Origin of the sequence: Methylomonas stagni, assembly GCF_050154735.1 — a bacterium.
Lineage (GTDB): Bacteria > Pseudomonadota > Gammaproteobacteria > Methylococcales > Methylomonadaceae > Methylomonas > Methylomonas koyamae_A.
The window spans coordinates 1,604,136-1,661,806 of record NZ_CP189557.1 but is presented as its reverse complement, the minus strand read 5'-3'; the positions used below and the strand labels follow the sequence as shown (position 1 = coordinate 1,661,806).

Annotated in this window: 52 protein-coding genes and 1 pseudogene (2 of these 53 cut by a window edge); 34 read left to right on the top strand and 19 right to left on the bottom strand. The window is 54.9% G+C overall.

Annotated features, from left to right (window positions below; genetic code table 11):
- From cysM to ACP4CD_RS07725, 14 genes are all read left to right on the top strand, one after another.
- A protein-coding gene (cysM, locus tag ACP4CD_RS07790) for a cysteine synthase CysM (protein ID WP_426994148.1) crosses the window boundary here: on the top strand, nt 1-160 show its 3' end. It extends 731 nt beyond the left edge of the window; only the last 160 of its 891 coding nucleotides appear in the window; its start codon lies beyond the left edge, outside the window; it ends in the stop codon at nt 158-160.
- A 94-nt stretch (nt 161-254) separates the two neighbouring features.
- Nucleotides 255-1,580: a 23S rRNA (uracil(1939)-C(5))-methyltransferase RlmD gene (gene rlmD / locus ACP4CD_RS07785; RefSeq protein WP_426994147.1), complete on the top strand. Its 1,326-nt coding sequence runs from the start codon at nt 255-257 to the stop codon at nt 1,578-1,580.
- On the top strand, nt 1,577-2,065 hold the full coding sequence (locus ACP4CD_RS07780) for a L,D-transpeptidase (RefSeq protein WP_071159701.1): 489 nt from the start codon (nt 1,577-1,579) through the stop codon (nt 2,063-2,065). The genes rlmD and ACP4CD_RS07780 overlap by 4 nt, the downstream gene beginning before the upstream one ends.
- Nucleotides 2,066-2,075: 10 nt before the next feature.
- Entirely contained in the window at nt 2,076-2,879 is an 804-nt protein-coding gene (truA, locus tag ACP4CD_RS07775) for a tRNA pseudouridine(38-40) synthase TruA (protein ID WP_426994146.1), read from the top strand.
- Nucleotides 2,880-3,469: 590 nt separating this feature from the next.
- Complete coding sequence (locus ACP4CD_RS07770) at nt 3,470-4,138, top strand: hypothetical protein (RefSeq protein WP_064027111.1); 669 nt, start codon at nt 3,470-3,472, stop codon at nt 4,136-4,138.
- A gap of 40 nt (nt 4,139-4,178) precedes the next feature.
- Complete coding sequence (locus ACP4CD_RS07765; RefSeq protein WP_426994145.1) at nt 4,179-4,910, top strand: hypothetical protein; 732 nt, start codon at nt 4,179-4,181, stop codon at nt 4,908-4,910.
- Between the two features lie 833 nt (nt 4,911-5,743).
- A complete protein-coding gene (locus tag ACP4CD_RS07760) occupies nt 5,744-7,090 on the top strand; it encodes an amino acid permease (RefSeq protein ID WP_426994144.1) in 1,347 nt (448 codons plus the stop codon).
- 103 nt (nt 7,091-7,193) lie between these two features.
- Nucleotides 7,194-8,858: an energy-dependent translational throttle protein EttA gene (gene ettA, locus ACP4CD_RS07755; RefSeq protein ID WP_064027107.1), complete on the top strand. Its 1,665-nt coding sequence runs from the start codon at nt 7,194-7,196 to the stop codon at nt 8,856-8,858.
- Between the two features lie 193 nt (nt 8,859-9,051).
- Nucleotides 9,052-9,294 (top strand): RNA chaperone Hfq, encoded by a 243-nt coding sequence (gene hfq / locus ACP4CD_RS07750; RefSeq protein WP_064027105.1) that lies wholly within the window; start codon nt 9,052-9,054, stop codon nt 9,292-9,294.
- Nucleotides 9,295-9,305: 11 nt separating this feature from the next.
- Nucleotides 9,306-10,580, top strand: a complete 1,275-nt coding sequence (gene hflX, locus ACP4CD_RS07745) for a ribosome rescue GTPase HflX (RefSeq protein ID WP_426994143.1) — start codon at nt 9,306-9,308, stop codon at nt 10,578-10,580.
- Nucleotides 10,581-10,772: 192 nt separating this feature from the next.
- Complete coding sequence (hflK, locus tag ACP4CD_RS07740) at nt 10,773-11,987, top strand: FtsH protease activity modulator HflK (RefSeq protein ID WP_064027102.1); 1,215 nt, start codon at nt 10,773-10,775, stop codon at nt 11,985-11,987.
- Nucleotides 11,977-12,831 (top strand): protease modulator HflC, encoded by an 855-nt coding sequence (gene hflC, locus ACP4CD_RS07735; RefSeq protein ID WP_071159690.1) that lies wholly within the window; start codon nt 11,977-11,979, stop codon nt 12,829-12,831. Before hflK ends, hflC begins: the two co-directional genes overlap by 11 nt.
- Nucleotides 12,832-12,901: 70 nt before the next feature.
- Complete coding sequence (locus ACP4CD_RS07730; protein ID WP_426994142.1) at nt 12,902-14,095, top strand: ATP phosphoribosyltransferase regulatory subunit; 1,194 nt, start codon at nt 12,902-12,904, stop codon at nt 14,093-14,095.
- A 14-nt stretch (nt 14,096-14,109) separates the two neighbouring features.
- Complete coding sequence (locus ACP4CD_RS07725) at nt 14,110-15,405, top strand: adenylosuccinate synthase (protein ID WP_064031336.1); 1,296 nt, start codon at nt 14,110-14,112, stop codon at nt 15,403-15,405.
- 444 nt (nt 15,406-15,849) lie between these two features.
- Here the strand turns inward: ACP4CD_RS07725 and ACP4CD_RS07720 are convergent, their stop codons facing one another.
- The 3 genes from ACP4CD_RS07720 to ACP4CD_RS07710 are packed head-to-tail and all read right to left on the bottom strand — an operon-like array spanning nt 15,850 to nt 21,559.
- Nucleotides 15,850-17,289, bottom strand: a complete 1,440-nt coding sequence (locus tag ACP4CD_RS07720) for a TolC family protein (RefSeq protein ID WP_426994141.1) — start codon at nt 17,287-17,289, stop codon at nt 15,850-15,852.
- Nucleotides 17,276-20,452: an efflux RND transporter permease subunit gene (locus tag ACP4CD_RS07715; protein WP_426994140.1), complete on the bottom strand. Its 3,177-nt coding sequence runs from the start codon at nt 20,450-20,452 to the stop codon at nt 17,276-17,278. Before ACP4CD_RS07715 ends, ACP4CD_RS07720 begins: the two co-directional genes overlap by 14 nt.
- A 21-nt stretch (nt 20,453-20,473) precedes the next feature.
- Nucleotides 20,474-21,559: an efflux RND transporter periplasmic adaptor subunit gene (locus tag ACP4CD_RS07710; protein WP_426994139.1), complete on the bottom strand. Its 1,086-nt coding sequence runs from the start codon at nt 21,557-21,559 to the stop codon at nt 20,474-20,476.
- Between the two features lie 561 nt (nt 21,560-22,120).
- Here ACP4CD_RS07710 and ACP4CD_RS07705 point away from each other — a divergent pair.
- The gene (locus ACP4CD_RS07705) at nt 22,121-22,297 is read left to right on the top strand and encodes a hypothetical protein (RefSeq protein ID WP_426994138.1); all 177 of its coding nucleotides are present in this window, start codon (nt 22,121-22,123) and stop codon (nt 22,295-22,297) included.
- Between the two features lie 280 nt (nt 22,298-22,577).
- Here ACP4CD_RS07705 and ACP4CD_RS07700 read toward each other — a convergent pair whose 3' ends face one another.
- Nucleotides 22,578-22,943 (bottom strand): hypothetical protein, encoded by a 366-nt coding sequence (locus ACP4CD_RS07700; protein ID WP_426994137.1) that lies wholly within the window; start codon nt 22,941-22,943, stop codon nt 22,578-22,580.
- Nucleotides 22,944-23,450: 507 nt separating this feature from the next.
- Here ACP4CD_RS07700 and ACP4CD_RS07695 point away from each other — a divergent pair.
- A complete protein-coding gene (locus tag ACP4CD_RS07695) occupies nt 23,451-24,878 on the top strand; it encodes a sigma-54-dependent transcriptional regulator (RefSeq protein ID WP_064031342.1) in 1,428 nt (475 codons plus the stop codon).
- A gap of 16 nt (nt 24,879-24,894) precedes the next feature.
- Here the strand turns inward: ACP4CD_RS07695 and ACP4CD_RS07690 are convergent, their stop codons facing one another.
- The 7 genes from ACP4CD_RS07690 to ACP4CD_RS07660 form a co-directional block, all read right to left on the bottom strand.
- Nucleotides 24,895-25,374 (bottom strand): cupin domain-containing protein, encoded by a 480-nt coding sequence (locus ACP4CD_RS07690; RefSeq protein WP_426994136.1) that lies wholly within the window; start codon nt 25,372-25,374, stop codon nt 24,895-24,897.
- Between the two features lie 179 nt (nt 25,375-25,553).
- Entirely contained in the window at nt 25,554-27,431 is a 1,878-nt protein-coding gene (locus ACP4CD_RS07685) for a potassium transporter Kup (protein ID WP_071159649.1), read from the bottom strand.
- A 193-nt stretch (nt 27,432-27,624) separates the two neighbouring features.
- Nucleotides 27,625-28,332 carry a response regulator gene (locus ACP4CD_RS07680; RefSeq protein WP_071159647.1) on the bottom strand — a complete coding sequence of 236 codons (708 nt, stop codon included), beginning with the start codon at nt 28,330-28,332 and terminating at the stop codon, nt 27,625-27,627.
- Nucleotides 28,329-29,828, bottom strand: coding sequence for a DUF4118 domain-containing protein (locus ACP4CD_RS07675; RefSeq protein ID WP_064031346.1), 1,500 nt, complete (start codon nt 29,826-29,828; stop codon nt 28,329-28,331). Before ACP4CD_RS07675 ends, ACP4CD_RS07680 begins: the two co-directional genes overlap by 4 nt.
- A gap of 51 nt (nt 29,829-29,879) precedes the next feature.
- Nucleotides 29,880-31,358: a sodium:proton antiporter NhaD gene (gene nhaD / locus ACP4CD_RS07670; protein WP_426994135.1), complete on the bottom strand. Its 1,479-nt coding sequence runs from the start codon at nt 31,356-31,358 to the stop codon at nt 29,880-29,882.
- 231 nt (nt 31,359-31,589) lie between these two features.
- On the bottom strand, nt 31,590-32,270 hold the full coding sequence (locus ACP4CD_RS07665) for a laminin B domain-containing protein (RefSeq protein WP_083386123.1): 681 nt from the start codon (nt 32,268-32,270) through the stop codon (nt 31,590-31,592).
- Nucleotides 32,271-32,323: 53 nt separating this feature from the next.
- Complete coding sequence (locus ACP4CD_RS07660; RefSeq protein WP_071159639.1) at nt 32,324-32,854, bottom strand: hypothetical protein; 531 nt, start codon at nt 32,852-32,854, stop codon at nt 32,324-32,326.
- 401 nt (nt 32,855-33,255) lie between these two features.
- On the opposite strand from ACP4CD_RS07660, the gene cysT reads away from it, so the two are divergent.
- From cysT to ACP4CD_RS07620, 8 genes are all read left to right on the top strand, one after another.
- Nucleotides 33,256-34,083, top strand: coding sequence for a sulfate ABC transporter permease subunit CysT (gene cysT / locus ACP4CD_RS07655; protein ID WP_071159638.1), 828 nt, complete (start codon nt 33,256-33,258; stop codon nt 34,081-34,083).
- Between the two features lie 9 nt (nt 34,084-34,092).
- Nucleotides 34,093-34,956 (top strand): sulfate ABC transporter permease subunit CysW, encoded by an 864-nt coding sequence (gene cysW / locus ACP4CD_RS07650; protein WP_071159637.1) that lies wholly within the window; start codon nt 34,093-34,095, stop codon nt 34,954-34,956.
- A gap of 58 nt (nt 34,957-35,014) precedes the next feature.
- Nucleotides 35,015-36,058: a sulfate/molybdate ABC transporter ATP-binding protein gene (locus ACP4CD_RS07645; RefSeq protein WP_426994134.1), complete on the top strand. Its 1,044-nt coding sequence runs from the start codon at nt 35,015-35,017 to the stop codon at nt 36,056-36,058.
- A 53-nt stretch (nt 36,059-36,111) separates the two neighbouring features.
- Nucleotides 36,112-37,017 carry a LysR substrate-binding domain-containing protein gene (locus ACP4CD_RS07640; protein WP_071159635.1) on the top strand — a complete coding sequence of 302 codons (906 nt, stop codon included), beginning with the start codon at nt 36,112-36,114 and terminating at the stop codon, nt 37,015-37,017.
- Nucleotides 37,018-37,183: 166 nt separating this feature from the next.
- Complete coding sequence (locus tag ACP4CD_RS07635; RefSeq protein WP_064031354.1) at nt 37,184-37,609, top strand: YeeE/YedE family protein; 426 nt, start codon at nt 37,184-37,186, stop codon at nt 37,607-37,609.
- A complete protein-coding gene (locus tag ACP4CD_RS07630; protein ID WP_071159632.1) occupies nt 37,606-38,028 on the top strand; it encodes a DUF6691 family protein in 423 nt (140 codons plus the stop codon). Before ACP4CD_RS07635 ends, ACP4CD_RS07630 begins: the two co-directional genes overlap by 4 nt.
- 37 nt (nt 38,029-38,065) lie before the next feature.
- Nucleotides 38,066-38,722 (top strand): thiopurine S-methyltransferase, encoded by a 657-nt coding sequence (locus ACP4CD_RS07625; protein ID WP_426994133.1) that lies wholly within the window; start codon nt 38,066-38,068, stop codon nt 38,720-38,722.
- Nucleotides 38,723-38,919: 197 nt separating this feature from the next.
- Nucleotides 38,920-39,315, top strand: coding sequence for a CBS domain-containing protein (locus ACP4CD_RS07620; protein WP_426994132.1), 396 nt, complete (start codon nt 38,920-38,922; stop codon nt 39,313-39,315).
- A 44-nt stretch (nt 39,316-39,359) separates the two neighbouring features.
- Here ACP4CD_RS07620 and ACP4CD_RS07615 read toward each other — a convergent pair whose 3' ends face one another.
- Nucleotides 39,360-39,932, bottom strand: coding sequence for a hypothetical protein (locus tag ACP4CD_RS07615; RefSeq protein WP_426994131.1), 573 nt, complete (start codon nt 39,930-39,932; stop codon nt 39,360-39,362).
- Nucleotides 39,933-40,187: 255 nt separating this feature from the next.
- On the opposite strand from ACP4CD_RS07615, the gene ACP4CD_RS07610 reads away from it, so the two are divergent.
- Nucleotides 40,188-41,573, top strand: coding sequence for an L-lactate MFS transporter (locus ACP4CD_RS07610; RefSeq protein WP_426994130.1), 1,386 nt, complete (start codon nt 40,188-40,190; stop codon nt 41,571-41,573).
- A 20-nt stretch (nt 41,574-41,593) separates the two neighbouring features.
- Nucleotides 41,594-41,722 (top strand): MFS transporter small subunit, encoded by a 129-nt coding sequence (locus ACP4CD_RS07605; RefSeq protein ID WP_281022972.1) that lies wholly within the window; start codon nt 41,594-41,596, stop codon nt 41,720-41,722.
- A gap of 112 nt (nt 41,723-41,834) precedes the next feature.
- On the opposite strand, the gene ACP4CD_RS07600 is transcribed toward ACP4CD_RS07605, so the two are convergent.
- Entirely contained in the window at nt 41,835-43,160 is a 1,326-nt protein-coding gene (locus ACP4CD_RS07600) for a TolC family outer membrane protein (protein WP_426994129.1), read from the bottom strand.
- Between the two features lie 135 nt (nt 43,161-43,295).
- Between ACP4CD_RS07600 and galU the strand changes: the two genes are divergently transcribed.
- Nucleotides 43,296-44,177, top strand: coding sequence for a UTP--glucose-1-phosphate uridylyltransferase GalU (galU, locus tag ACP4CD_RS07595; protein ID WP_426994128.1), 882 nt, complete (start codon nt 43,296-43,298; stop codon nt 44,175-44,177).
- Here the strand turns inward: galU and ACP4CD_RS07590 are convergent.
- The 4 genes from ACP4CD_RS07590 to ACP4CD_RS07575 all read right to left on the bottom strand — a co-directional run bounded on the left by ACP4CD_RS07590 (nt 44,174) and on the right by ACP4CD_RS07575 (nt 48,361).
- Nucleotides 44,174-44,653, bottom strand: a complete 480-nt coding sequence (locus tag ACP4CD_RS07590) for a tetratricopeptide repeat protein (RefSeq protein WP_426994127.1) — start codon at nt 44,651-44,653, stop codon at nt 44,174-44,176. The genes galU and ACP4CD_RS07590 overlap by 4 nt on opposite strands.
- A 289-nt stretch (nt 44,654-44,942) precedes the next feature.
- Nucleotides 44,943-46,181: a glycosyltransferase family 4 protein gene (locus ACP4CD_RS07585; RefSeq protein WP_426994126.1), complete on the bottom strand. Its 1,239-nt coding sequence runs from the start codon at nt 46,179-46,181 to the stop codon at nt 44,943-44,945.
- Nucleotides 46,182-46,208: 27 nt separating this feature from the next.
- Nucleotides 46,209-47,162, bottom strand: coding sequence for a glycosyltransferase family 2 protein (locus tag ACP4CD_RS07580; protein WP_426994125.1), 954 nt, complete (start codon nt 47,160-47,162; stop codon nt 46,209-46,211).
- Between the two features lie 14 nt (nt 47,163-47,176).
- The gene (locus ACP4CD_RS07575; RefSeq protein ID WP_426994124.1) at nt 47,177-48,361 is read right to left on the bottom strand and encodes a hypothetical protein; all 1,185 of its coding nucleotides are present in this window, start codon (nt 48,359-48,361) and stop codon (nt 47,177-47,179) included.
- Here ACP4CD_RS07575 and xrtA point away from each other — a divergent pair.
- The 4 genes from xrtA to corA all read left to right on the top strand — a co-directional run bounded on the left by xrtA (nt 48,354) and on the right by corA (nt 53,128).
- Nucleotides 48,354-49,748: an exosortase A gene (xrtA, locus tag ACP4CD_RS07570; RefSeq protein ID WP_426994123.1), complete on the top strand. Its 1,395-nt coding sequence runs from the start codon at nt 48,354-48,356 to the stop codon at nt 49,746-49,748. The two genes, ACP4CD_RS07575 and xrtA, sit on opposite strands and share 8 nt — an antisense overlap.
- A complete protein-coding gene (locus tag ACP4CD_RS07565; RefSeq protein ID WP_426994122.1) occupies nt 49,723-50,154 on the top strand; it encodes an exosortase C-terminal domain/associated protein EpsI in 432 nt (143 codons plus the stop codon). Before xrtA ends, ACP4CD_RS07565 begins: the two co-directional genes overlap by 26 nt.
- Before the next feature lie 145 nt (nt 50,155-50,299).
- Nucleotides 50,300-51,697 carry a mannose-1-phosphate guanylyltransferase/mannose-6-phosphate isomerase gene (locus ACP4CD_RS07560; protein WP_313728251.1) on the top strand — a complete coding sequence of 466 codons (1,398 nt, stop codon included), beginning with the start codon at nt 50,300-50,302 and terminating at the stop codon, nt 51,695-51,697.
- Between the two features lie 153 nt (nt 51,698-51,850).
- On the top strand, nt 51,851-53,128 hold the full coding sequence (gene corA / locus ACP4CD_RS07555; RefSeq protein WP_064028556.1) for a magnesium/cobalt transporter CorA: 1,278 nt from the start codon (nt 51,851-51,853) through the stop codon (nt 53,126-53,128).
- 183 nt (nt 53,129-53,311) lie between these two features.
- Here the strand turns inward: corA and ACP4CD_RS07550 are convergent, their stop codons facing one another.
- Both ACP4CD_RS07550 and ACP4CD_RS07545 read right to left on the bottom strand, forming a co-directional pair.
- On the bottom strand, nt 53,312-53,935 hold the full coding sequence (locus ACP4CD_RS07550; protein WP_426994663.1) for a transporter associated domain-containing protein: 624 nt from the start codon (nt 53,933-53,935) through the stop codon (nt 53,312-53,314).
- Nucleotides 53,936-54,067: 132 nt separating this feature from the next.
- A pseudogene (locus ACP4CD_RS07545) lies at nt 54,068-54,463 on the bottom strand (CNNM domain-containing protein); the annotation flags it as partial.
- A 326-nt stretch (nt 54,464-54,789) separates the two neighbouring features.
- On the opposite strand from ACP4CD_RS07545, the gene ACP4CD_RS07540 reads away from it, so the two are divergent.
- The 3 genes from ACP4CD_RS07540 to ACP4CD_RS07530 all read left to right on the top strand — a co-directional run.
- Nucleotides 54,790-56,208: a sigma-54 dependent transcriptional regulator gene (locus ACP4CD_RS07540; RefSeq protein WP_426994121.1), complete on the top strand. Its 1,419-nt coding sequence runs from the start codon at nt 54,790-54,792 to the stop codon at nt 56,206-56,208.
- Nucleotides 56,209-56,324: 116 nt separating this feature from the next.
- Nucleotides 56,325-57,560 carry a dicarboxylate/amino acid:cation symporter gene (locus tag ACP4CD_RS07535; protein WP_426994120.1) on the top strand — a complete coding sequence of 412 codons (1,236 nt, stop codon included), beginning with the start codon at nt 56,325-56,327 and terminating at the stop codon, nt 57,558-57,560.
- A gap of 108 nt (nt 57,561-57,668) precedes the next feature.
- A protein-coding gene (locus ACP4CD_RS07530; RefSeq protein WP_426994119.1) for a sensor histidine kinase crosses the window boundary here: on the top strand, nt 57,669-57,671 show its 5' portion. It continues 1,293 nt past the right edge of the window; 3 of the gene's 1,296 nt are visible here — the first part of the coding sequence; the start codon lies at nt 57,669-57,671; its stop codon lies beyond the right edge, outside the window.

Sequence of the window (57,671 nt, the reverse complement as noted above, 5' to 3'; positions counted from 1 at the left end):
GGCGTTGGCCGCCGAGGAAGGCATTTTCGCCGGCGTGTCGTCCGGCGGCGCGGTTTACGCGGCGCTGCAATTGTCCCAGCAAGTAGAAAACGCGCTGATCGTGGCGATAGTCTGCGATCGAGGCGATCGTTATTTGTCCACAGGGATCTTCCCGACCTGAAATTCGCAAGGCGTCGGTTAAACCGCCCGACCTCAAAGTTCCCCGCCGTCCCGTCGGATCGCGATGCGCCGATCCGACCCAGGTTAATTGAATAATGGCTTACAAGAAAAAACTTCCGTTAGACCCGGTTACCGTTACCATCGAATCCTTGTCCCACGACGGCCGCGGCATCAGCCATGTCAACGGCAAGGTGGTGTTCATCGACGAAGCCTTGCCCGGCGAGAGCGTGGACTTCGTCTATACCGACAGCCGCCGCGATTACGCCGAAGGCAAGGTCGTGAAACTGCACGACCGCAATCCGCACCGTGTCGATCCGGCCTGTCCGCACTTCGGCAGTTGCGGCGGCTGCAGCTTCCAGCATGTCGACGACGCCGAGCAGATTCATTTCAAGGAAGATTTGCTGCGCGAGCAGTTTCGCCGCATCGGTAAGGTCGAGATTCCGCAAATATGGGAAGCGCTGACCGGGCCGCATTGGGGCTACCGCACCAAGGCGCGTATGGGGGTGAAATGGGTGGCCAAAAAGGGCAGGGTGCTGGTCGGTTTTCGCGAGCGCCGCAATCCCTATCTGGCTGAAATCGATGCCTGCAAGGTGATGTACCCTATCGTCGGCGAAAAGCTGACCCTGCTCGGCGACATGATCGCCGGCCTGACCATCAAGGACAAGATTCCGCAAATCGAGGTCGCGATCGGCGACCACGAATGCGTGCTGGCGTTTCGGGTGTTGGAAGCGCCGACCGCCGAGGACAAGCAGCGGATGCGCGAATTTGCTCATCGTCACCAGATCAGCATTTGCCTGCAACCCAAGGGACCGGACAGCATCGTACCGCTGGATGGCGAGCCGGAGGTGATTCCAAGCTATGCCTTGCCGGAATACGGCGTCAAATTCAACTTTCGGCCGGCGATGTTCACCCAGGTCAATTACGACATCAATCGGCAAATGATCGCCCGCGCGTTGGCCGCGCTGGAATTGACCAAGGCCGACCGGGTATTGGATTTGTTTTGCGGGCTGGGCAATTTCACGCTACCGTTGGCGACCCGCGCCGGTTACGTGGTCGGCATCGAAGGCGACACGCCGCTGGTCAATCATGCCCGCGAAAATGCCCGCTTGAACCGGCTGGACAATGTCGAATTTCACGTCGCCGATTTGACCAAGGACGTTCGGGATCAGCCCTGGAGCCAGCAAAAATTCACCAAGGTGTTGCTCGATCCGTCGCGGGCCGGCGCATCCGAGGTGTTGCACAACTTCAAGCATTGGCGGCCGGAGCGCATCGTCTACGTGTCCTGCAATCCATCGACATTGGCGCGCGATGCCGGTATTCTGGTCAACGAATTGGGTTACCAACTGGTCAAGGCGGGCGTGATGGATATGTTCCCGCAGACCGCCCACGTCGAGTCCATCGCATTATTCGTCAAACCATGAGTCCACATTGTTACATCGACGTATCGCTTGCCGACCAGCGTTTGCTGTTGATCGAAGACGACAGCGTGATGCGGGTGTTTGCGGTCTCCACCGCCAAGAATGGGCCCGGCGAGCTGAAAGGCAGCGAATGCACGCCGACCGGCTGGCACCGGATTCGCGCCAAAATCGGCGCCGAGGCCCCGGTCAACACCGTGTTCGTCGGCCGGCGACCGACCGGCGAAATCTATACGCCGGAACTGGCACTGACCCAACCCGAGCGCGACTGGATACTCAGCCGGATATTGTGGCTGGGCGGTCTGGAGCCGGGCAAGAACCGCTACGGCGAGGTCGATACCGCCTGGCGGTACATTTACATCCACGGCTGTCCGGACGAAGCGATGCAGGCGGTGCCGGCTTCGCACGGCTGCATCCGGATGCGCAATGCCGATATGATCGAATTGTTCGACATGGTGTCGCCCGGCTGCCGGGTGTTTATTCACGCCTGAGCGGCCGCGCGTGAGCCGCATCGTTCTCGGTGTCGAATACGACGGTAGCCGCTACGCCGGTTGGCAGATTCAGGCTGGTAAAGCCACCGTGCAAGGCGAGTTGGAACGGGCGCTGACCAACATCGCTGCCCAACCGGTGACGGTGTTGTGCGCCGGCCGCACCGACGCCGGCGTGCACGCCCTGGAGCAAGTCGTGCATTTCGATTGCCCGGTCGAGCGGGATTTGCGCGGCTGGGTCATGGGTGGCAACAGTCATCTGCCGGACGATATCCGCATTACCTGGGCCAAGCCGGCCGTCGATGATTTTCATGCCCGCTACAGCGCCATCGCCCGATTTTACCGCTACGTGATTCTGAACCGGGCGATGAAGTCGGCGTTGCTGCGCGACCAGGCGACCTGGTGCTACAACGCGCTTGATGCCGAGCGTATGCACCGCGCCGCTCAGCATCTGCTCGGCGAGCACGATTTTTCGTCGTTCCGTGCCCAAAGCTGCCAGTCGGTCAGTCCCAATCGACTGATGTATTTCATCGATGTCCACCGCGACGGCGATAAGGTGATTATCGACCTATGCGCCAACGCGTTTTTGCACCATATGGTCCGCAACATCGCGGGTGTGCTGATCGACATCGGCAGTGGTAAACAGCCCGAGGACTGGGTTTTGCATCTGTTGGAAATCAAGGACCGCGCCCAAGCCGCCAGCACCGCGCCGCCGCACGGTCTGCACCTGGCTGGCGTGTTTTATCCAGAGCGCTACGGCGTTCCCACTCATCCTGTCTTCTTGAAGTTGCCTAAAGACGCCAAACGTTTTGATTGACGGCGCCAGTTGTTACTCAGCTTTACTTAATGCTTCTGTAGATTAGGTTTTTTTGACGTTTTGAGTTTGCTTCGGCTTGGTCCGAACGGATTAGATTCTCTCTCGGAAGGTCGTCGTAAAACCCTATTTTTTCGACTGTCCTTCATAAACCGGCCGTATTTTTCGTGACCAACCGAAATCCGTGGCAGTTGGCGGGCAAATGCCAACTGTCGAATATTCGCACGTGTGTGTCGGCAATCCAGTAAAACCTGATCAAGAGGCAGCGGCATCTCGGTGCCTGGATAAGCGTATTGCCCTAATTCTGCCTACGTTAGCCAGAGCCGTACCGCCGTCTTATCCCGTTTGAGTTCCTCGCTAACCCGACCCATAGCTGACGATGGCCTACATGACGCGTTTGGCAGTACTTGTCATGCCATCGCTGGCTGATACCTCGTGCCGCAAATCTGTGATAGACCTCAATAAAATCCTCATTTATTTGATTTCCATCAAAAAAACGGAATTGGCACGGAAAGCGCTTTATTCCCGAAAAGACAGATGGTTTGGCTTCAATCTGCTTTGTCAGTCAACTCAATCAACTTAGGGGAATTACATTGAACACGTCAAAATCCAAATTCGGCTATTTCACCGCCATTTTGTTGTTGTCCGCAGCTATGCACAATGCATCGGCGGCAACGCTAATCGATAACTTTACCGACTTTCAAGTTGCCGAAAACGGTACCGACGGGCCGCTGCCGATATTTGGTACCGATTTGGTTAACGCTTACAGAACCTTGACTGCGGAAGCAAACCCCACCGACGCCGATACCGAAGTTGCGGTGGAAAGCGGGATGCTGACGATCAGCAACAGCACCGATTCCAACGGTACCGCAAGCATTTTATATAGCTTCGATCCGATTAACTTGATGTCGGTCGCCGACGCGCTGCTATTGAATATCGGCTTTATCGATTTGAGCTTTGAAATTCAAGTGATCGCAAACGGTTTGTCTGTGTTCGATTTTCACAATTTTGGCGGTACCGGTCAGCACGCCATTGCTTTTTCAGACTTCACCAACCCTTCCAGTTTCGGCAACCTGAGCAGCTTGCAGTTGAATTTTCGCGGCGTTGAAGCTTGGGACGCACAGATCGATTTGATGGCGGCCAATCGCACCGGCACGCAAACCAACACGGTTCCCGAGCCGACCACATGGGCGCTGTTGATTATCGGCATGTTTTATTTGCGTCAAATGTCGGTAAAACCTGCGCTGTCCAAATTGTCTTGAAGCTTTATCAACGAATTCGAACCTATCAGAGGAATCCAACATGCGTAACCATTTTCCATTGAAACTACTGAGCTCGCTGCTGTTTTCAGGCTTGCTCTCGATTGCGGGTCATGCTGACGCCAGTAACCTGACTATCGATAATTTCAACCAACTACAAAATGTGACGGACCGCGGCAATGGAAGGCCGGGAGAAGTCTATGTGCCGGGTGCCACGAGCAACAGCGTCGCTGAAATTTCCGGCAGCGATTTGGCGCACGTATCCAGGACCTTTTCCGCGACGGCTACCGAAGGACGTTATGCGAATAAGGAAGAGATTCAATCCGGCGCCGGCGCTTTGAAAATCTCCAATTCCGCTGGTTCCGCCGGTGCCGCGTCGATTTTATGGACGTTTGATCCTACGAACTTCACGTTATACGGCAGTGCGATATTGTTGGAAGTTCTGACCATCGATCTGGATGTGAATATTGAAATGGTCGTTAACGATATCGCCGTGGCGGGCAGCAAGACGGTTAGTCAAACCGAAGATTTCTGGTTCGATTTCAATCAGTTTTCCAATCCCAGCGTGTTTTCCAACGTCTCCAGTTTACGTTTGAATTTTACCGGCCCGCAGGCTTGGGATGGTCAATTTCGCTTGTTGACCGCTGGTACTCCGACTCAACCTGACATTATCGGTTCGGTACCGTTGCCACCCAGCTTTGTAATGATGGGAACGGTATTGTTCGGCTTCCTTGGGGCCAGCAGACTGCGTAAGGCAACGGCTTCGTCGATCTAGCGAGGCCACGTAATTGCAAACGCCCCTCCTTGCTGAAGTCCGCTGGCGAGGAGAGGCGATAGCGAAGATGGACCAAGTAGGGGCGGGCAGGTTTTTGACGGAAGCGCCGCATTAGGGATCGAGTTTCCCAGCCACGCTCGGATCGTCGGACTTATCCTCAGCCTGACCAGTGACTAGCAACCGGGATATGCGACTACCGAACTCTATTTACCTCTTCCGAACCCGGCTCAATTTTTCAATCGATTCTCCCTGCAAACCAAGGCAAAACCCGTTGCCGATTGAAGGTCCCCGCCGGTCAGCCCGTTTCGAAACCGCGATTCGCCGGAACTCTAATATTAACTCGCCGCTTCTTCGATAAAATCGCTGGCTTCGATCCCGGGTCAAGGGTTTTCTATCTCGGAACTAACCCAAGCGGATACCGGAGCCGAATCGACAAATTCGGTTTTTAGCAATCCGTATTAATCCTTCGTGGCTCTTCGCGCCGGAAGGGGCGCCCCGCTCAGCATGGCTGCTTCCGGCAAGCTCTTGTGGCAAACTTCCTGTTGTGCACATCGTTAGTCTGAGTAATTGCTAACGATTGAGGCTGAAGAGGGCTCCTTACGTTATCTCTTTTTCTCCGAAGCAAAAGCCCTGTAATGAACATGATTGGATTGATCGTCATCGTTTGCTGGTGCGGGACCTAGGCTTTTCCGGTAACGTAAAGGCCTATGTCAAAGAGTTTGCATGGGAGAGTTTTGTTGACCGGTCGCTTCAATTCCAAAAATACAGCTCTCGATTCGGCTATCGCGCAAAATTGGGCGAGTGGCAGACGATATCGTGGGCAGGCCGAACTATTGCAACCCGGTCTGGGTGTGTTGCATTTGTTGGCTCTGGGTGTCGGTGCCATTGTCGGTACAGGCATTTTGACGTTAATCGGTGTCGGCGTCGCCAAGGCTGGGCCGGCTGTTATTGTCGCCTTCGGATTCGCAGGTCTGGTTTGCGCTTGCGCGGCGCTGGCTTACGCGGAAATGGCGACCGCAATTCCCAAGGCTGGTGGCGCTTACACTTACGCGCGGGTTGTCATTGGTGAGGCAGCCGGTTGGATAGTGGGTTGGTGTTTGATTCTGGAATATTCGTTGGTGGTTAGCGCGGTTGCTGTGGGCTGGTCGGGTTACGCCGCGCCGATTTTACAGGACTGGCTGGGTATTTCGACGACTTGGTTGGTCGCTCCGGCGCGGGGCGGAATCGTCAACTTGCCTGCCGTCGCAATCATTGGGGCGGTTGCGGGCTTGTTGACGCTGGGCACCAAGGAAAGCGCGACCTGCAACGCGTGGTTGGTAGTGTTAAAAATCGGCGCCTTGCTGATGTTTGTAGCGCTGGCCGCCCGTGGTTTCGATGCGAGCCATTTGCAGCCGTTCATGCCTTACGGCTTCGCGAAAACGGTCGGCGCGGACGGTGTCGAACGCGGCGTTATGGTGGCGGCCGCGATTATTTTCTTCGCGTTTTACGGTTTCGATGCCATAGCGACCGCCGCAGAGGAAGCACGCCGTCCCGATCGTGATTTGGCGGTCGGCATCATCGGCTCGATGCTGATCTGCGTGGCGATCTATATCGCGGTGGCGTTGGCCGCGTTGGGCGCGCTGGACTATCGCCGGTTTGCCGACAGTGTTGAACCCTTGGCTCTGGTGCTGCGGGAGTTGGGTTCGCCGCTGGCCGCGAAATGCCTGGGATTTACGGCGGTGGCAGCGCTACCCACCGTGATTTTGGCCTTCTTCTACGGCCAAAGCCGAATTTTCTTTGCAATGGCTCGCGACGGATTGTTGCCGAACGGCTTGGCACGGGTATCTCGACGCGGTAATCCGGTGCGCACGACCTGGTTTACCGCCGCGCTGGTTGGCGGCGTAGCCGGTTTTTTCCCGCTAGCGGAGATTGCAGCATTGGCTAACGCTGGAACATTGCTGGCTTTCGCCACGGTCGCGCTGTGCATGCTGGTTGCCCGCCACCGGGCACCGGGTGCCGTTCGCAAATTCAGCGCGCCGTGGCCGTGGTTGACTGGGTCCGTAGCAATACTTGGATGCGGTTATTTGTTCGTCAGTTTGCCGACCAAAACGCAAATCGGTTTTTTCATCTGGAACGGATTTGGCTTGCTGATTTATCTGATTTTCCATTGCCCCCGTTTCTCGATGTTTGGGCGGCGTTGAGCGGCGAAATCGCAAGTGTGTCCGCTCGGCGCCGCTAAATAACGGCCTTGCATTTGGCTGGGTCACGGTATAATGCTTTTTTGTTTCCTTTCTTCCGAAAGCAATGGCGCAATACATATTTTCGATGAATCGGGTCGGCAAAATCGTGCCGCCGAAAAAGTATATCCTCAAGGACATCTCGTTATCGTTCTTTCCGGGCGCTAAAATCGGCGTCTTGGGTTTAAACGGTTCGGGTAAATCGACGCTGCTACGTATCATGGCCGGCGTCGATAAGGAAATCGAAGGCGAGGCGATTCCGCTGAAAGGCATCAACATCGGCTACTTGCCGCAAGAGCCGCAGCTCGATCCTAGCAAAACCGTGCGCGGCAACATTGAGGAAGCCGTGCAACACATCAAGGACGCTCTGGCCAAACTGGACGCGGTCTATGCCGCCTACGCCGATCCGGAAGCCGATTTCGACAAGTTGGCGGCCGAACAAGCGCATCTGGAAGACGTGATTAATGCTTGTGACGGTCACAATCTGGACCGGACCCTAGAAATTGCCGCCGATGCCTTGCGTTTGCCGGATTGGGAGGCTGACGTCAATAAATTGTCAGGCGGCGAGAAGCGTCGGGTGGCTTTATGCCGGCTGTTGCTGTCCAAACCCGACATGCTTTTGCTCGACGAGCCGACCAACCATTTGGATGCCGAGTCGGTTGCGTGGCTGGAGCGCTTCCTGCACGATTATACCGGCACCGTGGTAGCGGTGACTCACGATCGTTACTTCCTCGATAACGTTGCCGGCTGGATTTTGGAGCTGGATCGCGGTATGGGCATTCCTTGGGAAGGCAATTATTCGTCGTGGCTGGAACAAAAGGAAAAGCGCCTGGAGCTTGAGGATAAACAGGAGTCTTCCCGCCAGAAAGCGATGAAGGCCGAGCTGGAATGGGTGCGTTCCAATCCCAAGGGTCGTCACGCCAAGAGCAAGGCGAGGTTGGCGCGTTTTGAGGAATTGTCGTCGGTCGAGGTGCAAAAACGCAACGAGACTCAGGAGATCTATATTCCACCCGGACCGCGCCTGGGCGATGTAGTCATCGAAGCTGAAAATGTCGGTAAGGGTTTCGGCGATCGTTTGCTGATCAACGATTTGAGTTTCAAGTTACCGCCGGGCGGTATTGTCGGCATCATCGGTCCGAACGGGGCCGGTAAGACCACGTTGTTTAGAATGATGGCTGGTTTTGAAAAGCCCGATTCCGGTACGTTTACGATGGGGCAGACCGTTCAGCTGTCGTACGTCGAACAGTTTCGCGATAACATGGACGATAACAAAACGGTTTGGCAGGAGATTTCCGACGGTCTGGACATGATCACCGTCGGCAAGTACGAAACGCCGTCTCGGGCCTATTGCGGGCGCTTTAATTTCAAGGGCGCCGATCAACAAAAACGCATCGGCGATCTGTCCGGCGGCGAACGCAACCGGGTGCATTTGGCGAAGTTGCTGAAAAGCGGCGGAAACGTATTGCTGCTTGACGAGCCGACCAACGACTTGGACGTCGAAACCTTGCGGGCGCTTGAGGAAGCCTTGTTGGCTTTCCCCGGCTGCGCGGTGGTGATCTCGCACGACCGCTGGTTCCTGGACCGTGTCGCGACCCATATGCTGGCATTTGAGGGCGACAGCGAGGTGGTTTGGTTCGAGGGTAACTACGCCGACTACGAGGCCGACCGCCATCGTCGTCTGGGTATCGACGCCGATACGCCGCATAGGATCAAATACAAAAAAATCGGCTAAGCTGAACTTAAGCGTCCGTGCTTACTCTGACGGCGAGGGCGTGAGAGTTTACGTCCGAACAACTGGTTTTTTGATCCGGCTTGCGTTTAGGCCAGACCAGTTTAAATTTTATTCGCGCACCGCGTGTTGAAAATCACGGAGGTAGCGGGTAATGTATTAATCAGTACACCGAACAATAATAAGGAGAAATAGGATGTCGAAAGCACAAAACTTGCAGGATAATTTTTTGAATGCCCTGAGAAAAGAACACACTCCGGTGTCGATTTTCTTGGTTAATGGTATCAAGCTGCAAGGCCGTGTCGATTCTTTCGATCAATACGTGGTCATGCTTAAAAATACCGTGAATCAAATGGTTTATAAGCACGCCATATCCACCATCGTTCCCGGAAAAAACGTCAACATGCACCGCGAGCCGGAAGTTAGTGACGACAATTAAGGGGTGTTTTTTTGTTTGAACGTCCCGATGCAGGTGAACGAGCAATACTCGTTCACCTAAATTTGCAAGCCGGGCAAGAAGATCTCGACGAGTTAAAGGAACTGACCAAATCCGCCGGCGCCCTGCCGATACATGTGGTGACCGGCAGTCGGCACCGGCCCGACCCAAAGTATTTTGTCGGCATCGGCAAGTTGGATGAAATCAAGTTGGCGGTAACCGACGCTAGTGCCGATATCGTCATTTTCAATCATCCGCTGTCGCCTAGTCAGGAACGCAATCTGGAGAAAGCGCTGGAAGTGAGGGTCGTCGATAGAAACGGCCTGATTCTGGATATTTTCGCTCAGCGCGCTCAGACTTTCGAAGGCAAGTTGCAGGTTGAACTCGCCCAGCTTAAACATTTATCGACGCGCCTAATTCGCGGCTGGACTCACTTGGAGCGGCAAAAAGGCGGTATCGGTCTGCGCGGTCCCGGCGAAACCCAATTGGAGACCGATAGGCGTTTGCTGGGCGTTCGCATTAAGCAAATCCAGCAACGCTTGGAAAAAGTCGAGAAACAACGCCACCAGGGGCGCAGCAAACGCAAGAAGGCCGAGATTCCGGCGGTATCCTTGGTCGGCTATACCAATGCCGGTAAATCGACTTTATTCAACACCTTGACCGGTGCCGGTATTTACGCGGCAGATCAATTGTTCGCGACCCTCGATCCGACCTTGCGGCAGTTGTCGCTGAGCAACGGCAACGACATTATCCTGGCCGACACGGTCGGATTCATTCGCCATCTACCGCACGAACTGGTGGCGGCCTTCCGATCAACCTTGCAGGAAGCCAGCGAGGCGGATTTGTTGTTGCATGTGATAGACGCACATGCCGAAGATCGCGACGAGACAATTTTCCAGGTCAATCAAGTGTTGAACGATATCGAGGCTGGCAAAATTCCGCAGCTCAAGGTTTTCAACAAGATCGACCTGCTCGATAGCATCCAGCCGCACATCGATTACGGCGAAGACGGCAAGCCGACTGCGGTTTGGATCAGTGCGCGGACCGGACAAGGATGCGAATTGTTGCAGCAAGCTTTGTGCGAATTGTTTGCCAGCAGCAAAGTCGTCCGAAAATGTTATCTGCCGGCCGCGCAAGCCGGAGTCAAAGCCAAGCTGTTCGGTTATGTCCGGATACTCGACGAGGTTTGCAACGAAGCCGGCGATTGCGAATTGACCTTGGAGATCGATCAGAAGCATTTGGGCTTGCTAAAGGGTATCGAAACCTCGAGCCCGTTGGAAATGGCCTAATGCGTAACCGCGAACCGGATAAATTTGGCGCGCCGGTCTGACTTAGTTGTCCCGGTCGGAGTGATTTACGATAGAATGCCGCGTTCTTTGGCCTGTCGATACTGGTTTTTTTGAGTGGGATCGATCGGGTGAAATTGGTTCGGTGGTACGCGGTTTTTTAAGTTCTCAAATCCAATTTTTGGAGCATTTAGTATGTCTTGGAATGAGCCCGGCGGTGATAAAAAAGACCCCTGGAGTGGTCGCAACGACCAAAATAGTCCTCCCGATCTGGACGAGGTCGTGCGCAACTTGCAGGAAAAGCTGGGAGCTCTGTTTGGCGGCGGATCCAACGGTGGCGGTAACCGCACCTCGGGCTCATCAATGCGCGGTGCGGGTTGGGTTGCCGGCGGTGCATTGGTATTGTGGAGCTTGAGCGGGTTTTATACGGTTGACGAAGGGACTCGCGGCGTTGTTACGCGGTTCGGCGCCTATGTCGGCACGTCGCAACCCGGTCTGAATTGGCACGTGCCGGCACCGATCGAGCAAGTACAAGTCATCAATGTCGAGCAACAACGCTTTATAGAAGTTGGTTATCGTTCGGGCGGCGGTCAGGCGATGGGCTCGGTACCCAAGGAAGCGATGATGCTGACCAAGGATGAAAACATCGTCGATGTCCGTCTGGCCGTGCAATATCAGGTCAAGGACGCCAAGGATTATGCCTTCAACGTATTGGACCCGGCTTCGACTCTGAAGCAAGTCACCGAAAGCGTGCAACGCGGTGTGATCGGCCGTAGCGACATGGATTTCGTATTGACCGAAGGCCGCAGCGAAATCGTTCAAGAGATCAAGAGCGAGATTCAATCGGTGATGGATGCCTACCGCACAGGCATTTTGATCACTAGTGTCAATTTGCAGGACGCTCAGCCGCCCGAGCAAGTGCAGGGTGCTTTCGAAGACGCCATTAAGGCGCGCGAAGACAAACAGCGTTTGATCAACGAAGCCGAAGCTTATGCCAACGACGTGGTACCCAAGGCCCGCGGCGCTGCGTCTCGTATCGTGCAGGAATCCGAGGGCTATAAGGAAAAAGTCATTGCCAAGGCCAATGGCGATGTCAGTCGCTTCTCGCAACTGCTGACCGAGTACAAAAAGGCGCCTGGGGTGACCAAGCAGCGGATGTATATAGAAACGATGGAACAAGTCCTGGGGCGCGCCAGTAACGTGTTGGTGGACGTCAAGGATGGCGGTAACGTCATGTACTTGCCGCTGGATAAACTGGGCGTCGGTCGCACGGAAGCGGCGCCGGATTCGGTTACGAATCATGAGCCGGTTGCCCCTCAGCCGACCTTGCCGACAGTCAAAGAATCGAAAACCGATGTGCGGATTAACAGCCGCGAACGCGATGTGAGAGGACGTTACGATGGGAAATAAGATTTTAGTCGCGGTCGGCGCGCTGATTGTTGTGTTGTCGCTGTCGGTGTTCACGGTCGCCGAAACCGAGCGGGTGATTAAATTCCAGCTTGGCGAGATCGTCGGCGCCGATTTTCAGCCGGGTTTGCATTTCAAGCTGCCGTTCATCAATAACGTCAAGAAATTCGATGCGCGCATCCTGACCATGGATTCCACGCCGGAACGATTTTTGACCGCCGAAAAGAAAAACGTCATTGTCGATTCCTTCGTCAAATGGCGCATTGGCGATGTCAAAACCTTTTATACCACGGTGGCCGGCGATGTGAATCAGGCCAACATCCGGCTAGATCAAATCATCAAGGATTCGTTTCGTAGCGAGTTCAGCAAACGCGACATCAGGCAGTTGGTATCCAGCGATCGCAGCGCGATCCGCGAAGCGCTGATCACCAATGTTTCGCCCCATGCCGCCAAATTGGGTATCAATATTGTCGACGTACAAGTGAAGCGGATCGATCTGCCTAACGAGGTGAGTTCGTCGGTCTATCAACGGATGGAAGCCGAACGTGCCAGGGTCGCACGCGAATTCCGCTCGCAAGGCTCCGAGGCTGCCGAGCGTATCCGCGCCGACGCCGACAAGCAGCGCGAGATCATTTTGGCCAACGCCTACCGCGACTCCGAGATATTGCGCGGCGAAGGCGACGCCAGGGCCGCCGAAACCTTTGCCAAGGCTTACGGCGAAGACAGCGAGTTTTTCGCGTTTTACCGTAGCTTGATTGCCTACAAGGAAAGCTTGGGCAAACCGGGCAACGTAATGGTGTTGGAACCGAGTTCGGATTTCTTCAAATACTTCAAAACTCAAAAATAGTGGCCGCCGAGTTCGGCAAGACCATAACGCCCCGCTCTGCGGGGCGTTTGCTGTAACTGGAATAGACGACATGCAAAACAAAGACACCTGGCTGCTGCCCGAGGGCATCGGCGAAGTATTGCCGGAGCGGGCCGAGCATCTGGAGAGGCTGAGAGCCAAGTTGCTCGAGACCTTCGCCGCGTGGGGGTATCGCTTGGTGATCCCGCCGTTTGTGGATTTTCTCCGCTCCTTGCTCACCGGTTCGGCCCACGATCTGGAGTCGCAGACCTTTAAGCTGACGGATCCGCTTAGCGGCGAGACGCTCGGAGTAAGGGCCGATATGACGCCCCAGGTCGCCCGAATTGACGCTCACCATTTGCAACATCCGTGGCCGAACCGGCTGTGCTACGCCGGTACCGTATTGCATGCGGTGGGCGATCCGCTCGAAAAGAGCCGCAGCCCGATGCAAATTGGCGCGGAATTGTACGGCCACTCCGGACTCGAGAGCGACTACGAAGCCATACAGTTGATGTTGGAGATGTTGGCGATCAGCGGCATACAAAACCTGCATCTGGATTTGGGCCATGTGTCTATATACCGGGGCTTGGTTGAACTGGCCGGCTTGAATGTGGCGCAAGAAGCCGAGTTGTTCGATGTTTTGCAACGCAAGGCTGGCGCGGAGCTGGGCGAATTGGTCGAACGCTTTCCGGTCGGCGACGGATTTAAAACCATTTTTAACGCGCTGCCCAAACTGAACGGTGGTCAGGATGTGCTCGATCAAGCCGCGAAATTGCTGGCCGGTATCGACGCCAACGGCATTTTGGCGGCGGCACTGGCCGATTTGCGCGGGATTGCCGACCGGTTGCGTCGCGATTACTCAGCCCTGTCGCTCAGTTTCGATTTGGCCGAACTGCGCGGCTACCATTACCATACCGGCATCGTATTCGCCGCTTTCGTGCCGTCGTTGGGACGAGAAATTGCTCGCGGCGGACGCTACGACAACGTCGGTCAAGTGTTCGGCCGGGCGCGGGCGGCGACCGGTTTTAGCGCCGATTTGAAGGTACTGGCGACGTTTTACGACGTCAGCGCCGATACGCCGGTGCGGACAGTCTTCGCGCCCTATTGCGAGGATGCCGATCTGCGCGAGACCGTTCGCGATTTGCGGGCGTCCGGCGTTCAGGTAATTCAGCAATTGCCGGGGCAGCAGGGCGGGGCCGAAGACATGGGTTGCAACGCGATTTTAGAAAAACAGGCTCAGTGCTGGGTCGTTAAATCATTGGCTTAAGGTTAGAAAAAGTTATGGGAAAAAATGTTGTTGTCATCGGTACGCAGTGGGGCGATGAAGGTAAGGGTAAACTGGTCGATCTGTTGACCGAGCAGGCCGCCGCCGTCGTTCGGTTTCAGGGCGGACATAACGCCGGCCACACCTTGGTGATCAACGGCGAAAAAACCGTGCTGCATCTGATTCCGTCGGGCGTGCTTCGCGAAGGAGTACAGTGTTTGATCGGCAATGGTGTCGTGCTCAGCATGGAAGCCTTGCTAAAGGAAATCGAAATTCTGGAAAAGTCCGGGATCCCGGTGAAGAACCGGCTGCAAATCAGCGAGGCCTGCGCATTGATTTTGCCTATCCATGTGGCAATCGACCAAGCTCGCGAAAAGGCCAGGGGCGATAAAGCCATCGGCACCACCGGTCGCGGTATCGGTCCGGCTTATGAAGATAAGGTGGCGCGGCGCGGTCTACGGGTCGGCGATCTGCGTAATAGCGATGAATTCGCCGCGCGTCTGAAAGAACTGGTGGATTTTCATAATTTCATGCTGGTTCAGTATTACGGTGCCGAGCCGGTCGATTACGCCACGTTGTTGGCGGATACCCTAAGTCTGGGTGAAGTGATCAAGCCGATGCTGACCGATGTCGGCGAGGCACTCTACGCCCACCAGGCCCAAGGCCACAACGTATTGTTCGAAGGCGCGCAGGGCGCATTGTTGGACATCGACCACGGCACCTATCCTTACGTCACGTCCTCCAACACCACGGCAGGCGGCGCCGCCACCGGCAGCGGCGTCGGTCCGTTGGCGCTGGATTATGTGTTGGGGATCACCAAGGCCTACTCTACCCGAGTCGGCAACGGCCCGTTTCCGACCGAATTATTGGACGAATATGGCGATCACTTGGGTGTCAAGGGCCACGAGTTCGGCGCGACCACCGGCCGCAAGCGCCGTTGCGGTTGGTTCGACGCGGTCTCGATGCGTAAATCCGCGCAATTGAACAGTCTGACCGGCATCTGTTTGACCAAATTGGACGTGCTGGACGGCCTGGACAAAATCGGCATCTGTACCGCGTACAAAATCGACGGCGTCGTCACCGACACCGCGCCGCTCGGTGCCGATCAATATGCGGCTTGCGAAGCGGTGGTCGAAGAAATGCCGGGTTGGAGTGGCAGTACCGCCGGCATTACCGAATACGGGCAACTGCCGGCCAACGCCAAAGCGTATATCGCGCGCATCGAAGAGCTGGTCGGCGTAAAAGTGACCATTCTGTCCACTGGTCCCGACCGCAACGAAACTATCGTACTGGAACATCCGTTCGAGGCTTGAAACGCCTTAGCGAGCCCTCGTCAGCACCAAGCAATTCAAGGGCTGTCGAGGGCAACGGCATCTATTATAGGCGGGTAACTTACAGGCTAGACGTTGCTTCGCGAACAGTCCCGATCAGCTGTCGTTTCCGCGTCGGCAATAGAATTTGACGACTTTTTTCAATTGCACACTGCCCCGCTTTGGATATTGGCCTTCAACGTCGGTTTATCACCGGCCGGATCGGCAGGGTTTCTGCAGCCGATGGCTCACGGGCGGTAGGCGCGGAGTGCACTCCATGCTGATGCACAACCGAAAATCAATGGGTACGGAGGATTCGTCGCTGGGAGCTCGTCTGATCTCAGTGTCGGGCTGACGGCTCGTTTTGAACTCGCTCGCCGGCACTGAACCCGCTTGATACCGTTTCGATATTAAAGAACACCGAGTAAAGGCCAATATTCTGAAATTCTAACTTTGCCAGCCGCCACCCAAAGCCTTATACAAATCCACCATCGCGCTGATTTGTTTTTGTTTGGTTTCGATCAATTCTTTCCTGGCTTCCAGTGCGTCGCGCTGGGTCAATAAAACCTCCAAATAATCCGCTCTTGCCGAGATAAATAACTGGTTGGCGACTTCAATCGATTTGACCAACGAGTCCACTTGCTGGCGTTTTAACTGGTAGTTTTTGTCCAGGTTGTCGATATTGGATATTTGATTGGCCACTTCGGCGTAAGCAGTAATGATGCTTTGTTCGTATTCGTAGGCCGCCTGCACTTGCTTGGCGTTGGCGTTTTTGTATTCGGCGGTGATCGCGTTTTTGTTGACCAGCGGGGCTACCAGTTCGCCGGTCACCATCGCCGCCAACGATTCCGGCGTATTGATTAGGTATTTCAACGCAAACGCCTGAAAGCCGATGCCGGCCTTGATACCGAACGACGGATAGAAATTGGCCCTGGCGACGTCGATGTTCAAGTCGGCGGCTTTTAATTCCAATTCGGCCTTGCGAATGTCGGGCCGGTTTTGCAATAACTCGGATGGCACGCCGACACTCAAGGCTTTGGGTTTTATATCCATAAAGCCGCTCGACGCGCGGGCTATCGGCTGCGGCGTTCTTCCCAACAAGGTATTGATCCGATTCTCGACGACGGTGATCTGCTGTTCGATCTCGTATTGCCGGGCCTGGTTTTTTGCCACCTCGGCTTCGTATCGCTTGACCGCCAGGGTCGTGGTTCGGGCATAGGTCTGTAATTGCCTGACCATCAACAAGCCGTTTTGCTGTAATGCGATGTTTTGCCGCAAGTTCTCCAATTGATTGTCCAAGGCCAACAACTCGTAGTAGGCATGTGCCACTTCGGCGACCAAGTTGGTCAACAGGAAATTCCGGCCTTCGCCGGATGCCATGTAATCGTAGACTGCCACTTGGGTCGCGTTCCGGAGCTTTTTCCAGATGTCGATTTCCCAAGTCGAGAACAGGCCGAATTGGTAATCGCCGAGAAAGGCCGGAAACGGTTGGCCCTTGGCGATATTCAGACTGTCCTCGACGGCGCCGTTGCGGGTGTATTGCGCGGTCTTCTCGCCGCCCGCCGAGGCGCCGAGTTTGACGAAGGGCATATATTCCCCTTTACGCGCTTGGATTTCGTTCTCGGCGATGCTGATCCGTTGCGCCATGATGTTGATTTCCTTGTTATTGGCAACGGCGGTATCGATCAAGCTGCGCAGCTGCGGATCGTCGAAGAAGTCCTGCCATTTCACGGTCGCGGCACTCGTCTGCTCGTTTACGCCCGGTCTGAATTGCTCTGGCAACTGCGTATCCGCGGTTTTCTTGGTCATGTCCGGAATGCCGCAGGCTTGCAACACAGCCATCGCCAAAGCCGTTACTAGCAAAACATGGGTTTTATTCGTCAGCATCTTGGGTACCGTAATGATAGGTTTCGGTGAACGGATTGACGTCTTCGTCCTTGATCATGCGTTTGCCTTCGATCAGTTTGGCGAAGATGTAATACAAGCCTGGGATCAGCACCACGCCGAACACGGTGCCGAACAACATGCCGCCCAACGCCGAGGTGCCGATGGTACGGTTGCCGACCGCGCCGGCGCCGGTAGCGAAGGCAAGCGGGACCAGGCCGGCGATGAAGGCAAACGAAGTCATCAGAATCGGCCGGAACCTTGCCTTGGCGGCTTCGATGGCGGCTTCACGTACCGACATGCCTTGCTCCTGTTTTTGCACCGCGTATTCGACGATCAAAACCGCGTTTTTACCGAGCAAGCCGACCAACATCACCAAACCTACTTGGGAGTACACGTCGTTGGCCAAGCCCATGGTCTTCAGCAGTAAAAACGAACCGAAAATACCGGCCGGCAACGAGCAAATCACCACCAACGGCAACACAAAACTTTCATATTGCGCCGCCAACACCAAATACACAAACACCAGCACCACGACGAAAATCACCAGCGCCTCGTTGCCGCGTGCCGCTTCGTCGAAGGACAAACCCTCCCAGGCCACATCGAAACCTTGGGGCAGAGTCGCCTTGGCCACTTCCTTGATGGCTTTGATCGCGTCGCCAGAGGTATAGCCGGGCGCCGGTTCGGCGCGGATCGCCGCCGAGTTGTAGAGGTTGTAGCGGGTCAGTTCGTTCGGGCCTTGCTGTGGCTGCACGGTCATAAAGGCCGAGTAGGGCACCATTTCGCCGGCGTCGTTTTTGACGTAATAGTTCAAGACGTCGGTTGGGAAGCGGCGAAACTCCGGCAAGGCTTGCACATAGACTTTGAAAAAGTTGTTGAAGCGGATGAAGCCTTGTTCGTAGGTACTGCCGATCATGATGTCCAGGTTTTCCATGGCCTTATCGATATTCACGCCTTTTTGCATCGCCAATTTGTTGTCGATTTTCAACTCGTATTGCGGGTAGTTGGCGGCATAAAAGGTGAACAAGCCGGTCAATTCCGGGCGCTTGCGCAACGCGGCCATGAACTCCTGATTGAGTTTGTCGAATTGGAAGTAATCGGTGCCGGTGGTCTTATCCAACAAGCGGAAGGCCAAACCCGATGCCGCGCCGTAGCCCGGTACAGCGGGTGGTTGGAAGAACTCGATCACCGCCCCGAAGTCGTGGGTTTTTTCCTCTAGCTGGCGAATTACGTCCTCCACCGACACCTTGCGCTGGGTCCAATCCTTTAGATTGATGATGCAGGTGCCGGCGTTGGAACCGCGGCCCTCGGTCAAAACCTCGTAGCCGGCCAACGACGATACCGACTGCACGCCGTCGATTTTTTCGGCGACTTCTTCCAGTTGTCGTGCCACTTTGTTGGTGACTTCGATAGTCGAGCCGGGCGGAGTTTGAATGATCGCGTAGATCATGCCTTGGTCTTCGCCGGGGATGAAGCCGGCCGGCAAGGTTTTATCCACAGTGAAGATGCCGAAGGAGAATGCAGCCAACACCACCACAGTGACGATGCGGCGGGTAACCACGACGTCCAGCAACTTGACGTAGCGGCCGGTAACTTTTTCGAACAGATAGTTGAAGCCGTCGATGAACAGCGTAATCGGCGTCCGGCGCTTGGGTTGGCCGTGGGTGTTTTTCAAGATCATCGCGCACAACACCGGCGCCAAGGACAAGGCGACGACGGCGGAGATAATGATGGACGAAGCCATCGCAATCGAAAACTGCCGGTAAAACACGCCGACCGGGCCGTTCATGAAGGCGATAGGCACGAATACCGACACCATCACCAACGTGATCGCGACGATGGCGCCGCCGATTTCGCCCAGTACCTGCCGCGAAGCGGCGTAGGGGCTTAAGTGTTCGGCTTCCATTTTGGCGTGTACCGCCTCGACCACGACGATGGCATCGTCAACGACGACGCCAATCGCCAACACCAACGCGAATAGCGTGATCAAGTTGATCGATAAGCCGAAGGCCGACATCACCGCGAACGAACCGATCAACGACACCGGCACCGCCAGAATCGGAATCAAAGTCGAGCGCCAGTCGCCGAGGAACAGGAATACCACCAAGGTCACTAACACGAAGGCTTCGCCCAAGGTGTGCAAGACCTTGTGAATCGAGGCTTCGACGAAACGCGACACGTCGTAGTTGATCTCGTAATCCATGCCTTCCGGGAAGGATTTTTTCAATTCCTCCAACTTGGCTTTGACGTCTTCGATGACTTTGGTGGCGTTGGTGCCGTAGTTTTGCTTCAACACAATCGACGCCGAGGGGAAGGAGTCCTTGTCCGAATAGATGTTGTAAAACTCGCTGTCCAAATCCACCTTGGCGATGTCTTTTAAGCGCAGGATTTCGCCTTCCGAGTTGGCGCGGATGATGATGTCGGCGTACTGTTCCGGCGTGTTGTACCAGCCTTGGTAAATCAACACGTATTCCTTGGATTGTGCCGCCATGCCGGTACTTTGGCCGATCCGGCCGGGACGGCCGATGATGCTTTGCTTGGCGATGGCGTCCATCACTTCTTCGGTCGAAACGCTGTACGCGCGCATCCGGTCCGGATTCAACCAAATGCGCATCGCGTATTGGCGGGCGCCCAAAATCTGCGCTTGGGCGATACCGTAGATTCGCTGGATTTCCGGTATCACGTTGACGTAGGCGTAGTTGAACAGGAATTTCTGGTCGGCGTTTTTATCCTTGCTGTACAGGTTGACGTACATTAGCATGCTGGGTTGGACGAAGTTGACCACCACGCCTTCCAGCCGTACCAGATTCGGCAAACGGCTCATCACCTGATCGACCCGGGTTTTGACGTTGACCATCGCGATATTCGGGTCCACGCCTAACTCGAATAACACTTGAATCGTCGCTTCACCGGCGCTGGTGGCGTCGGAGACGATGTATTTCATGCCCGGCACGCCGTTGATCGCCCGTTCAATGGTAATCAACGACGACTTGACTAACACGTCCGCACTGGAGCCGGGAAAGGATAAGGATATCGTCACGCGCGGCGGGGCAATATCCGGAAACTGTGAAACGGGTAGGGTGCGGATTGCCAAGAATCCCATGAACAGGAAACTAAGCGACAATACGATCGCCATGACCGGTCTTTTAATAAAGATACTGAACATAGTTAATCTCTGCTTAAAGGATTATTCGGTATAGAGTTTTAATTCGGCGCGAACCTTTTCAGGTGCCAATAAATCGATGTCCACTTTATCGCCGGCATGGACTTTTCTTAAGCCTTCCAGCAGGATTTTTTCGCCGTCTTTCAAACCCTCTTTGATAATGAATAAATACGGTAATTCGGCTTCGATCTTTATCAGTCTTTGTTCTAGTTGTCCGTCTTCCTTGACAACATATACGTAGGTCTTGTCGAGTATTTCGAAGGTGGCTTTTTGCGGAATCAATAACGCATGCTTGTAGGGTTTTTTCATCAGTATCGTGCCGGTTTCGCCATGACGGAGCAATTTATCGGGGTTGGCGAATGTGGCGCGGAATTCGATATTGCCGGCAGTGTTATCGAAATCCGCCTCAATAGTTTCTATGGTGCCATCCGTATTATAAACCCTACCGTTAGCCATTCTTAATTTAACTTTGGTTATTGCCTCATCGGCTTTTTGAGATTTGAAATCAAGATATTCGCTTTCAGGTACGTTGAAATACACCCACAATTTACTAATGTCCGATAGCGTGGTTAATAAGGCGCCTTCCTCCACCAAACTGCCAGTCCTGACATTCAAATGGTCCATGATGCCTTCAAACGGCGCATTGATACTGGTGAAACCTAAATGAGTTTCGGCGAGTTTGACCTCTGCGTTAGCCTTGTCCAGCTTGGCCTTGGCCAATGCTAGTTCGTTTGGCGACACAATTTTTTGATCCGCTAAACCCTTGGTGTTTAGGTATTCGATATTCATCGTATTCGCGTCGGCCTGAGACTTTAGTAATTCGGCTTGATAGATGTTAGGCATGATTTTGAACATCGGCTGACCTTGATGGACTAACTGGCCTTCGTCGACGAAAATATTCTGCAAATACCCCCGTTCCAGCGCACGCACTTCAATATGCCGAAACGCGTGAATCTGGCAGACATATTCCTTGGTTACCTCGGTGTCTTCCCATAAGGGTGTGGTGGCTTCCAGTTTGGGAGGCGCTTCGTGAGTTTCCGTTTCGGTTGTTTGGCAGCCGGATAATAGAATTATAATTAAGCTAAGATAAGCACGTGTTTTAATAATCATCGGTTTTCTCTATGCGAAGCTCCGCAATCGCTGTTGACTTCGGTTTTATGGTGAGTTGCATTAAATCCAATAGCGAATAGCTTGGTATTGGGTGTAACGATTGAGTTAATATTTTGGTTTCCAGTTTTCCCTAAATTGCGACCGCTTATGAATGATTCGGCGAACTTCGCGCAAAAATGCGCGAATTGCGTTAGTTACGGGAAAGCAAGCAAAGTGCCAGTTTTTTTGGCTTAATATCAGTGGGTTATGCGGGCGAGGGGTGGATTGGGGAATATTCCCCGGTGCAAATCCACAACGTGGGGAATATTCCCCACTTTAAAATTCGATATGAGCGGTGAGCCGAGAAGGTCGCTTTATTTCAGGCTCGTAATTCTTGCGGCAGCGTTAACGTTTAGCCAAAACAGCGAGCTGGATTTCCTTTGTTTTCAACGAGTAGGCCCGATCACCGACGCTCTCCTCTTCGGTGGAAGGAATTGCTGGCATGGATATCGCTGTAATGGTTTGGAGCCAGACTGTTATCTGTCAAACGGCTCGTTTTCAGGTGAACTTGAGGAATGAATGATGAAAAATTATGTACACGAAATAGCCCAATGCACGGCAGCGATATTGATTTCCGCTATGCCGTTTTCGGTGAATGCCAGCGTCGATCCGTTACAGAGTATTAAACCGGCCGCCTTTGAAATCAGTGTGGATGGCGACGCCAGCGAGCCGCCTTTGGTTGGAGAGCAAGACGAGTAATCGGTGCTTTAATCTCTCCGCATAAGCAATTCCCCGGCATCGCCGGGGAAGAGGTGTCGGCCAGGCCGCTAACGCGCGAGTCGATGTTGCATTTGCGAAGGCAACCAAAAGCTAACGTTTGCGCAACATCATTTTCTAGTCATGAACGGTCGGTGCGGCGTGAGCCAAGCTTAAGTCAGCTAAGACTGTTACTCCCGACCGAAATTGTGTGCCGCTAGGCAATCCGCTACAACAGTCCCGCCTTACTTTTCAAACCTCGACCTTGCTCGCCCAGCTCCGGTTAATCCTTGTTTTTGGGATTGCCGCTAGACACCAATCCCACGAACAACAAGCCGAATAACAGCAATAGTGGCCACGAATACGGAACGATCAGGAAAACACCGAGAAGGGCAAATCCGAGGGCGGCGAAAAACAGCATCATCCCGACGCCAACTAGTGCCAATACGGCCAGTATCCCGAATAGCGCGAACACCGCCAACAGGGTGGGGATTGCCGCCAGGCGAAACAAGGGCGACGCCACGGGTTGGCCGTTGATGGTCAGGTTGAATTCGCCAACTTCTGGATGAAACGCATAGATCAAGCTGGCAAGTAATAGCCCAAGTAGCAGGGTTGCGAATAACAGATGGCGGTTGGGGGATCTGGGCATGCGATTTTCCTCGGGCTAAGATGTGGTTGACGACGTCGCCGTCGCCATAAAATAGGAGTTCGACGGGCTGGTTTCGTCGGTACGGTATTGATGGTTATTTTCCATGAAAACTTCGTGCCCGTTTTTGTTTCCGACGGATGGCGTTGCCTCGCGACGTATTCCGCGAGCGCGGAACACTGGCGATTCGCCCGGAGTCGTGGGTTTGGCGCGGTATTCGAGTCGGCCTTAAGTGTTGCCGACGGCAAAATCCGATACCGGCTATCATGCCACCCGTGGTTGCGTTGGTGATTTTCAACCAAATTAAACGGTGATTTTCCCCAAACCTCAATGGGCTAAGACCTTGGTGCGGCGACCGGACGGCTAACTGGACGTTCCGTTGAGCATAGGCGTCGATCTTGCATAAAAAGTTGATATCCGCTTGCCGCCACGACTAAGAACCAACAGTCGCGTTTCGGCCGCCGCAATGGGTGACGGTTTCACTCGCCCACCACCGCCTTTCGCCAACTTATGAACGACAGTATCCTGATCATCGAAGACGAAGCCTTGTTAGGTAGCGAGCTGCAGCGCTATTACGCCCGTATGGGGTTCGAGACCCTGCTGGCGGCCGACTGCGCTCAGGCCAGGGAGATACTCAGCAATCCGGATTTGCGGCCGTCGCTAATCTTGTCCGACCTCAGTCTGCCGGACGGCAGCGGCCTGGATTTGTTGGAAGAAACCCGCGGCAATTTGTCTGACAGCGAATGGGTGTTTCTGACCGGTTACGGCGACGTGCCGGATTCGGTGCGGGCCTTGCGTCTTGGCGCTTTCGATTTTTTGATCAAGCCCTGTCTGCAGGAGCAACTGGATATGGTGGTGCGTAGCGCGTTGCGTAGTGCCAAGGCCCAGCGGCGGATTCTGACCGACTCGGTCAACGCCGGCAAACGCTACGCGCCTGAAACTTTTCTCGGCAACAGCCCGGTCACCCGCCAGACCGGCGACATGCTGCGCCAGCTTAGCCAAGTGCCCTACAGTGCGCTGATTCTGACTGGCGAGACCGGCACCGGCAAGGGCTTGGCGGCCAGGATTCTGCATTACAACAGCGAGCGGGCCAAGGAGCCGCTGGTCGAACTCAACTGCGCGGCCTTGCCGAAGGATCTGCTCGAGTCGGAATTGTTCGGCCACGAAGCCGGCGCCTTCACCGGCGCCAAGGCCCGCCATCGCGGGCTGATCGAACAAGCGCATCGCGGCACTTTGTTTCTGGATGAAATCGGCGAAATGCCCTTGGATCTGCAGGCCAAATTACTGAAAGTGCTGGAGGATCGCAAGTTGCGCCGCCTGGGCGGAGAGAAGGAAATCGACGTGGACATCCGCGTTATCGCCGCTACCAACCGGAATTTACAGGACGAAGTCAAAAACGGCGGGTTTCGTTCCGACCTGTATTACCGGTTGAGTGTGTTCGAACTGCGCTTGCCCAGCTTGTGCGAGCGCATTGGCGACTTGGACGATTTGGTGCCGGCCTTGATCGCTGAATTCAATTTACTGGCCGGCAAGCGGGTCAGCCAAGTATCGCCGCGCGCCTGGCAATTATTGAAGCGTTATCGATGGCCGGGCAACGTGCGGGAGCTGAGAAATGTGTTGGAGCGTAGCGTGATTTTATCGTCGTCCCAGCAGTTGCCGGAACAATGGTTGCCGAACGAGGATAACGGCGTCGCGGCGATTGCGCAAGAATCGGTGCGTCCGGCTTGCGTTTCGGATGTCTCTGCCGCCGACGGCCTCGTCGCGCGCCTGGAACTGCAGTTTCCGACCGACGGCAGCATGGGCTTGGAGGATATGGAGAGCGAAATCGTCCGCAACATGCTGGACCTTTGCCACGGCAACGTCATGGAAGCCGCCCGTATCCTGAAAACCACCCGCGAAAAAATTCGCTACCGGATCGAGAAATACAAGCTCCGTTAAGTTGAGCGGCGGAGACTCAATACGGGCGGCCATCCTTGTGTAAAAACTGCCATTGGCCGGCTGCGTCCAACCGGGCCTGCAGGTCGTCGTCGGGATAAATGACCGTATCTCCGGGGGCGCGGTCGCCGATTTCCAGGTAAACCACGTCGGCATCGGTGCGGTTGAGTAAATGATGGGCGTCGCCGTCGCCGGCCGGGAAGCCGGCACACATGCCGGCGCATAGCCGGGTCTCGCCTTGATCGGTGACCAAGCTCGCTTCGCCCGACAAGACGTAAACGAATTCGTCCTGTTCGGCGTGAGCGTGCCGCAAGGCCGAGCGGGCGCCCGGCGCCAAGCGGGTCAGATTGACGCCGAAATTGACCAAGCCGAACGCATCGCCCAAGGCCCGTTTTTCCCGGCCGGCCATTAGCGATGCGAAGGGTTCCGGATAGAGCGAGCGACGGACTCGAGGCGGCACGTCCTCGGCGAAGATGGCGATAGGTTTTTGGCCGGTCATGGTTGTAAGGTCCTCGAATTAAATGGTTCGCGAAAGTATGGCCGGAAATTCGAAACCCACGGCGGCGAACCGAATAAGAACTTGGCGGCGGCGTCTTTCAGAATTTCGCTCGTCATGCGACGAGTCGCCGAAAAAATGGTCCGATCGCCTCGCCCGCGGCGGCCGGTGTCGCCGCGAGTTTACAACTCGATTCGTATCCCCAGTTCGATGACGCGATCGACTGGAATCTTGAAATATTCGATCGCGCTGGAGGCGTTATGGAATAAAAAGCGGAACAGCGGGCGTTGCCATTTGGGCATCGGGCAGCGGCGGCGGAACGAGAGTTTTTCGCTGGCGATGAAGAACGACGCATGTTTCTGATCAATGATCAAACCCTCGCGGGCGCAGAGTTGCAAGGCCCGGCGCACATCTTGTTCCTCTTGGAAACCGAAATACATTTTGACCCGGTAGAAACTGTTGTTTTCCCCAAATAGTCGGATTTTGATGCGTTGAGCCTCGTCTACGTAAGGAACGTCCTTGGTGACGATGGTCAATACGATCATTTGCTCGTGCAAGATGTGGTTGTGTTCCAGATTGTGCAGCAGGACCAGCGGTACGCCGTGCAGGGTTTTTGCCAGATAGATCGCGGTGCCGGGTACGGTTTTCAGTTTGCGGGTTTGCAGTCGGTTTTCCAATTCCTCGAACATCACCCGTTTTTCGTCCATGTGCCGGGCCAGTAACTGCCGGCCTTGGATCCAGGTGACGATGATGACGAACAGCGCCGCGCCGACTGTCAGCGGCAACCAGCCGCCTTCCGGAATCTTGATGCTGTTGGCTAGAAAGAACAACACGTCGAAACTTAAAAACAGCGATAGGAAACCGATGCTGGTGGCTTCGTTCCAACGCCACAACTCTTTGATGACGATGAAGGCCAGTATCGTCGTGGTAATCATCGTGCCGGTCACCGCTAGGCCGTAGGCCGAGGCCAGCGCCGAGGAGGAGCGAAATTCCAGTACCAGCACGAATACCGCCGCCATCAGCAACCAGTTGACCGCCGGGATATAGATTTGACCCATCTCGTCGCCGGAGGTGTGTAAAATCCGCATTCGCGGCGTGTAGCCCAGTTGTATCGCTTGGCGGGTCAGCGAAAACGCGCCGGAAATCACGGCCTGCGAAGCGATGACAGTCGCCAGCGTCGATAGCAACAGCAGCGGGTACAGCGCCCAATTCGGCGCCATCAGATAAAACGGATTTTCCACGGCGGCGGGATTTTCCAGTAGTAGCGCGCCTTGTCCGAAGTAGTTCAGTAACAATGCCGGAAAGACGAAACCAAACCAGGCGAACCGAATCGGTTTTAAGCCGAAATGCCCCATATCGGCATACAAGGCTTCGGCGCCGGTGATGACCAGCACGACCGATCCCATTACGACGAAACCCCGCCAACCAAGCTCGCTGAGCAGCGCTACGCCGTGGTAGGGATTAATCGCACCGAGGATTTGCGGATGGCTGGCGATGTTGACGATACCCAAGGCGGCCAAGCTGACAAACCAGACGCACATGACCGGAGCGAATAGCCGGCCGACGTGTTCGGTACCCTTGGCTTGCACCAAAAACAGCGCCGTCAGCACCGCTAGGGTAATCGGCAGTACGTAATGCTCCAGTTTGGGCGCGACGATCTGCAGGCCCTCGACCGCGCTGAGCACCGAAATCGCCGGGGTAATGATGCTGTCGCCGTAAAACAACACCGCGCCGATCAAGCCGGTGGTGATGATGAAGCCGGCCTTGCGCGGATCCTGTTTAGCGGTCTTCAGCGCCAGTGCCAGCAGGGCCATGATGCCGCCTTCGCCGTCGTTGTCTGCGCGCATGATGAAAATCGCGTATTTGGTGGTGACCACTAGCGCCAGCGACCAAAAGATCAATGACAGCGCGCCATGCACATGCGCGGTATCGGTCGATAGACCGGCATGGAACACTTCCTTGACCGCGTACAGCGGGCTGGTGCCGATATCGCCGAAAACCACGCCGATGGCGCTGAGTGTCAAGGTTTTCAGTTGCGACGGGTTGGGGTTTGCTGACATGAAGTATCCGGGCAAAAGGCTGGGGCGGGCGGAAATTGGGGTGCGCCTGCTAAAGGCAAAACGCCGGCCACTATAATGAATCGCGCATAAAAATGACGTAAAAAATCGCAGACTGGGCTACTAGCTGGCTCCAATTCCGTCCTGTCGAATCGTCGGCGACACAGCTTGTCTACGCGGTCGGATTCCATCGAGCCTACTCCTGTTCGCCGGCCGCTGCTTCGCAAACCAGGCGATAGCCGACGCCGACTTCGGTCAGTAAATAGCGCGGTCGGGCCGGATTGACTTCCAGTTTACGGCGTAATTGCCCCATGTAGATTCTCAAATAATGCTGGTCATGGACATGCTCGCCGCCCCAGACTTCCTGCAACAATTGGCGATGGGTGACCACCAGATCGGCGTGGCGGATCAACAAGCTTAGCAAGCGGAATTCTATCGGCGTCACCCTAACCTCGCTGCCGCGCATACAGACCCGGCGCCGCGCCATATCCACTTGCAGTTCCCCCGTCTCGAAAAGCTCTTGAGTCGCCGAGCCGCGCGCGATCCTTCGCAGCAAGGCTTGCAGGCGGGCATGCAATTCGCCGCTACCGAACGGTTTGGTCAAATAATCATCGGCGCCGGCGTCCAACGCGGCGATTTTATTGTGTTCCTGGCTACGAGCCGACAGGATCAGGATGGGCTGGTCCGACAGTTGGCGCAAGCGGCGGGTTACGGCGATGCCGTCCATATCCGGCAGTCCCAGATCGAGTATCACCAGATCGGCTTGGCCGGCCAACGTCAGCCCGGTCTTGCCACAATCGGCCTCGGCGATGCGCCAGCCGCGATTTTGCAGACTGGTCTTCAGAAATCTACGAGTTTGGGCGTCGTCTTCAATCAACAGAATGCGTGGGGCCGACTCGTTCATACTAGTTCCTCGAGCGCGGTCGGGAGTGCTTGTTCGGGTTGCGGCAAATCGATGACGAACACCGCGCCCTTACCTGGCTGATTTTCGGCCCGAATCCGCCCGCCGTGGGCCTCGACGATGGTGCGGCACAGGGCCAGTCCAAGACCGACTCCAGTGTGCTGGGTTTCGTGGGCGCCCCGGAAAAATTTCTCGAAAATCTTGTTCTCCAGGCCGCCGGGAATGCCGGGGCCATAGTCCGCGACACACAAGCGGATGCCGCCTTCGGCGCGTTCGGCGGATAAATCGACCGGCGTACCGGGCGGCGTGTGTTTGATCGCATTTTCGATCAGGTTGACTAACACTTGCTCCATCAGTACGGCGTCGATTCGCATCAGCGGCAAGTCGTCGGGAATCCGGGTGCGTACCGGACGCCCTTGCAAACCGCTGTCGAGCCGATGCAGCGCACTGCCGACCAGTTCCTCGATCGCATTCCATTCCCGGTGCAGGACCCATTCGCCGCAATTCAGCCGGGCCATGTCCAACAACTTGCCGGTCAAATCCGACATGCGCCGGGCTTCGTCGAGTATCGTTTTCTGGCAGTCGTCGCGGTCGGCGACGCTCAGACGGTCGCGATGGTCGATCAGCGCGCCGACCGCGCCGACAATACGCGTCAGCGGGGTACGCAAGTCGTGAGAGATCGAACTGAGCAAGGCATTGCGCAGGCCTTCGGCTTCGGCTTGCAAGCGGGCTTCCCGCGCTTGGCCGGCGAATTGCAGGCGTTCCAGATTCAGCGCGATCAGATTGCAAAACGTCTCAAGAAAGGTGTCCGCTTCGCGACTATCCGAATCGGCCCGCTTCAGTATTAGGACGCCTTGCCGCGATTCCGAGCCGCATAACGGAAAATAGCGGGCCGCGGCGGTGGTGACCGTCCGATTGTCCCGAAAGGCCAGCGTCGCGGCCGCCGGGTCGAGTTCGTCCGCGAGGCGAGGTGGGAGTTGGTCCAGATCGGCGGCCGCCACCAGCCTGCAAACCGTGCCGAAGACTTGGAGGATATGGCGCTCGGCGAGTTCGGTCACCCGTTCGCCGTTCTCGACGCCGGCCAAATCCCGGCTGAGTCGATACAAGGCGTCGCTGCGGGCTTCCCGTTGCCGGGCCAGTTCGGTCTGCTTTCGGGCTTGATTCTGCAATTTACTGGTGAGGTTGGCGACCACGACCATGACCGCCAAGCCGACCGCATTTTCCAGATCGGAAATCGCGAACGAAAAAATCGGCCGTGCGAAATAAAATGCAAACATTGGCGCGCTGATCAGCGATGCGAGCAAAGAGGCGTTGCGGCCATAGCGACTGGCGACCAGAAACACGCCCAGCAGATAGGTCATCAGAATGCTGGCCTCGCCGAGCAGATGACGTAGCGGCCAGGCCAACGCGGTACACAGCAAGGGCGCGGCGACGCCCCAAGCGTAGCCGGTCAGGCGTTGGCGGGATTGATGTGGGGCGGCGAGCGGGTTGCGATTCATCGATAGCTTGCGGTACCTGCCGGGTTGGGTTTAAGCCTACGGAGTTCGGCCCTAAAAGGTAGCGGCGTTGATCCAGAAATGTACGCCGATGCTGGCGAAGTAAGCCAGTAAAATCACCGGACACCATTTCATGTGACTGGCGAAGGTGTATTGGCCTTTGGCTTGGCCCAACAAGCCGATGCCCGGCGCCGAGCCTATCGCCAACAAACTGCCGCCGACGCCCAGCGTCAAGGTCAGCAGCAACCATTGGCCTTGCGGGATATCCGGATGCATCGTCAGTACCGCGAACATCAAGGTGCCGTTATCGACGAAGGCCGAGCAAAGTCCGATCATGACATTGGCCAGCGTCGGGCTGAATTGCCCATACAGTACCTGCGACACGGCATCCAAGTAGCCGATAAATCCCAAGCCGCCGATGCCCATCATCGCACCGTAAAAAAACAACAGGGTATCCCATTCCAGGCGGCCGACTTTGTCGAATATATCCAGACGGCGGGCTTCGAATGCGGATTGTTGCAGATCGCCGCCGCCGAAGAACAGCGAGAAATCCGATGGGATCGGTTTGGCGGGGTTGTCCGACTTTTGCAGGTAGAAGTAAAAGAATTGCAGCAGAGACAGTCCGGCCATCATGCCCGCCGCGGCCGGCAATTTCAGACTCATATCGAAACCCACCGCCAATGCGATCGTCACGCTGAACAAAAACAGAATCCGTTTGGCGCCGCGCGGCATCATCAATAACTCGGATGCCACGGCCGGCTTGGCGGTGGGTACCGCGAAGTGCATCGCCAGCGCCGGCACTAAGAAGTTGACCAGACAAGGCAGGAACAGTTTGAAGAATTCGGTGAAACCCAGCATGCCGTGCTGCCAGACGAATAGCGTCGAAATTCCGCCCAACGGACTGAAAGAGCCGCCGGCATTGGTTGCGATCACCACATTCAGACAGGCTAGGCTGACGAAGCGCGGGTTGTCCTTGCCGACCGCGACGACCACCGCGCCCATCAGCAATCCGGCGGTCAGACCGTTGACGACGCAAGACACCAAGAACACCAGCCCGCCGGTGATCCAGAACAACTGCCGGTAGCTCAGTTGCTTGTCAACCAGCCAAATTTTCAGGGCCTTGAATAGCCCCATATCCTCCATCGCATTCAGGTAGGTCATCGATACCATGATGAACAGCAGCAGTTCGATGTAGCTTTGCAAATTGCTCTTGAAGGCGGCAACCGCGACCGGTGCTTGGCCGAGTTGCCGGTAGGCCAGCACGATCAGAAACCAAATGAGTGTCGCGGCCAGCAACATCGGCTTGGATTTGCGCAATTGGGTGGTTTCTTCGAACATCGCGGCGATGTAGGCGGCGAGCATCAATACCAAGCTGGCGTAGCCGGCCCAATGTCCGGTCAAATTGATCGGTATCGGCGCCGTCACCGACTCGGCATGACCAGGAACTGGCCAAAACAGCAAGGCCAACGGCAGGGACGTCGCTAGTCCAGTTCCGCCAAGCGCCAATCGGATTGGGGGAGTTGAATCCGACATTGTGACATGCTGTTTTCGCGGCCTCTCGCAAGTGTGTGGGGCGCCGGCGCGGGCGGCGCGGCGTGGATGCGAGGATTCTAGCGGCAGGGGCGTAAAAATGGCGTAAAGGCGGTGGTTCGGCTAACGATGCGGCGAACGTCGATTCCGACAGTGGTTATCCGAATTGGGAGCCTAAACCGGCCGCGCTTGATGTTGCAAGTTGCGGCCGGAAATGGCGTCTGCCCTGTTGTCTCAAGCGGCCGCGCGGCGACGGGCTGAGAGGATGTTTAGCCCCAACAGGCCGAAGCCGAATAAGGCCGCCGCTCCCGGCAACGGAACGGCGCCCAGGCGCACGTTATCGAGGCCGGCGGTTTCGACGATCCCGTCGGTGTATTCGGCGTGGATGTACAAGCCACTCAAATTGGACAACACGGTGCTGAAGTCGCCGATCGTGGCGAATGCGCCGTCGGTAGTCGCTACTCGCCATTCGGAGGACGGTGCGAAATTGACGCTAACCCGCGTCCAGCCGCTGTTCGGGACAATCGCGGGATCGCGGCGCCATAGCAGGCGTTGGCCTCCGCCGACCAGCATCAGGTCGGTGGTTTGCCAGTTGACCGCGCCGTCCCGGTAGGTTAAATCGTAGGAAAGTGCTTGAGCGGCGGTCTGGTTGCCCAGAAACGCCGCCGGCGCCGAAAACGTAAAATCGCCGTTGTCGGGATCGGTCGCGGCAATGTAATTGCCGGGATGGCCGCCTCCCAGGATGTGGTTGACGGCGTAACGGCCTTTCTCGGTGTAGTCGTTTCGACTGAAGTCGGTAAAGCTGACGACTTCCCAGCCTTCGCTATCGGTTTCGAAATTGCTGACGACGGTCGCGTGAGCCGCCGCGCCGTAAAACGCGGCGGCAATCATTGATACCAGTATGGATCGAGTCATGGCATGCTCCTTTTCGGGGTGGATAAAAAACGTTAACCGGCAACAGCGCAGGCTTAGTTGCGGTAGTGATGTATCTCCGGCGGTCTACCCGGTATCAGCAGGCCTTGGTCGACCGCGATCGGCTTTTGGTCGCGCGGCGTTCGATAAATCCAGTAAGTAAAGTACAGCGAGCCGGGTGTGGCGACCGCGCGTTTCTCCAATTCGCGAAACGGGCCGACGTTGATTGCCCCTAACTGCGGGACCAGATTGATGTCGGTGGGACCGCCCAAGGTGTGCGGGATTGCGTGGCCGCGATGATAGAGCGGACCGGCGCTGAGCGGGTGGCCGGCCATCCGCGAGCGATCCCTGGGCTCGCCGTGGCGGCCCCGGCTGATGCCGAAGGCTGCTAACAGTCGCTCGGCGGCGATATCGAACAAATAGTTAAAGCCGCCGACTTCGGTTTCGACGACGTCGAATGCGATGCCGATTCGCCCGTAATCGTCCAGCCAGACCTTTATCAAGTACGGAATCACTTGGTCGTCGAAGACCCCTGGTCCACCGCTTGCCGCGGCCAGGAATTTCGTCAAGTCGGGATAGTTTGCCATTGGTGCTCCTGAAAAGCCCCGTTCGGAGGGTGCCGGGGACGGTTTGCCTAGCCGGGATTCTGATTCGACCACAGCCGACGCGCAAGTGGAATTTTACCGGAACCGACTAGATTGGTTTGCATCGGGGATGGCAGTCCGCAATACCGAATGGCTTTTGATGCTCATCGCTTGACGGGTACTTGATCGCTGGCAACAACGACACTCAGAGGGTACAAGCCGTTTTGCAATTCGAACTCGACTTGGAGTTCGAGAAATTCGGCTATCCAACCAGGTCTCGCGATGAGTGAGTATCTAAAATACAGATTTAGTTTTCTATTTATATCATTTCATCTGTTATTCGCAATTCTTTACCATTGGCTCCGACTATATCGTTTTACGCAATAACGGAGCGGAGAGGCGCGATGACGCAAAGCAAGATCATACCGGGCTTTAGGCCGGCGCTGGCCTACACGCTGTTTTATTTGGCGCTGGTGGTTTTGATTCCGCTGAGTACCTTGGTATTCAAGAGTTTGCAATTGGGATGGCAGGAATACCTGGACATCATCACGCATAAACGCGTGTTGGCTTCGTTTCAAGTCAGCTTCGGCACCGCGCTGCTGGCGGCCTTGGTGGCCGGCGGTTTTGGCGGCGTGATCGCATGGGTGTTGGTGCGCTATCCGTTTCCGGGTAAGCGCTTGCTGGATGCGTTGATCGATCTGCCGTTTGCGTTGCCGACCGCAGTGGCCGGGGTGGTGCTGGCGACGATTTATCAACCCAGCGGCTGGTTGGGCAAGTGGTTGAACGCCAATCTGGGGCTGCAGGTCGCTTACAAGCCGCTGGGTATCGTGGTGGCGTTGATCTTTATCGGCATTCCGTTCGTGGTTCGTACCGTCGAGCCGGTGTTGCAGGAATTCGATACCAATATGGAAGAAGCGGCGGCTAGCTTGGGGGCTTCGCGCCTGCAGGTGTTCGGCAAGGTGATATTTCCGAACATGTTTCCGGCGCTGCTAACCGGCGTGTCGCTGGCGTTCGCGCGCGGCATCGGCGAGTACGGCTCGGTGATTTTCATTGCCGGCAATCTGCCTTACGTCTCGGAAATCGTGCCGCTGCTGATCGTCACCAAACTCGAACAATTTCAATACGGCGCGGCGACCGCGATCGCGCTGACGATGCTGGTGGTGTCGTTCTTATTATTGCTTTTAGTGAATTTATTGCAGCTCTGGGTGCGGCGGCGCTCCGGGCAGATTTAGGAGTTAACCATGCATGCCACTGTACATGTCGTCGGCGACGGTGCCGGCCAAGCCGAGCGGAAAGCCTTGCAAGATCCAAGTTGGCTGCGTTGGAGCTTGGTCGCGGTTGCGGTCGGATTCATCGCGTTGTTTCTGTGCGCCCCGTTGATTCTGGTGCTGCTGCAGGCGTTCGCGAAAGGCTGGGACGCGTATTGGCAAGCCTTGGGTCAACCGGATGCGGTCGCGGCGTTGAAATTGACCTTGCTGGTCGCGGCAATCACGGTGCCGCTGAACACAATATTCGGCGTCGCCGCCGCCTGGACCATCACCCGTTTCGAGTTTCCCGGCAAAAGCTTGCTGACCACGCTGATCGATCTGCCGTTTTCGGTATCGCCGGTGATTTCCGGTCTGATCTTCGTATTGCTATTCGGCGCGCAAGGTTGGTTAGGCGATTGGTTGTCGGCACAACAGATCAAAATCATTTTCGCGGTACCCGGCATCGCGCTGGCGACGATATTTATTACCTTTCCGTTTGTGGCTCGCGAATTGATTCCGCTGATGCAGGAAATGGGCAGCGAGGAAGAGGAGGCCGCGTTGTCGTTGGGCGCGACCGGTTGGCAAACGTTCTTCAAAGTGACCCTGCCCAATATCAAATGGGCCTTGTTATACGGCGTATTGCTGTGCAACGCCAGGGCGATGGGCGAATTCGGCGCGGTATCGGTGGTGTCCGGCCATATTCGCGGCGTGACCAACACGCTGCCGTTGCACGTCGAGGTCAGCTACAACGATTACGACGCGGTCGGCGCCTTTGCCAGCGCGTCAATCCTGGCCGGCCTGGCGATTATCACGCTGGTATTGAAGAGTTTCCTGGAATGGAAGCAAGCCCGAGCCTAAAGCACTCTCGGCCAAGCTTAAGCCAGTTCCCGAGCACCTTATTGATTGGAGTTCCAACATGAGCATTCTATTAGCCGACATTAGTAAAACCTTCGGCGCATTTCACGCGCTGCACAACATCGACCTGGAGATTCCGGAAGGCGAGTTGGTTGCGCTGTTAGGGCCTTCCGGCTGCGGCAAGACCACTTTGCTGCGGATTATTGCCGGCCTGGAGTCGCCCGACAGCGGTCGAGTCTTGTTGAGCGGCGAGGACAAAACCGACCAACATGTTAGCCGACGCGGCATCGGCTTCGTGTTTCAACACTATGCCTTGTTCCGGCACATGACGGTGTTCGACAACGTGGCGTTCGGTTTGCGGGTCAAGCCGCGCAAGCAACGTCCCAGCGAAACCGACATCGCCAAGAAGGTCCACGCGCTGCTGGAGCTGGTACAACTGGATTGGCTGGGCGAGCGCTTTCCGGATCAGTTATCCGGCGGCCAGCGCCAACGGATCGCGTTAGCCAGAGCCTTGGCGGTCGAGCCCAACGTGCTGTTGCTGGACGAACCCTTCGGTGCGCTGGATGCCAGCGTCCGTAAGGATTTGCGGCAATGGCTGCGCAATCTGCACCAGGAACTGCACGTTACCAGTATTTTCGTGACTCACGATCAGGAAGAAGCGATGGAAGTCGCCAGTCGGGTGGTGGTGTTGAACCAGGGCCGGATCGAGCAGAGCGGCGCGCCGGCCCAGATTTACGACCACCCGGCCAATGCCTTCGTGTCGCGCTTCATCGGCCAGACCAACGTAATCCATTTGACGGAGCAAGATCAACACTGGTTGGCGCGGGCGGGGATCAGTTTGGACGAGCCGGACGGCTTGATCGCCCATATTCGCCCGCAGCATATCGACGTCGCCAAGGCCGGGGCCGCGTCGCCGTCGCAAATCACGTTGAAGGATTGGCAGCACCTGGGCTCGACGATACGAGTGGAATTGCTGAATCCGCAAGACAACGGTTCCGGGGCCAGGTTGTTTGCCGAGATGCCTAACGAACTGTTCACGCAACTTCAGTTGAACAAGGGCGATCGGGTCGATCTGCAAATACGGCAGGCACATTGGTTCAATTAACACGGTAGCCGAACTCAGCCGCTTCGTGGCGATTCGGCAAGGTAGGGAACTCTATGAATTTGAATCAACTGGAATTGCTGCGCGCGTTGCGGGAAACCAATTTCAACCAATCGAAGGCCGCCGAAAAGCTGCACGTGGTGCAGTCGGCCGCCAGCCGGCAATTGCAATTGCTGGAAGAGGAATTGGGCTCGCCGATCTACGAACGCCAGGGCAAAAAGCTGTTGCGGCTGACACCGTTCGGCGAACGTATCATGGAGCAGGTGGAACGCATCACCCAGGCCAAGAAAAACATTCAGGTGATGGCCGACGACTTTCGCGATAATCGCAACGGCGCGTTACATATCGCCACCACCCACACCCAGGCTAAATATCTGCTGCCGGGGCCGGTGCAGCGTTTTCGCGGCAAATATCCCGGCATCACGATTTACATGGTGCAATCGGCGCCCGAGCAACTGATTGAGCAGTTGTTCCAGCACAAGGCGGACATCGTCATTTGCACCGAAAAACTGGTGGAAGACGAAAAACTGGTGGTGCAGCCTTGTTACGACTGGCAGCATATTGCGGTGGTGCCGCGGCATCATCCGCTGGCGCAGGGGGATATCAGCTTGGGACGTCTGGCGGCGTTTCCGATATTGACCTATACCCACGGTTTTACCGGCCGTTCCAATATCGAAAAAGCGTTCAAAACCGCCGGCAAGCCGCTGGACATTACGTTGGCGGCCGCCGACTCCGATGTGATTAAAACCTATGTTCGGCTCGGTTTGGGTGTCGGCATCATCGCCGATATTTCCTATCAGCCCGAGGAAGACAGCGATCTGGTGGCGCTGAATCTGGCTCACTTGATTCCGCGTTCGGTCACTAAACTCGCTTATCTGAAGCAGCTCTATCTGCCGGCCTATCTACGCTACTTCATCAGCGAATTGCTGGAGGGCCGGCCAGCCGGGCGATTTCCGGGCTGATTGGGTTAAAGTTGAGTGCAATTTCGGTTAACTACCTGGCGCACGACGCGGTTTGACGGGCAACGATACCTTGTCGCCAACCTCGGCGAACAAAGGAGGGGTTGCGCGAAGTCGCGGGGCCCACGTGTTTCTGATTTAATACACGGGTTTTTTCCGGATTTAATACATGAACCTTTCGACGATTTTATCTTCACTAGCCGGCGGCGCGCTGATCGGGCTGTCGGCGGCGTTGCTGCTATACACCCACAAACATACCGCCGGAATTTCCGGAATTGCCGCTGGATTATGGCAACGCGATGCCGGCTGGCGCGCTTGGTTTCTGGGCGGTTTGTTGATCAGCGCGCCGCTGTATCGCTTGGGCGGCGGCGAGATTGCGATGACGCTCGATCATTCTCCGGCGTGGCTGGCGGTGGCCGGCTTGTTGGTCGGTTACGGTACCCGTCTGGGCAGCGGCTGCACCAGCGGCCACGGGGTATGCGGTATCGCCCGCTTGGCACCGCGTTCGCTGGCGGCGACCGCCACTTTCATGCTTTGCGCGGGCGCGACCGTTTACGTGGTTAGACATATCCTCGCGGCAGGACAATCGTTATGAAAGATAGGGTGTACTTATTTGGATACGGTTTGTTGTTCGGTTTTGGCTTGATCGTCGCGCAAATGACCAATCCGGCCAAAGTGTTGGCGTTTCTGGACGTCGCGGGCGCTTGGGATCCGAGCTTGGCGTTGGTCATGATCGGCGCTTTGGCGACCTTGGGGGGCGCGCGCTACTGGATGCATCGCGATAACAGCGTTGCCGATCACGAGTTGGAACTATCGGTCGGGACTCGGGAGTCGAATCAAATAGATCGCAAATTATTGATCGGCTCAGCCATTTTCGGTATCGGTTGGGGATTGTCCGGGTTTTGTCCAGGACCGGCCCTGGTCGGATTGACCGGTGGGGACGCCGGAAACTATGCTTTCGTCTCGGCGATGTTCGCCGGATTTTGGTTGTTCAAACGCTTAAACCGATCCTAGCCGTCGTTGCTGGTTCGGTCGATATACAGGAGCTTTCATGCAGGCGGAATTTTGGTTGGAACGTTGGGCGCAAAATCAAATCGGTTTTCACAATCCCGATTACCACCCTGGCTTGGCGGCCTATTGGGACGATTTGCAAGTGCCCGAAGCCAGTACGGTGTTTGTTCCATTGTGCGGAAAGAGTTTGGATTTGTTATGGCTGCGCCGACGAGGCTACCGGGTCGTGGCGGTGGAATTGAGCCGAGTCGCGGTGGAGGCGTTTTTTGCCGAAAACGATTTATCGGTTTCAGTTAGCCGGCAGGGCGAGCTAGCCGTGTTCGCGGCCGACGGATTGACCATCTATTGCGGCGATTTTTTCGCGCTGACCGCCGCCGAACTCGCCAATGTAGCCGGCGTTTACGACAGAGCCGCCTTAGTCGCCCTGCCGCCAGCGATGCGATCAGCGTATGCCGCAAAAATGCGCGAACTCCTGCCGGCGGGCTGCAGGACGCTGCTGGTGACCTTCGACTACGATCAGGCTGAAATGGCCGGGCCGCCTTTCGCGGTGCCGGCTGGGGAAGTCGCTACGCTATACGGGAGTTGGTGCGATGTGACTGAAAAGGCGGTGGCGGACATATTGGACGATGAACCTCGATTTCGCGAGCGAGGCGTCAGCCGAATCCAGGAATCGATTTATGCGCTGACCGTGCGTTGAGCCGGAATAAGGAGCCAGTTTAGCCGGAGTCTTTGGGCTGGCTTGCTGCGAGACCGGTTCGGGGATTGCCAGCGGACCCGGCCGAGTTTAGTTTCTGGAATAACTGATTTTACCGCTCTGGAGCAGGGCGCACTATACTAAGACTGTCGCTGGCTTCAGGCCCGCGGCTCATAATAATTCTTACAGCGAGGTGCGCCATGTTAGCCAAAATTGCCGCTGCCGATTACATGTCGGCTAACGTTATCACCGTTTCCGCACACACCGAAACCTCCATAGCCATCAAAAAATTGCTGGACCATAAGATTACCAGCATGCCGGTCGTCAATGAACACGGCAAATTGTTGGGAATATTTTCCGAACGCGACGGGATGCGCGTCGCGGTAGGTTCGGCCTATAACCAGAGCATGGAAGGCCGCGTCGAGGAATTCATGAATCTAAGCCCGGTCACTGTTAAGGCCAGCGACAGCTTGGTGGACATCGCCACCAAATTTCAGGATTCGCCGATGCGCAGTTTTCCGGTGTTCGAGAACGACTCGTTGGTCGGCATGATTAGCCGGGTGGATGTCCTTAGAGCCTTGCTGACGATTCGTTAACCCGATTCAGGCTTCCGGCCGTCGAAAACTTCGGTCGTCGGCGGCTAGGCGCGTTCCACGCTTTCCAGGCAGACGACCATCGTGTGACGGACGATGTAAAACGTCATGGACATCGGGTACAGCGCGTAATGGCGGGTAACCAACAAACCGACGATGACAAAGCCGATCACCGATCCGAAATTGAAGCGGGTGATTTTTTCCAAATATCGCAAATGCTCGATCGAGTCCAAATCAAAGCGTTCGGCACGGTTAATCAACGATAGCGTTACGAGGGTGGTCAGGGTCGCGAAATACACTGGAAAGAAGAAAAACATCGGCGCGTCGTCATTGAATTGCGGCTTCCAATAGGCGTACCAAACCAATAAGCCGGCACTCGCGAAGCCGTCGTGCCACACAATGGTCGGCAATTTTTTCAAGTAGCCGGCCAGTAGCGAGACACCCATCAAGGTCAGACCGATCGCCAGCGCGACCGGCGTTTCCAATAAAGCCAAGTAAGGATTGCCGTTCTGCACCAAGAAGGCCAGGCCAACGCAGCAAAAAATAAAGCCTATCATCGCAATGAACTCGTCCGGTGGCCCGGCGTTTTCTAGCCCGACCTGAAAAAATTTATGATCCACGCATTTCTGCGCGTGGCGGAAACTCAAAATATTCGTTGATCGGTTGAACAATTCCAGTTGATTATTCAACGGGTCATGGGTTAGTTAGCAAAGACCGGCCGATTGCGCCAACCGACGATTTAACGCTGATAGAATAAACCCTTTGACGGTGGCGGCGCGAGCGAATTACCTTTTGTATCATCGCCTCGAGCTTTTTGGCGGGCAACTCAGGTGTTGCGGCCAATGAGGTAGGCCGTCGGATTTATCGGAGTGTTCATGAGTTTTTTTGCGAAACAAACCATCGTTGCCCAACCGGGATTCAACCGTTGGCTGGTGCCCCCCGCCGCGCTTTCGGTACATTTGTGTATTGGCCAGGCCTACGCCTTCAGCGTGTTTAACGAGCCTTTGAGCCGTGCGGTCGGTATCGGCGCCGCGACACCGGAGGACTGGAAGCTGACGACGCTAGGTTGGATTTTCAGCTTGGCGATTGTGTTCTTAGGGTTGTCTGCGGCGGTGGGTGGCAAATGGTTGGAGAAAGTCGGGCCGCGTTTAACCATGTTCGTCGCCGCGTGCTGTTTCGGTGGCGGTTTCTGGGTTGCGGCCTTGGGTGTCCAATTGCACGAAATTGGCTTGCTGTATCTTGGCTACGGTGTGCTGGGGGGGATCGGTCTGGGCTTGGGTTACGTTTCACCGGTGTCGACCCTGATCAAATGGTTTCCGGATCGGCGTGGCATGGCGACCGGCATGGCAATCATGGGTTTCGGTGGTGGGGCCATGATAGGCGCGCCGTTGGCGGTTTGGTTGATGACGCATTTCAAGTCGGCGACTTCGGTGGGCGTGGCCGAGACGTTCATGACCATGGGGAGTGTGTATTTTCTGTCGATGACTATCGGCGCGTTGGCGATCCGAATTCCGCCGCCGGATTGGCGGCCGCCGGGTTGGACGCCGCCGGCGGTGCGCCACAAAATGATCACCGACAAACACGTGCATATCGACCAAGCGCTGAAAACACCGCAGTTCTATTTGTTGTGGCTGGTGCTGTGTCTGAACGTGACCGCCGGCATCGGCGTGCTTGGGCAAGCGTCGGTGATGATACAAGAGATGTTCAAGGGCCGGGTGGATGCGGCGGCGGCGGCCGGCTTCGTTGGTTTGCTCAGCTTGTTTAACATGGTCGGACGGTTTTTTTGGTCGTCGGCATCCGATTACCTCGGGCGCAAGCAGACCTATTTCGTGTTCTTTGCGATCGGCGCCTTGCTGTACGGGACGGTACCGACGTCGGGCGGCGCCGGTAATCTGCCGCTGTTCGTGGTGCTCTATGCCCTGATCATGAGCATGTATGGCGGCGGGTTCGCGACCATCCCCGCGTATCTGGCAGATATTTTCGGCACAATGTACGTCGGCGGCATACATGGCCGGTTGTTGACCGCTTGGTCCACCGCCGGTGTATTAGGGCCGGTGTTGGTAAATTATCTGCGCGAGTATCAAATCGGCCAAGGAGTGGCCAAAGGCGATGCTTATAACGTGACGATGTACATCATGGCGGGAATCTTGGTGTTGGGTTTTATCGCCAATCTGGCTATACGCCCGGTCCATGAAAAACATCATATGAAACACGACGAATTCGACGAGCTGGATGGGGTGTATCCGGCCGACGATCATTGAGCAACCTTGGAGCAGGCGTCATGATAGAGAGCAAACAACGCGGTATATCCCGCCTATTGATCGCAATCGTATTTTGGCTGTATGTGTTGATTCCATTGAGTTGGGGAGTGTGGTCAACCTTACAAAAAGCGCTGGCTTTGTTCGCTTAGGGCCCGCAAGCTATTGCCTGGATTAGCGGCGATCAATGGGGGGCGCCTGTGCGTGAGGTTGGTTGGCTCAAACGACTGCGTTTTCATGTCGGGCGATCGACTCCGTGATCGGCTAATTTTTGCCGATTTGGCCGCCTAGGTATTGATTGATCTGCTCGAGGTCCTGTTCGGCTAAGCTGCCGGCGGCTTCCTTCAGGCGAATGCCGTTGATCAAGTAATCGTAACGGCTGCGGGCGAAGTCGCTTTTGGCCTTGTAAAGATTGCGTTGCTCGGTCAGTACGTCGACCATTGTCCGGGTGCCGACTTCGAAACCGGCTTCGGCGGCTTCCACGGCGACTTCCGCGGATTTACTGGTGGCTTCCAGTGCTTTGACCCGGCTGATGCTGGAGACCACGCCGCGAAAAGCATCCTTGACGTTGCGGTTGACGCTGCGTTTGACTTTGACCAGATCCTCTTTCGCGGATTCGTATTCGTGCGCGGCTTGGCGGGTGCGAGAAACCGTGCCGCCGCCTTCGAATAGGGGGAGGTTGAGTTGCAGGCCGAAGCTTTCGGTGTTACCCAAGGTGCCGTATAGACTGCCGCTGCTATCCTGTTCGGAGTACTGAGCGACAATGTCTATTGTCGGTAAATGTTTGGATTGCTGCAGATCGACGTTTTTCCGAATGTATTCGGCTTGGTTTATCTGGGCGACGATAGAAAAGTTGCTGTTCTCGGCGGCATTGGCCCAACTAGCCATGTCTTCCGGTGTCGGGGGGCTGAGCGGTAATTGCGGGGCGAGCGTTGTCAAATCGGCGGCGTTTTCGCCGATGATTTCGCGTAATGCTTCCTTGGTGTTGTCCAGCTGATTTTGCGCCTCGATCTCGCTGGCCGACGCCCTGTCGTAACCGGCTTGAGCTTCATAAACGTCGGTGATGGCGATGATGCCAACCTCGAAACGCTGTTTGGCTTGCTCCAGTTGTTTTTCAATGGCTTTTTTCTCGGCAGTGCTATATTCGAGATTGTCTTGGGCGGCTAGTATGTTGAAATAGGCTTCCGCCGTGCGGCGCATCAGAGCTTGCTGTTTGGCCTGAAATTGTGCCTCCGCCTGGGCGATACGGTTATCGGCTTGGTCGAGTTGTATCCAGTGCTCCCAGTGGAACACGGGTTGGCGTAAATTGAAAGTCAGTCTGCTGTCCAGATAATGCTGTAGCGGCGTATTCGGTAAAAAGCTTTCGATTTCCAGGCGCGTGCGATTGCTGCCGGCGGTGAACGAGACATTCGGCAGCATTTGGGCGATACTTTGAGACTTTAGTTCCGCTGTCGTTAGCTTGTTGATATCCGAACTTCTGAATTCCGGGTCGTTTTGTAGCGCCAAGCGATAGGTTTCGAGCAAATCCTGCCCGTAGGCCGAATTTGTCGCCACGAAAGCCATCAATAGGGTACTCAACGGTTTTATCATTGCCATATCTCGCGGAAAGGGTAAAAATACTCGGGTATTATCGCTTAAAAGAACACTAAATGTTTAAGTTTGCCATAAGGTTAGGCAAACAATATAGAAACGTCAAAAACAATTCTTTAATTCATCAGAGTCTATATGAGCCAAAAAATCAGCAAAGCCGTCTTTCCGGTCGCCGGATTGGGAACTCGTTCGTTGCCCGCGACTAAGGCGGTTGCCAAGGAAATGCTGCCTATCGTCGATAAACCGTTGATTCAATACGGCGTCGAAGAAGCGATTGCAGCCGGTATCGATACGATGGTGTTTGTGATCGGTCGCAATAAGGAATCCATCGCCAACCATTTCGATAAATCCTACGAATTGGAAAAAGAATTGGAAAAGAGCGGTAAAACCGAATTGCTGAACATGTTGCGCGGATTGCTGCCGTCGCATGTATCTTGCGTTTTCGTTCGTCAAGCCGAGGCTTTAGGTCTTGGACACGCGGTGCATTGCGCCAAACCGGTGGTCGGCAACGAACCGTTCGCGGTGATCTTGCCGGACGATCTGATCGAAGACGGTGAGCGGGGTTGTATGAAACAGATGGTCGAGTTGTTCGAGCACGAGCAGAGCAGCGTACTCGGTGTCGAGCGGGTCGATCCGAAGGAAACTCATAAATACGGCATCGTCGAGCATAGGGAGACCGCGCCGCGCGTTGGTCGTTTGAGTTCCATCGTCGAGAAACCGAAACCTGAAGTGGCGCCGTCGAATATCGCGGTCGTCGGGCGGTATATTTTGACGCCAGCCATCTTCGACAAAATTGAAAATACCGGTCGCGGAGCCGGTGGCGAAATCCAATTGACCGACGCCATTGCATCGCTAATGAAGGACGAGCAAGTATTGTCTTACGAGTTCGAAGGAAACCGTTACGACTGCGGGTCTAAGTTCGGTTTTCTATTGGCGAATGTCGAATACGGTTTGCTGCATAAGGAAATCAATCGCGAATTTTCCGAGTATTTGCGCGACCGCGTCTCAAAGATCTAGTCTTGACTTAACAATGGTCGGCGCCGCCTTGGTGCCGACCAGTGATAATTAATTTGGCGCAAAAACCACGCAACCCTATTTATTATTTTTTTCAACTTGCTCATACGCCGCAACAGCATTTTGGAATCCGGTTTTTGTTCTAACCCATTCCGTAATATTTCGACCGCCTCGTCAGTCCGTCCCGATCTTGCCGCCAAGTCACTGAGGGCCGCATAGGCTAGGGCAAGTTTCGGGTTCAGCTTGATTGCACTTTGGTACTCTTGGATCGCTTCTTTGATCTGACCACTCTCTTCGTAAACTTGTCCTTTCTCGTAATGAATCCTCGGGCGCCAAGCAAAGTTTTTAGATGAGTGCTCTTCGACGTACATAAAGCCACCGATAGAGTTCTTATAAAGTTGCCTCTTCTCCATGGGGTCGCGCTCTACGCGTGCCAACATTGCCGAAAACAAGCCTTCACAATAGTGATGTATGTGCATTATGTCCGGGCCTATACGCTTCGCCCAGAGTTGGTACTCTGCGGTGTCTTTTCCTTTTAGTCTCACCCAGCAAAACCTGGGTAATCTGGCGAAGTCGTAATCTGTCGTTGGCCAAGCGCTTTGCGCTTGCGGGCAGATTCCGAATAGCGCAATTATCAACAATAAGCTTCTTAACAGCATGATCGATTGACCTCACATTGTTGTAATACCCCATTAGACAGTTTTTGGAGCATTTTTTGAAATTGATTGTTTAGAGGAATACAAATCGCCAACCTGATTTTCTTGGAGCTCAGCGTTGCTTCCTGGGTGCCAACAAGCGACGATAAACCGTTTCGACCTGAGCAACATGGCTGCGTATCGAAAATCGCTGCAATGCGGATGTACGAGCTTGCTCGCCTAAACGGATGCCCAGTTGGCGGTCTGAGTAAACTCGATAAATCTGCTCGGCCAAACTCTCGGCATCGCCGGGCCTAAACAACAAGCCGGTTTTTTCGTGCTCTATCATTTCAGCGGCGCCGCCATGCGCCGGACCGATCAATGGTCGCCCCATCGCCAAAGCTTCTATAACCACGGTGCCTAGGGGTTCTGGACTAGTGGACGCCGAGACGATGACATCCAAACCGTTATAAACCGTTTCCATTTTATTGATATGGCCGGTAAACGACACTGTCGCGTTCAAGCCTTCGTCCGCGACTCTGCGCACCAGATCAGCCTCGTAACCTTTACAGTCGTCCGGCGTGCCGCCGACGATGAGCATTTTCAAATTTGGGATTCGACTTTGCAAGCGTTTTGCCGCATCCAAAAACAGGTGTTGTCCTTTCCATGGGATCAGCAAGCCGATCAAGCCCACGACAAATTGGTCGCTTTGAATGCCGTATTGACGGCGGAAGACAGCACCATCGGCATACGTATCCAGCTGATCCAGCGCAATGCCGTCGTATATCACGCTGATTTTTTCGGCCGGTATCTTAAGTTTATCGCGCATACTAGCGGCTACCCAATGCGATACCGACACAAAATGGTCTGGCAGCGAATATGCCCAACGCATCGATCTTGAGCCTTGCTGATCGCCGCGCACGTGGCAAACCGCCGGAATGTTTAACACTTTGGCCACCAGTAACGCGGCGCGGTTGCAGAGCGGTTCGTTATTGGCGTGTATCAAATCGGCCTTGAAACGCCAGGCTTGCCAAAGCAAAGCCAGAAAGAACGGCAAAAAATTGGCTATGTCGTCGGCTCTCGCGAGTAGTTGGTTGCATAACACTCGCAATACCGGCTGGTTTTGGATCGCTTCGATATCGGAGATTCTTTGCCGCCAACCGACGATGTCGAACCGGCGGTCCGGAATATGTCGCCATAGGGTTTCGTCGGCTATTTCCCGATATGACGGCCCGTCTCTACCCGTAACTACCATCGCCGAGAATTCAGTTGTGTCTAGGTTTCTAACCAAATGGCGGAGGCAAATGATGGCCCCACCGTAGCCGATACCGTTTTCGACAAAGACGATGCGTTTAGGAACTGGTGCGGACATTGGAATAGGGGCGATGGGTTAAATGAATTAGCGGCCGATCAACCGCTGTTTAACGGCACGTACCGCTGCTATGGCACCCGGCGTTAGCTGGCTGGCGATCAGATAAAGTAAGGCCGGAGCATTTGCTTTGCGCGTTAAACTACTCCGGAAGGCGGAGCGAGCGTCAGTTCGAGCGCCGTTGTTGAAGTACCAATACCCCAATGTCCAAAACGCCCGAGAGACTAAATCATCCGGGGATACGCCTTGAGCGCGCAGCTCCGGGCCAATTTGCCGCGCCAACGAGTCCATCACCCGAGTCAGATCAACCAGCATGCGTTCGCTGGCTTGAGTGGCGTTATTGCCATGCTGGCGGCGCAGCATTAAAGTGTCCGGCAGGCAACTGATCGGATGTTTTGCGGCGATTTTGGCCCAAAGCTCCAGGTCTTCGCCGAAGCGTATCGTCGGGTTAAACAGGCCGGCTTCGTAAAGCGCGGCTTTACTGACTAATACGGTACCGGTCGGAATAAAGTTTTTCGCGACCAAGGCCGCCAACGCGTTAGGCACTGGAGCGCCGGCCAATTGCGAAAATTTTTCGGAAAGCCCGTGTTTGTCCAGCACCGAAGCAGTGAGTAATCGATTGTCGGTGTCGATTTCCGCCATGTCGCCGGCGATTAGGCGTAGCGCTGGATGGGTCTGTAGCGCCTGTAATTGTTTGGCGATTTTATCGGGTGTCCACTGATCGTCCGCGTCTAAAAACGCGATCCAATCGCCGTTGGCCAGTGAAATGCCTTGGTTGCGCGCGGCGGAGGGGCCTTGGTTGTCTTGACGGTGATAGACAATATCGCCACCTAGATCGGCGATAACCGTTTCGGTATTGTCAACCGAGCCGTCGTCCACCACTATGATTTCGTCGACCTGATGGCTCTGGTTGCGTACACTGGCGATGGCGTCCCGAAGAAATGCGGCGTTATTATAAGCGGGAATGACCGCGCTAATTTTCATCGAATTAAACGGTGTCAACTGTCGCGGGTGCTGGTTGCGCACACGAACCAAGCCGGGAAGATTAAACCGCTTAGATAGGCGATCCACGCCAGCTTCGGGTGTCGGTAATACAATCGGTACAGAAACGCACCAACCTTACGATATTGACTTGCTTGACTCAAACCTTGCCAAGTTTCCCCGTTAAACCGATTGGTGATTTCATTTCGGTTGCCGTTTAGCCATTCCGCCAATTCCGGCGAAGCCAGAAACCGGACGTGGGGTAGCGTCGTGCAAATTCGACTTAACAGCTGCTGCAATCCGGCGATCGAGTCTCGGCACTGTGTATCGCTACGGGTGAAATTGTATTTGTGCGTGGAAATGGTCAGCGGCAAGGCCTGGCGACGTGCGGCTAAGGCTTCGGCGTAGGCGCTGTCGGGCGTATGTTTGCCGTCGGTGGGTTCGAACATGACGTTTCGAACCAAATAGACTTGGTCGTATTGGTTGCGCTCGCCGCAGCGGATCAGGGTAGGGTCGGCAAAATATTTGCCGTTTCCATCGCGCCCGAGGCAACGATAACCGGCGGTTTGGATCGCCGTAATTCGCTGCTCGCGCCAACACGCTTCGATGGCGTCGCCCCAAAGATAACACGGTGCAACCGTGGTCAGCGTCGGTTGCCCGAACATTTCGATAAACAAACGGCCGGCTGTTTCTACGATGTCGCGCGCTTTATTTTCGGCTATCGGTGTCGTCGGCAACTGGCTGCCGTCGACATAGTGGCCTTGTAGCGGTGAATCCAGCGATTCCCAATCCCACCAGTCGGCATGGGCTCGAGCGTCGTTTAGGCGCGAGTCGCCATCGCCTAGCAGTTTGGCGAAAGCTTCACCGTTAAGATGTTCAAGGCCGTGTAGTTGCGGAACGAATGTACCTTGCGTCATGCCCGATCGCATCGCTTCAAAAATTTCCGGAAAGTCGGTATCTAGGCGTTTTCGGAAGTATCGGTTGTCGGCATCGTCTTGGATTTTGGCGACGTCGGGCACGGCTAACACCACGTCGGCGGTTAACACCGCACAACGCCCCCGAGAATCGCGCGTCGTGGCCAAAGAGCCCAGCAGATTTCTGAGTCTTTCAGCCTGATAATCTCCGCCAGGCCCCCAGTCGTCGCTTTCAATCAATACCGGCGTTTCGGCGAAGTAAGGTTCTCGCCAAGTGGCGATGAACAATGGCTTTTTCCAGAACCAAAGCACGGTCAACGCGGTTAACCATAGGCATAAAAAAACAAAATCACGATTAACATTGTTCGATAATACTCAGTTGAACGGATCTGGCGGAGTGGCGGATATACATCGTAGCAGAGAATCCGCTGGGAGAAGCAAGCGACAGTTCGACACCGTGAATTTTATCGCGACGCGGTATCGAATCGACAATCGCATGTCACATACCTATTCTAAAATGTATCCAGCCCGGTCGCGGGGCTTGCTGAGCTGTCATAAAACCAAAGTTGAGGAAGCGAATGTTGATTTTCGGGGCTTTGCCCATTCAGTGGCGGTATCCGGTCGCGGGTGTCGTTTTGGTTACCGTGGTCTGTGTCGGCGCTTTTTTTCGACTTGGGCATCCATTGTCGAGATTTGGTCGCGATCCGAGACATTTACTCACGGTTTTTTGGTGGCGCCGATCAGCCTTTGGTTGATCTGGTCCAGACGCCACTGTTACCGAAATCTGCAACCCGAGAGTGCCTGGCTGGGTTTGCTAGTGACGGCTATAGGCGGGTTCGTTTGGTTGGTGGCGAAATTGGTCCACGTGCTGGTTTTGGAGCAATGGGCTGTCGTAACGATTCTGATCGGCGGTTATTGGGGGCTATTGGGTGGATCGGTTATTAAAAAAATGCTGTTTCCCATCCTGTTTCTTTACTTGATGGTGCCTTTCGGGGAAGCGTTCATACCGTGGATGATGGAATATACGGCGTCATTTGTGGTGTGGATGATACGCCTCACAGGCATGAGCGTTTACCGTGACGGCATGTTTTTTATGCTGACTTCCGGGAGCTGGTCGGTAGTGGAGGGATGTAGTGGCTTACGCTACTTAATCGCTTCGTTGACCTTGGGTCTTGTCTACGCGTATTTGAATTTCCGTAACTTACGAAAACGAACCCTATTCATTATCGCATCGTTTTTAACGCCGATTCTGGCGAACGGTTTGCGTGCTTACATGATCGTGATGATTGGTCATTTTAGTGGCATGAAATTGGCTGTGGGTGTCGATCATATTATTTACGGTTGGTTGTTTTTCGGGCTGGTCATGCTATTGCTGTTTTATGCCGGTTCGTTTTGGGCCGATCAAGAAACAATCGTCGATACATCGTCCGAGCAAAGTATGCCGGAACCGATGACGAGGTATCAGGGGTTGTTGCCGATGATAGCCGTCGTCGTGATAGGTCTTATTGCTTGGCCTATCGTCTTTCGGAGTTTGGCCGCTCGGCAGGCGGTAGCGGCTGCCATACCTGACCAAATAGTCACGCTCCGAGGAAGTGGGGGCTGTTCAATCGCCGCCCGATTGGGGATGGCGGCCAACTTTCAATGGCGTCATGGCGGAGGTAATAAACGCGGTTGACGATCCATCTGGAACAGTGGCGATGTATTTTGCGAATTTCGGTGACGAATCGCAGGGCGGAGAATTGGTGAACTCCCAAAATTTTCTGGTGCCGCAAAAGCATAAAGTCTGGCGTATGGCTTCCGAAAGAGCGGTACAGGTAGATTGGCCTGATGGAACGTCGGGCGAAGTCGTCGAGTCGCTGTTGAAAAGCGAGGCCCGAAACTTGCTTGTGTATCGATGGTATCGTGTCGGCAACTTCAATACCGCGAGCGATTATCGGGCAAAATGGTGGCAATTGCTAAAACGATTAACTGGCGATGCCGATCCGGAAATGTTGATCGTATTGTATACCGAAGTGATCGGTGACGATCTGGTCGAAGGCCGGGCGAGATTGCAACGAGTTTTGGCGGTTTGTTGTCAATGAACCGAGGATGCTCTCTAGCGGTGAATTACCCGCTTCACGCGAAAATGCGTCCGCTTGCGATGCCCATCCTCAGGTTGACGCCCGATGCAAGCATGATGCTAGACTACCCCCATTGTTTTTTATTTCGATGCAAGGAAACCAAACTATGACACCGGTAATACTCTCAGGCGGTTCTGGAACGCGACTGTGGCCACTTTCGCGCGGTCAATATCCCAAGCAATTCTTACCGTTGGTCTCGGGTTATACGATGATTCAGGAAACGGTATTGCGGCTGGATGGTTTAGCTGGATTAAAAGCGCCGATCGCCGTATGTAACGAGGATCATCGTTTCATGATGGCCGAGCAATTGCGCGAAATCGGCGTCAGGCCAGCCGCGATTATTCTGGAGCCGGTCGGCAAAAATACCGCGCCGGCCGTGGCAATGGCCGCGTTGAGTGCCGCCGAGGACGACGTGTTGTTGGTACTGCCCGCCGACCACGTCGTTGCCGACCGAGCTGCATTCCACCATGCGGTGCTGGAGGCTCGTGCATTGGCGGAACAGGATTTGCTGGTGACCTTCGGAATCGTCGCGACCGAACCCGAAACGGGGTACGGCTATATCAAGCGCGGTTCGCTACGCTATGGCCCCGCTTACAAAGTCGATGCCTTTGTCGAGAAGCCCGATGCGCAAACCGCTCAGCGTTATCTGGATAGCGGCGAATTCTTTTGGAACAGCGGTATGTTTGCGTTTAAAGCCGGTGTTTTTCTGCGCGAGCTGGAGCGCTTCAATCCGGAAATGTTGGCGGTTTGCCGCGCTTCGCTGCAAGCCGCCAAACCCGACTTGGATTTTGTACGTTTGGACAAACAGACATTCTCGACCTGTCCCTCGGATTCTATCGATTATGCAGTCATGGAAAAAACCGACAAGGCTGCGGTGATACCGTTGGATGCCGGCTGGAATGACGTTGGTTCTTGGTCCGCGCTGTGGGACGTGACCGATAAGGACGGTTCCGGCAATGCGATCAAAGGCGACGTGTTGACCGTCGATACTCGCAATTCCTTTGTGCATTCCAGCAACAAGTTGGTTGCGGTGATTGGCGTTGACGACCTGATTGTCGTAGAAACCGACGACGCGGTCATGATCGCGGCAAAGGATCGAGTGCAAGATGTGAAGGAAGTCGTTGAACAATTGAAGACATTGAAGCGTAGCGAAGCCAACGTTCATCGTAAAGTCTATCGTCCCTGGGGACACTATGACTTGGTCGATTGCGGCGATCGGCATCAGACCAAGCGCATTGTCGTCAAACCAGGCGCGAAACTGTCGGTACAAAAGCACCATCATCGCGCCGAACATTGGGTGGTTGTTAAAGGAACCGCCTGGGTCGACAAGAATGGCGAAAAAATTCTAGTGTCGGAAAACGAATCCATTTACATCCCATTGGGTGTGATTCATAGCCTGGAGAACCCTGGCGTGATCCCCTTAGAAATGGTCGAAGTCCAGTCTGGCAGTTATTTGGGCGAGGATGACATCGTGCGCTACGAAGACCAGTACGGACGCATTTGACAGCGCGGGACGCACGCCGTTGCGTCCTTGTATTCCGCAACGACTCGGGAGGCTTAGGCCTCCCATTTTTTGAAAAATCCGCTCGATAAGTATGCTTCGAGTACATTCGACGATCATGCCACCCTGTAGACCTTATTCCCCTTGGAGTTGTCCTTGTCGCTACAAACCGTCAACGATTTGTTGAGAAAGCATAAGCTGGTCGAAGGTATGTTGAGCAATCAAACCATGCCTAGACGCAAGCTCGTTACCGCGTTGGTGCAGAAACAGCACATGGTGGAACTGCGTAGCGTGCTCGACAAATTGTCCGCGGTTGAAATCGGGCATATTTTGCAGTCCATAGATTTGGACGACGCCCGCTTGGTATGGGAACAAGTGGAAGACGCTCGTCAGGACGACGTACTCTGGGAGTTGTCGGATGCGTTGCGGGAAGCCTTGGTCGGCGACCGGGAGCCGCATTGCGGCGTCGGCCAAATGAGCGCCTTTGAATTGGTCGACGGACGTTTGTCGAAAGTCGCGATTACCTGTCGTCACGACTTGTTGGCGATTCAGCCGATCTGGGTCGATCTGTTGGCGCCGAGTAAGGCTCAACGCGCATTGATCGGCCAGCACTACGGCTTGGACCTTCCGGATCCGCTGGACTTGACCGACTTGGAGGCCAGCGCGCGCTTTTATGTCGAGGACCAACACGAGATTCACATTCACTCGGATTTTTTGTTGGATCGGGAGGGTAAATCGCGTAGCGTGCCGGTTGCCTTTATTTTGCGCGGTGAGATGTTGTTTTCGGTACGCAGCGAGGAGTTGCCGGTTTTTCGTTTGCAACGTTTACGTGCCAGAACCCAACCCGGCTTCGTATCGGACTGTAAGGATATGCTGCTGGATTTATACGGGGCGGAAGCGGAATATTCGGCCGATGCCTTGGAAAACGTCTATGCGCAGCTGGAAAATGTCAGCAAGCAGGTATTGAGTCAAAATATCAGCGATGAGGAGGCTGCGGCTATACTGGCAGACATTGCCGAGGAAGAGGATTTGAACGGCCGGATTCGTCGTAATATGCTCGATACGCAGCGCGCGGTGTCGTTCCTGATTCGCCGCAAATTGTTGAACACTACGCAACTGGATGACGCCCAGCAAATCTTGCGTGATATCGAATCGTTAAACAGTCATACCGCGTTTTTGTTCGATAAGATCAATTTTTTGATGGATGCGACGGTTGGTTTTATCAACATTAACCAAAACAAGGTCATCAAAATTTTCTCGGTTGCGTCTGTCGCGATGTTGCCGCCAACGCTGATCGCCAGCATATACGGTATGAATTTCGATAACATGCCGGAGTTGAAATGGGCGTTGGGGTATCCGTTCGCGCTGGTATTGATGACGATTTCGGTGGTAGCGCCTTTTGTTTTTTTTAAACGGAAGGGTTGGTTGAGATAATGTCGTCTCCAAACCGGGAGGCATTATGCTGCTGCGACAATATGCCACATTTTCAATCAGTATTGACTCGATTAATCTAACGCTAACTTTTTTGTTCGGTTAACAGTTAAAGTTGCGTTATATTTCTTCCTAATGCTTTGAGGCGGTAACTTTAGAGTTAGCGCCTTTTTTTTGCATTTCGCGTCAAACCAGCGAATGGCATTTTACGAGTTTGATCGTATTATCGTCTCGCTTGAGAATTTCCATGACATGTCCGTAGAGCTTGATGCTGGTTCCTGGCTCGGGAATGGTTTCCATGTATTCGATGATTAAGCCGTTTAAGGTTCTGGGGCCTTCGGTGGGTAATTGCCAATTGGTGAGCCGGTTGAGCTCGCGAACTGTCGTACCCGCATCGATCAAAAAGCTGCCGTCTTTTTGAACTTTGATGTCGGCTTCTTCGGCGATCAACTCTCCGAGGATTTCTTGCAGCAAATCGTCTAGCGTGACCAATCCCAATACGTCGCCGTATTCGTCGACAACTAGGCCGATCCGCAGTTTCTCGGATTTAAATATCTGCATTTGCTTCGAAATGGGCGTGCCGGCCGGTATGAAAAAAGGTTTGGCGAGGCTATTGACGATTTTTTGTTTATCGAAATCTGGTTGGCTAACTTGTGCCAACACGGTACGCAGATGCAAAAAGCCGATCACCCGGTCGATATGTTTTTTGTAGACCGGCATCCGGGTGTGGGGGCTTTTTTGCAGCTGGGCAATGATGTCCTCGAGTGGCTCCTCAATATCGATACCGACCACGTCATTACGGTGCGTCATAATATCGGCGACGCTGGCCGATTCCAGATCCAAGATACTGAGTAGCATGTTTTGATAGCGGGTCGGCATCGAATGATTAGCATCGGAGACGATGTTTTTTAACTCTTCCTTGTCTCGCGTCACCAAGTCGGCTTTGCTACTGTTGACGCCGAATATTCGTAGCAACAGCCTGGATAGTAAATTTAGAGTCCAAACCGCTGGATATAGTAGTTTCACTAGAGGGATGAAAAACCATGCGGAGAAAAATGCCAGTTTTTCAGGTCTGAAAGTCGCCAGGGTTTTGGGAATACTGACCGAAAAAATCAGTATCAAGCCGGTTAGCACTGCCACTGCCGGTAAAATCAATGGTTCCCCCCAAACGCAGCGCGATGACGGTGGTCAGTGAAGCAGTGAGCACAATTCCCAGGTGATAACCAAGGGCAATTAGCCCGTTCAGGCGCTCCGGTCGCTTTAACAGTGCCTGAGCCTTGACCGCGCCCTTGTGCTTTTTTTCGCTAGATGTTGCAGGCGGTAACGGTTTAGCGTCATCAGCGCGGTTTCCGAACCGGAGAAAAACGCGGAAATCAACAACAGTGCGGCCAGTATACCGAAGAGTATACTAAGGGAAATATCGTTCAAGGCAACGGTGCTCTTGGCAGTGGAACATCGGCTTAGTTTGTCTACTGGAGAGTTTTTGTCAAGCCTAAACGTCCTCCCAACGCGGTGGAATGACGTATGCTTCATTCAAACCACTTCAACAATTTATTGCAATAAATTGAAAAGCTAGCATTTTGACAATGTAGGGTTTCGGTGCTTAACTTAAAGCCCATTCCTACCCTAAATCGTACCGTCAGGCTATTCCAGAGAAACGAAGCATGGCTTTGCCAGAAATTTTACTCATTGACGACAACCCTGTTCGGGTCCAGCAAGTGGAAACCGTACTCAAGTTCTTGGAATATCGGGTATACACCCTTACAGTGAAGGAGTTCGAAACCGCATCGGACCGATGCCGAGAGGCGGACGTGGTGTTTGTTGGCGGCTCCAACGATAAATTGGCGATTCTGCTTAAGTCGGTCGCTGATGCCGCGAGTGGAGCGCCAATTGTGGTGTTGGTAGAGGCAGGAGGCCAGCAGCAGGCGTTAGCGACCCCTGTTCATCAATTGGTCACCAAGATTCTGGAATGGCCCACGGTCTATCCCGAGTTGATTCAACTGCTCGATAGTTTTCAGCCTGCCGAGTCGCCGAAAAAGTCGCGTTCCGATAAGGGCTTGGCCGGCATTAGCCGGGCGATCGCCCGGACGCGCGAACTGATCGATCAAGTGGCCAAATCCGATGCCACCGTACTGATTTTGGGCGAGTCGGGCACCGGTAAGGAGGTGGTTGCTCAAGCCTTGCATCGCGGCTCTTCCCGTCGGGACAAACCCTTTGTACCGGTCAATTGCGGCGCTATCCCCGGCGAGTTGCTCGAAAGCGAGCTGTTCGGTCATGAGAAAGGTGCGTTTACCGGTGCATTGACCGCTCGGCAAGGCCGATTCGAACTGGCCGAGGGCGGAACTTTGTTTCTCGATGAGATAGGCGATATGCCGATGCCCATGCAGGTCAAGCTATTGAGAGTATTGCAGGAACGCACTTTCGAGCGCGTCGGCAGTAATAAAACGATACATTGCGACGTCCGCATCGTAGCGGCAACTCACCGTCAACTGGAGCAGGAGATTGCCGAAAAACGGTTTAGAGAGGATTTGTTTTATCGCTTGAACGTATTCCCTATCGAAGTTCCGGCCTTGCGCGAACGCACCGAGGACATTCCTTATCTGGTAAGCGATCTAATTAGCCGTATGGAAGCGCAGAATCGCGGTTCCGTCAGATTGAGTCCTCGCGCGGTCGCGGTCTTATCTCAACACCATTGGCCGGGCAACGTCAGGGAATTGTCGAATTTGATCGAACGGCTGGCCATCATTAAGCCCGATGCGTTGGTCGATACCGGCGATTTGCCGGAAAAGTTTCAAGCTTACGAAATACCCGATCATCTTCCGGCGACTTTGCCGGACCAGGAAATTCACGTATACCGCCCAGCCGAGCATCAGGGTTTGGGTGCGGCAGTACCTGGTGGCGTCGGGGCGATACACTTGCCCGAACAAGGTATCGATCTAAAAGAATATCTGACTGAACTGGAGAACGAATTGATCCGCCAGGCGCTGGAAGAGTGTAACGGCGTCGTAGCTCACGCCGCCAAATTGCTGAATATGCGTCGAACGACATTGGTCGAGAAATTGCGTAAAGTGGATACGGCATAAGCGCCGATGACATCTTCAGCTCGCTGTTGTCCAGTGCAGTCTCGATATTATTGCGGTTTCATACGCGTTTTGCGTGCCGCAGCCCCGGTCGCGCCGCGATTGGGCCGGTGGCAATCATGCCTCGGTCGCTAAACCAACAGATTTTTGTCGCGGCACTGTTAGGGCTCGCGATTGGCTTGGGTTTCGGCGCAACCGGGCCGGATGCGCCCGGCGTGAAAGTCGGTTTGTATCTGGCTGGATTAGTCGGCAATGTATTTGTCGATTTGTTGAAAATGGTATTGGTCCCGCTGGTGTTCGCTTCGATCGCGGTCGGTGTTGCCAATCTCCGTCAGCATAGCCAGTTGCAACGGGTGTGGGTCGCAACATTATGTTTTTTTGTGTTCTCGATGGCGTTGGCGATCGCGCTGGGCTTGGCGGCCGCGCATCTGTTTCAGCCGGGTGCCGGTCAGTCGGGGACTTGGTTTCGCGACGCCACCGCCGGATTCGCCGCCAGGCAAATGACGCCGCTCGAATTCGCCGCCAGTTTCCTGCACGGCTTGTTCATGAATCCGTTCGCCGCGTTGGCGCAAGCCAATATCTTAGCGATCGTGGTATTTGCGTTATTACTCGGAATCGCATTGGTGGTCGGCGGAGAGCGCTACCGGAACATATTATTGCTGCTCCGTGAAACACTGGAGTTAATGCTGCGCTTGGTCGGGTGGATCATGCGTCTGGCGCCACTGGGCATCATGGCCTTGTTGATTCAGTTGGTCGCCACGCAAAATGCCGCCGTATTAGCAACCTTGGCCAAGTTTGTCGCGGTCGTGATCGGGACTACGCTGCTGCACGGCTTTGTGGTGTTGCCGCTGCTTTTGTATGGGGCGACCGGCATGGCGCCGTTGACCTTTTTTAACGGCGCGCGCGAAGCGTTGCTAACCGCGTTTGCGACCAGTTCCAGTTCGGCAACGATGCCGGTGACGCTACGCTGCGTCGAGCAGCACTTGCATGTGGATGCCGAAATCGCGGGATTCGTCGTGCCGTTGGGAGCGACTATGAATATGGACGGTACCGCGCTCTACGAAGCGGCGGCAGCCTTGTTCGTCGCCAATCTGGCCGGTATCGAGCTCGATTTGACACAGCAATTGATCGTGTGTTTCACGACGATGCTGGCGGCCATGGGAGCACCGGGCATACCCAGCGCGGGAATGGTGACGATGGTGATGGTATTGCAATCGGTGGGCTTGCCGGCGGAAGCGATAGCCATCTTGTTGCCGGTGGACAGGTTGCTCGATACGGTGCGCACCATGGTCAACGTCGAAGGCGATATGATCGGAAGCTTGGTTGTGCAGAGGTGGGTCGGCCGCCCCGGCTAATTCTCCACACAAGCTGTCAGTGCGAGTCTTAATCAATCGAGAATTTTTCCTATGGTCGATCGGGAGCGGGCCGAAGATAATAGCCGATTAATTCCGATGACCGCCTCGATG

Coding starts and splice junctions, on each gene's coding strand:
- rlmD (WP_426994147.1), top strand. CDS start 255: ATGGCTTACAAGAAAAAACTTCCGTTAGACCCGGTTACCGTTACCATC.
- ACP4CD_RS07780 (WP_071159701.1), top strand. CDS start 1,577: ATGAGTCCACATTGTTACATCGACGTATCGCTTGCCGACCAGCGTTTG.
- ACP4CD_RS07765 (WP_426994145.1), top strand. CDS start 4,179: ATGCGTAACCATTTTCCATTGAAACTACTGAGCTCGCTGCTGTTTTCA.
- ettA (WP_064027107.1), top strand. CDS start 7,194: ATGGCGCAATACATATTTTCGATGAATCGGGTCGGCAAAATCGTGCCG.
- hfq (WP_064027105.1), top strand. CDS start 9,052: ATGTCGAAAGCACAAAACTTGCAGGATAATTTTTTGAATGCCCTGAGA.
- hflK (WP_064027102.1), top strand. CDS start 10,773: ATGTCTTGGAATGAGCCCGGCGGTGATAAAAAAGACCCCTGGAGTGGT.
- hflC (WP_071159690.1), top strand. CDS start 11,977: ATGGGAAATAAGATTTTAGTCGCGGTCGGCGCGCTGATTGTTGTGTTG.
- ACP4CD_RS07730 (WP_426994142.1), top strand. CDS start 12,902: ATGCAAAACAAAGACACCTGGCTGCTGCCCGAGGGCATCGGCGAAGTA.
- ACP4CD_RS07725 (WP_064031336.1), top strand. CDS start 14,110: ATGGGAAAAAATGTTGTTGTCATCGGTACGCAGTGGGGCGATGAAGGT.
- ACP4CD_RS07720 (WP_426994141.1), bottom strand. CDS start 17,289: ATGCTGACGAATAAAACCCATGTTTTGCTAGTAACGGCTTTGGCGATG.
- ACP4CD_RS07715 (WP_426994140.1), bottom strand. CDS start 20,452: ATGTTCAGTATCTTTATTAAAAGACCGGTCATGGCGATCGTATTGTCG.
- ACP4CD_RS07710 (WP_426994139.1), bottom strand. CDS start 21,559: ATGATTATTAAAACACGTGCTTATCTTAGCTTAATTATAATTCTATTA.
- ACP4CD_RS07705 (WP_426994138.1), top strand. CDS start 22,121: ATGAAAAATTATGTACACGAAATAGCCCAATGCACGGCAGCGATATTG.
- ACP4CD_RS07700 (WP_426994137.1), bottom strand. CDS start 22,943: ATGCCCAGATCCCCCAACCGCCATCTGTTATTCGCAACCCTGCTACTT.
- ACP4CD_RS07695 (WP_064031342.1), top strand. CDS start 23,451: ATGAACGACAGTATCCTGATCATCGAAGACGAAGCCTTGTTAGGTAGC.
- ACP4CD_RS07690 (WP_426994136.1), bottom strand. CDS start 25,374: ATGACCGGCCAAAAACCTATCGCCATCTTCGCCGAGGACGTGCCGCCT.
- ACP4CD_RS07685 (WP_071159649.1), bottom strand. CDS start 27,431: ATGTCAGCAAACCCCAACCCGTCGCAACTGAAAACCTTGACACTCAGC.
- ACP4CD_RS07680 (WP_071159647.1), bottom strand. CDS start 28,332: ATGAACGAGTCGGCCCCACGCATTCTGTTGATTGAAGACGACGCCCAA.
- ACP4CD_RS07675 (WP_064031346.1), bottom strand. CDS start 29,828: ATGAATCGCAACCCGCTCGCCGCCCCACATCAATCCCGCCAACGCCTG.
- nhaD (WP_426994135.1), bottom strand. CDS start 31,358: ATGTCGGATTCAACTCCCCCAATCCGATTGGCGCTTGGCGGAACTGGA.
- ACP4CD_RS07665 (WP_083386123.1), bottom strand. CDS start 32,270: ATGACTCGATCCATACTGGTATCAATGATTGCCGCCGCGTTTTACGGC.
- ACP4CD_RS07660 (WP_071159639.1), bottom strand. CDS start 32,854: ATGGCAAACTATCCCGACTTGACGAAATTCCTGGCCGCGGCAAGCGGT.
- cysT (WP_071159638.1), top strand. CDS start 33,256: ATGACGCAAAGCAAGATCATACCGGGCTTTAGGCCGGCGCTGGCCTAC.
- cysW (WP_071159637.1), top strand. CDS start 34,093: ATGCATGCCACTGTACATGTCGTCGGCGACGGTGCCGGCCAAGCCGAG.
- ACP4CD_RS07645 (WP_426994134.1), top strand. CDS start 35,015: ATGAGCATTCTATTAGCCGACATTAGTAAAACCTTCGGCGCATTTCAC.
- ACP4CD_RS07640 (WP_071159635.1), top strand. CDS start 36,112: ATGAATTTGAATCAACTGGAATTGCTGCGCGCGTTGCGGGAAACCAAT.
- ACP4CD_RS07635 (WP_064031354.1), top strand. CDS start 37,184: ATGAACCTTTCGACGATTTTATCTTCACTAGCCGGCGGCGCGCTGATC.
- ACP4CD_RS07630 (WP_071159632.1), top strand. CDS start 37,606: ATGAAAGATAGGGTGTACTTATTTGGATACGGTTTGTTGTTCGGTTTT.
- ACP4CD_RS07625 (WP_426994133.1), top strand. CDS start 38,066: ATGCAGGCGGAATTTTGGTTGGAACGTTGGGCGCAAAATCAAATCGGT.
- ACP4CD_RS07620 (WP_426994132.1), top strand. CDS start 38,920: ATGTTAGCCAAAATTGCCGCTGCCGATTACATGTCGGCTAACGTTATC.
- ACP4CD_RS07610 (WP_426994130.1), top strand. CDS start 40,188: ATGAGTTTTTTTGCGAAACAAACCATCGTTGCCCAACCGGGATTCAAC.
- ACP4CD_RS07605 (WP_281022972.1), top strand. CDS start 41,594: ATGATAGAGAGCAAACAACGCGGTATATCCCGCCTATTGATCGCAATC.
- ACP4CD_RS07600 (WP_426994129.1), bottom strand. CDS start 43,160: ATGATAAAACCGTTGAGTACCCTATTGATGGCTTTCGTGGCGACAAAT.
- galU (WP_426994128.1), top strand. CDS start 43,296: ATGAGCCAAAAAATCAGCAAAGCCGTCTTTCCGGTCGCCGGATTGGGA.
- ACP4CD_RS07590 (WP_426994127.1), bottom strand. CDS start 44,653: ATGCACATACATCACTATTGTGAAGGCTTGTTTTCGGCAATGTTGGCA.
- ACP4CD_RS07585 (WP_426994126.1), bottom strand. CDS start 46,181: ATGTCCGCACCAGTTCCTAAACGCATCGTCTTTGTCGAAAACGGTATC.
- ACP4CD_RS07580 (WP_426994125.1), bottom strand. CDS start 47,162: ATGAAAATTAGCGCGGTCATTCCCGCTTATAATAACGCCGCATTTCTT.
- xrtA (WP_426994123.1), top strand. CDS start 48,354: ATGAACAATGGCTTTTTCCAGAACCAAAGCACGGTCAACGCGGTTAAC.
- ACP4CD_RS07565 (WP_426994122.1), top strand. CDS start 49,723: ATGGCGGAGGTAATAAACGCGGTTGACGATCCATCTGGAACAGTGGCG.
- ACP4CD_RS07560 (WP_313728251.1), top strand. CDS start 50,300: ATGACACCGGTAATACTCTCAGGCGGTTCTGGAACGCGACTGTGGCCA.
- ACP4CD_RS07550 (WP_426994663.1), bottom strand. CDS start 53,935: ATGACGCACCGTAATGACGTGGTCGGTATCGATATTGAGGAGCCACTC.
- ACP4CD_RS07540 (WP_426994121.1), top strand. CDS start 54,790: ATGGCTTTGCCAGAAATTTTACTCATTGACGACAACCCTGTTCGGGTC.
- ACP4CD_RS07535 (WP_426994120.1), top strand. CDS start 56,325: ATGCCTCGGTCGCTAAACCAACAGATTTTTGTCGCGGCACTGTTAGGG.